This window comes from Cryobacterium sp. (assembly GCF_026786305.1).
In the GTDB taxonomy this organism is placed as follows: domain Bacteria; phylum Actinomycetota; class Actinomycetes; order Actinomycetales; family Microbacteriaceae; genus Cryobacterium.
Map to the genome: position 1 here is coordinate 1 of NZ_JAJAYI010000070.1, position 56,596 is coordinate 56,596.

The 56,596-nt window shown below is 66.0% G+C and carries 51 protein-coding genes and 1 pseudogene (1 of these 52 cut by a window edge); 22 read left to right on the top strand and 30 right to left on the bottom strand.

Translation table 11 applies throughout. The features are described from left to right. The first annotated feature begins 331 nt into the window (after window positions 1–331). Complete coding sequence (locus tag LH475_RS08315; RefSeq protein WP_297413400.1) at window positions 332–1,456, top strand: class I SAM-dependent methyltransferase; 1,125 nt, start codon at window positions 332–334, stop codon at window positions 1,454–1,456. 16 nt (window positions 1,457–1,472) lie between these two features. Here LH475_RS08315 and LH475_RS08320 read toward each other — a convergent pair whose 3' ends face one another. From LH475_RS08320 to LH475_RS08335, 4 genes are all read right to left on the bottom strand, one after another. Further along, window positions 1,473–2,066 carry a histidine phosphatase family protein gene (locus LH475_RS08320; RefSeq protein ID WP_196843004.1) on the bottom strand — a complete coding sequence of 198 codons (594 nt, stop codon included), beginning with the start codon at window positions 2,064–2,066 and terminating at the stop codon, window positions 1,473–1,475. Beyond that, on the bottom strand, window positions 2,063–3,385 hold the full coding sequence (locus LH475_RS08325) for a glycosyltransferase 87 family protein (RefSeq protein ID WP_297413402.1): 1,323 nt from the start codon (window positions 3,383–3,385) through the stop codon (window positions 2,063–2,065). Before LH475_RS08325 ends, LH475_RS08320 begins: the two co-directional genes overlap by 4 nt. Before the next feature lie 76 nt (window positions 3,386–3,461). Next, window positions 3,462–6,953, bottom strand: a complete 3,492-nt coding sequence (locus LH475_RS08330) for a DEAD/DEAH box helicase (protein ID WP_297413404.1) — start codon at window positions 6,951–6,953, stop codon at window positions 3,462–3,464. A 44-nt stretch (window positions 6,954–6,997) separates the two neighbouring features. Then, entirely contained in the window at window positions 6,998–7,519 is a 522-nt protein-coding gene (locus LH475_RS08335; protein ID WP_196843006.1) for an Lrp/AsnC family transcriptional regulator, read from the bottom strand. A 302-nt stretch (window positions 7,520–7,821) separates the two neighbouring features. Here LH475_RS08335 and LH475_RS08340 point away from each other — a divergent pair, with 302 nt between their 5' ends. From LH475_RS08340 to LH475_RS08355, 4 genes are read left to right on the top strand one after another with little or no spacing between them, the layout of a single operon-like run. Then, on the top strand, window positions 7,822–8,802 hold the full coding sequence (locus tag LH475_RS08340) for a thiamine pyrophosphate-dependent enzyme (protein ID WP_327012102.1): 981 nt from the start codon (window positions 7,822–7,824) through the stop codon (window positions 8,800–8,802). Further along, window positions 8,795–9,838, top strand: a complete 1,044-nt coding sequence (locus LH475_RS08345) for an alpha-ketoacid dehydrogenase subunit beta (RefSeq protein ID WP_297413406.1) — start codon at window positions 8,795–8,797, stop codon at window positions 9,836–9,838. Before LH475_RS08340 ends, LH475_RS08345 begins: the two co-directional genes overlap by 8 nt. After that, entirely contained in the window at window positions 9,831–10,160 is a 330-nt protein-coding gene (locus LH475_RS08350; RefSeq protein ID WP_196843008.1) for a biotin/lipoyl-containing protein, read from the top strand. Before LH475_RS08345 ends, LH475_RS08350 begins: the two co-directional genes overlap by 8 nt. A 1-nt stretch (window position 10,161) precedes the next feature. Then, window positions 10,162–10,953 carry an alpha/beta fold hydrolase gene (locus tag LH475_RS08355; RefSeq protein WP_297413410.1) on the top strand — a complete coding sequence of 264 codons (792 nt, stop codon included), beginning with the start codon at window positions 10,162–10,164 and terminating at the stop codon, window positions 10,951–10,953. 235 nt (window positions 10,954–11,188) lie between these two features. Here LH475_RS08355 and LH475_RS08360 read toward each other — a convergent pair whose 3' ends face one another. From LH475_RS08360 to hisC, 4 genes are all read right to left on the bottom strand, one after another. After that, a complete protein-coding gene (locus tag LH475_RS08360) occupies window positions 11,189–11,980 on the bottom strand; it encodes an ABC transporter ATP-binding protein (RefSeq protein WP_297413412.1) in 792 nt (263 codons plus the stop codon). A gap of 7 nt (window positions 11,981–11,987) precedes the next feature. After that, window positions 11,988–12,887, bottom strand: a complete 900-nt coding sequence (locus tag LH475_RS08365; RefSeq protein WP_297413414.1) for an ABC transporter permease — start codon at window positions 12,885–12,887, stop codon at window positions 11,988–11,990. A gap of 27 nt (window positions 12,888–12,914) precedes the next feature. Then, window positions 12,915–13,910, bottom strand: coding sequence for an ABC transporter substrate-binding protein (locus tag LH475_RS08370; protein WP_196843012.1), 996 nt, complete (start codon window positions 13,908–13,910; stop codon window positions 12,915–12,917). Window positions 13,911–14,003: 93 nt separating this feature from the next. Further along, window positions 14,004–15,071: a histidinol-phosphate transaminase gene (gene hisC / locus LH475_RS08375; RefSeq protein WP_196843013.1), complete on the bottom strand. Its 1,068-nt coding sequence runs from the start codon at window positions 15,069–15,071 to the stop codon at window positions 14,004–14,006. 278 nt (window positions 15,072–15,349) lie between these two features. Here hisC and LH475_RS08380 point away from each other — a divergent pair, with 278 nt between their 5' ends. From LH475_RS08380 to LH475_RS08390, 3 genes are all read left to right on the top strand, one after another. Then, window positions 15,350–17,530, top strand: a complete 2,181-nt coding sequence (locus LH475_RS08380) for an AAA family ATPase (RefSeq protein WP_196843014.1) — start codon at window positions 15,350–15,352, stop codon at window positions 17,528–17,530. A 61-nt stretch (window positions 17,531–17,591) separates the two neighbouring features. Beyond that, window positions 17,592–18,641 (top strand): zinc-dependent alcohol dehydrogenase family protein, encoded by a 1,050-nt coding sequence (locus tag LH475_RS08385; RefSeq protein WP_196843015.1) that lies wholly within the window; start codon window positions 17,592–17,594, stop codon window positions 18,639–18,641. Between the two features lie 175 nt (window positions 18,642–18,816). Next, window positions 18,817–19,161 (top strand): hypothetical protein, encoded by a 345-nt coding sequence (locus LH475_RS08390; RefSeq protein WP_297413422.1) that lies wholly within the window; start codon window positions 18,817–18,819, stop codon window positions 19,159–19,161. Window positions 19,162–19,182: 21 nt separating this feature from the next. Here LH475_RS08390 and LH475_RS08395 read toward each other — a convergent pair whose 3' ends face one another. Continuing rightward, window positions 19,183–19,818 carry a nitroreductase family protein gene (locus LH475_RS08395; protein ID WP_196843017.1) on the bottom strand — a complete coding sequence of 212 codons (636 nt, stop codon included), beginning with the start codon at window positions 19,816–19,818 and terminating at the stop codon, window positions 19,183–19,185. 157 nt (window positions 19,819–19,975) lie between these two features. Between LH475_RS08395 and LH475_RS08400 the strand changes: the two genes are divergently transcribed. Next, window positions 19,976–20,683: a hypothetical protein gene (locus LH475_RS08400; RefSeq protein ID WP_196843018.1), complete on the top strand. Its 708-nt coding sequence runs from the start codon at window positions 19,976–19,978 to the stop codon at window positions 20,681–20,683. Here LH475_RS08400 and LH475_RS08405 read toward each other — a convergent pair whose 3' ends face one another. The 8 genes and pseudogenes from LH475_RS08405 to LH475_RS08440 all read right to left on the bottom strand — a co-directional run bounded on the left by LH475_RS08405 (window position 20,684) and on the right by LH475_RS08440 (window position 29,728). Beyond that, window positions 20,684–22,369, bottom strand: a complete 1,686-nt coding sequence (locus LH475_RS08405) for a long-chain-fatty-acid--CoA ligase (protein WP_297413424.1) — start codon at window positions 22,367–22,369, stop codon at window positions 20,684–20,686. It lies immediately after the preceding gene. After that, window positions 22,366–23,430 carry a low specificity L-threonine aldolase gene (locus tag LH475_RS08410; RefSeq protein WP_297413426.1) on the bottom strand — a complete coding sequence of 355 codons (1,065 nt, stop codon included), beginning with the start codon at window positions 23,428–23,430 and terminating at the stop codon, window positions 22,366–22,368. Before LH475_RS08410 ends, LH475_RS08405 begins: the two co-directional genes overlap by 4 nt. 56 nt (window positions 23,431–23,486) lie before the next feature. Further along, window positions 23,487–24,599 (bottom strand): ABC transporter permease, encoded by a 1,113-nt coding sequence (locus tag LH475_RS08415; protein WP_196843021.1) that lies wholly within the window; start codon window positions 24,597–24,599, stop codon window positions 23,487–23,489. Then, window positions 24,596–25,480, bottom strand: coding sequence for an ATP-binding cassette domain-containing protein (locus LH475_RS08420; protein ID WP_196843022.1), 885 nt, complete (start codon window positions 25,478–25,480; stop codon window positions 24,596–24,598). The genes LH475_RS08415 and LH475_RS08420 overlap by 4 nt, the downstream gene beginning before the upstream one ends. A 254-nt stretch (window positions 25,481–25,734) precedes the next feature. Further along, on the bottom strand, window positions 25,735–26,448 hold the full coding sequence (locus LH475_RS08425) for an SDR family oxidoreductase (protein WP_196843023.1): 714 nt from the start codon (window positions 26,446–26,448) through the stop codon (window positions 25,735–25,737). Continuing rightward, window positions 26,448–27,857 carry a DUF6421 family protein gene (locus tag LH475_RS08430; protein ID WP_297413429.1) on the bottom strand — a complete coding sequence of 470 codons (1,410 nt, stop codon included), beginning with the start codon at window positions 27,855–27,857 and terminating at the stop codon, window positions 26,448–26,450. The genes LH475_RS08425 and LH475_RS08430 overlap by 1 nt, the downstream gene beginning before the upstream one ends. 176 nt (window positions 27,858–28,033) lie before the next feature. Next, window positions 28,034–28,924, bottom strand: a complete 891-nt coding sequence (locus LH475_RS08435) for an amidohydrolase family protein (RefSeq protein WP_297413431.1) — start codon at window positions 28,922–28,924, stop codon at window positions 28,034–28,036. A 54-nt stretch (window positions 28,925–28,978) separates the two neighbouring features. After that, window positions 28,979–29,728, bottom strand: a pseudogene (locus tag LH475_RS08440) (LLM class flavin-dependent oxidoreductase). Between the two features lie 88 nt (window positions 29,729–29,816). Between LH475_RS08440 and LH475_RS08445 the strand changes: the two are divergent. Further along, window positions 29,817–30,224 carry a DUF3592 domain-containing protein gene (locus tag LH475_RS08445; RefSeq protein ID WP_196843026.1) on the top strand — a complete coding sequence of 136 codons (408 nt, stop codon included), beginning with the start codon at window positions 29,817–29,819 and terminating at the stop codon, window positions 30,222–30,224. A gap of 3 nt (window positions 30,225–30,227) precedes the next feature. On the opposite strand, the gene LH475_RS08450 is transcribed toward LH475_RS08445, so the two are convergent. Beyond that, window positions 30,228–31,376: a cation:proton antiporter gene (locus tag LH475_RS08450; protein WP_196843027.1), complete on the bottom strand. Its 1,149-nt coding sequence runs from the start codon at window positions 31,374–31,376 to the stop codon at window positions 30,228–30,230. 63 nt (window positions 31,377–31,439) lie between these two features. Here LH475_RS08450 and LH475_RS08455 point away from each other — a divergent pair, with 63 nt between their 5' ends. After that, window positions 31,440–32,291 (top strand): SDR family oxidoreductase, encoded by an 852-nt coding sequence (locus LH475_RS08455; RefSeq protein WP_196843028.1) that lies wholly within the window; start codon window positions 31,440–31,442, stop codon window positions 32,289–32,291. Window positions 32,292–32,704: 413 nt separating this feature from the next. Continuing rightward, window positions 32,705–34,405 carry an HNH endonuclease signature motif containing protein gene (locus LH475_RS08460; RefSeq protein WP_297413437.1) on the top strand — a complete coding sequence of 567 codons (1,701 nt, stop codon included), beginning with the start codon at window positions 32,705–32,707 and terminating at the stop codon, window positions 34,403–34,405. Window positions 34,406–34,422: 17 nt separating this feature from the next. Here the strand turns inward: LH475_RS08460 and LH475_RS08465 are convergent, their stop codons facing one another. Beyond that, complete coding sequence (locus tag LH475_RS08465) at window positions 34,423–35,238, bottom strand: alpha/beta hydrolase (protein ID WP_196844671.1); 816 nt, start codon at window positions 35,236–35,238, stop codon at window positions 34,423–34,425. Window positions 35,239–35,319: 81 nt separating this feature from the next. Between LH475_RS08465 and LH475_RS08470 the strand changes: the two genes are divergently transcribed. Together LH475_RS08470 and LH475_RS08475 are read left to right on the top strand one after the other, a co-directional pair. Continuing rightward, on the top strand, window positions 35,320–36,240 hold the full coding sequence (locus LH475_RS08470) for an AEC family transporter (RefSeq protein WP_196844670.1): 921 nt from the start codon (window positions 35,320–35,322) through the stop codon (window positions 36,238–36,240). Between the two features lie 16 nt (window positions 36,241–36,256). Beyond that, window positions 36,257–36,979: a fumarylacetoacetate hydrolase family protein gene (locus LH475_RS08475; RefSeq protein ID WP_196844669.1), complete on the top strand. Its 723-nt coding sequence runs from the start codon at window positions 36,257–36,259 to the stop codon at window positions 36,977–36,979. 23 nt (window positions 36,980–37,002) lie between these two features. On the opposite strand, the gene LH475_RS08480 is transcribed toward LH475_RS08475, so the two are convergent. The 3 genes from LH475_RS08480 to LH475_RS08490 form a co-directional block, all read right to left on the bottom strand. Continuing rightward, a complete protein-coding gene (locus tag LH475_RS08480; RefSeq protein WP_196844668.1) occupies window positions 37,003–37,665 on the bottom strand; it encodes a GntR family transcriptional regulator in 663 nt (220 codons plus the stop codon). Window positions 37,666–37,698: 33 nt separating this feature from the next. Continuing rightward, window positions 37,699–38,904, bottom strand: a complete 1,206-nt coding sequence (locus LH475_RS08485) for an acyl-CoA dehydrogenase family protein (RefSeq protein ID WP_297413440.1) — start codon at window positions 38,902–38,904, stop codon at window positions 37,699–37,701. Between the two features lie 70 nt (window positions 38,905–38,974). After that, window positions 38,975–40,168: a CoA transferase gene (locus LH475_RS08490; RefSeq protein ID WP_297413441.1), complete on the bottom strand. Its 1,194-nt coding sequence runs from the start codon at window positions 40,166–40,168 to the stop codon at window positions 38,975–38,977. Between the two features lie 250 nt (window positions 40,169–40,418). On the opposite strand from LH475_RS08490, the gene putP reads away from it, so the two are divergent. Continuing rightward, window positions 40,419–41,924 (top strand): sodium/proline symporter PutP, encoded by a 1,506-nt coding sequence (gene putP, locus LH475_RS08495; RefSeq protein WP_297413512.1) that lies wholly within the window; start codon window positions 40,419–40,421, stop codon window positions 41,922–41,924. Between the two features lie 100 nt (window positions 41,925–42,024). Here putP and LH475_RS08500 read toward each other — a convergent pair whose 3' ends face one another. Beyond that, complete coding sequence (locus LH475_RS08500; protein ID WP_196844664.1) at window positions 42,025–42,645, bottom strand: antibiotic biosynthesis monooxygenase; 621 nt, start codon at window positions 42,643–42,645, stop codon at window positions 42,025–42,027. 22 nt (window positions 42,646–42,667) lie between these two features. Further along, window positions 42,668–43,504 (bottom strand): exodeoxyribonuclease III, encoded by an 837-nt coding sequence (locus LH475_RS08505; protein ID WP_196844663.1) that lies wholly within the window; start codon window positions 43,502–43,504, stop codon window positions 42,668–42,670. Window positions 43,505–43,629: 125 nt separating this feature from the next. Here LH475_RS08505 and LH475_RS08510 point away from each other — a divergent pair, with 125 nt between their 5' ends. Both LH475_RS08510 and LH475_RS08515 read left to right on the top strand, forming a co-directional pair. Continuing rightward, window positions 43,630–44,631, top strand: a complete 1,002-nt coding sequence (locus LH475_RS08510) for a TIGR03557 family F420-dependent LLM class oxidoreductase (RefSeq protein WP_196844662.1) — start codon at window positions 43,630–43,632, stop codon at window positions 44,629–44,631. Further along, the gene (locus tag LH475_RS08515) at window positions 44,632–45,453 is read left to right on the top strand and encodes a coenzyme F420-0:L-glutamate ligase (RefSeq protein ID WP_196844661.1); all 822 of its coding nucleotides are present in this window, start codon (window positions 44,632–44,634) and stop codon (window positions 45,451–45,453) included. It begins immediately after the preceding gene. On the opposite strand, the gene LH475_RS08520 is transcribed toward LH475_RS08515, so the two are convergent. Further along, window positions 45,450–45,866: a nuclear transport factor 2 family protein gene (locus LH475_RS08520; protein WP_297413445.1), complete on the bottom strand. Its 417-nt coding sequence runs from the start codon at window positions 45,864–45,866 to the stop codon at window positions 45,450–45,452. The genes LH475_RS08515 and LH475_RS08520 overlap by 4 nt on opposite strands. Before the next feature lie 142 nt (window positions 45,867–46,008). Between LH475_RS08520 and cofC the strand changes: the two genes are divergently transcribed. After that, entirely contained in the window at window positions 46,009–46,698 is a 690-nt protein-coding gene (cofC, locus tag LH475_RS08525) for a 2-phospho-L-lactate guanylyltransferase (RefSeq protein ID WP_297413447.1), read from the top strand. 11 nt (window positions 46,699–46,709) lie between these two features. Here the strand turns inward: cofC and cofD are convergent, their stop codons facing one another. The 5 genes from cofD to LH475_RS08550 form a co-directional block, all read right to left on the bottom strand. After that, the gene (gene cofD, locus LH475_RS08530; protein ID WP_196844659.1) at window positions 46,710–47,699 is read right to left on the bottom strand and encodes a 2-phospho-L-lactate transferase; all 990 of its coding nucleotides are present in this window, start codon (window positions 47,697–47,699) and stop codon (window positions 46,710–46,712) included. After that, window positions 47,696–48,487, bottom strand: coding sequence for an ABC transporter ATP-binding protein (locus LH475_RS08535; protein ID WP_196844658.1), 792 nt, complete (start codon window positions 48,485–48,487; stop codon window positions 47,696–47,698). The genes cofD and LH475_RS08535 overlap by 4 nt, the downstream gene beginning before the upstream one ends. Then, window positions 48,478–49,497, bottom strand: a complete 1,020-nt coding sequence (locus tag LH475_RS08540; protein WP_196844657.1) for a putative F420-0 ABC transporter permease subunit — start codon at window positions 49,495–49,497, stop codon at window positions 48,478–48,480. Before LH475_RS08540 ends, LH475_RS08535 begins: the two co-directional genes overlap by 10 nt. 94 nt (window positions 49,498–49,591) lie before the next feature. Then, window positions 49,592–50,593: a putative F420-0 ABC transporter substrate-binding protein gene (locus LH475_RS08545; protein ID WP_297413450.1), complete on the bottom strand. Its 1,002-nt coding sequence runs from the start codon at window positions 50,591–50,593 to the stop codon at window positions 49,592–49,594. A gap of 161 nt (window positions 50,594–50,754) precedes the next feature. Continuing rightward, window positions 50,755–52,122, bottom strand: a complete 1,368-nt coding sequence (locus LH475_RS08550) for an aminotransferase class I/II-fold pyridoxal phosphate-dependent enzyme (RefSeq protein WP_196844656.1) — start codon at window positions 52,120–52,122, stop codon at window positions 50,755–50,757. Between the two features lie 201 nt (window positions 52,123–52,323). Between LH475_RS08550 and LH475_RS08555 the strand changes: the two genes are divergently transcribed. From LH475_RS08555 to LH475_RS08570, 4 genes are all read left to right on the top strand, one after another. Next, window positions 52,324–53,202 (top strand): nitrilase-related carbon-nitrogen hydrolase, encoded by an 879-nt coding sequence (locus LH475_RS08555; protein WP_196844655.1) that lies wholly within the window; start codon window positions 52,324–52,326, stop codon window positions 53,200–53,202. Between the two features lie 77 nt (window positions 53,203–53,279). After that, window positions 53,280–54,698, top strand: coding sequence for a dihydropyrimidinase (hydA, locus tag LH475_RS08560; RefSeq protein WP_196844654.1), 1,419 nt, complete (start codon window positions 53,280–53,282; stop codon window positions 54,696–54,698). 9 nt (window positions 54,699–54,707) lie between these two features. Next, window positions 54,708–55,724: a TIGR03842 family LLM class F420-dependent oxidoreductase gene (locus tag LH475_RS08565; RefSeq protein WP_196844653.1), complete on the top strand. Its 1,017-nt coding sequence runs from the start codon at window positions 54,708–54,710 to the stop codon at window positions 55,722–55,724. Between the two features lie 27 nt (window positions 55,725–55,751). Next, a protein-coding gene (locus tag LH475_RS08570) for an ABC transporter permease subunit (RefSeq protein WP_196844652.1) crosses the window boundary here: on the top strand, window positions 55,752–56,596 show its 5' portion. The gene runs 67 nt beyond the window's last position; the window shows 845 of its 912 coding nt (coding positions 1–845); its start codon is at window positions 55,752–55,754; its stop codon lies beyond the right edge, outside the window.

Consider the following 56,596-nt stretch of genomic DNA (forward strand, 5'->3'; position numbering starts at 1 on the left):
GGGGCGGGTTTTTTTTAATATCCTCCTTGTTTCAAACCCCGGCCCCCCCAAAATTACCTCCCCGGGGGGGGCCGCGGTTTTTGGGGGGGGGCCCCGCCCGGCGACGTCATTTCGATGAAGGCGGGCACTCGTACCAGACGCAGCAACCAGGTCGTCATCTGGCGGCAGCTCAGACCATAGTCAGCTCCACGTTTCGCTTTCACAGCTCGAACTGGTTGCACCAGCACCACTTTCAGGGGGAACCATGTCCGAATCGGACGCGTTTAGCCAGTCCGCGCCGCGGAACACCAGAACCACAGAGAACACGCGGGTGAAAGGCGCCGCCCCGAACGTGAACGAATTCGATTTCGATCGTCTGCGCCGTCGCCCTGATATTGAGGCGGAGAACCTGTTCGCCGTCGATGCGAGCGACCGGCTCATTCTCGATGAGGCGGCTGGCGCGCTCGCCGCCTACCGCTCCGGTGGCGTTGTCGTGCTCGAGGACCGCTACGGCGCCCTCACCCTTGGCGCTGCCGCCCTGCACAATGCCCGCGGCATCCGTGTCTACCAGGACGCGCTCTCGGGCGAATACGCACTCGACAGCAATGCCTCCGGCGTTAACCTGACGGATGCCTACCGCTCCCTTCCGCTCGGCGAAGCGCTGCTGAAAGACGCCCACGTGGTGTTGTTGCAGTTGCCGAAAAGCCTGGAAGCGCTCGACGAGATTGCCGACGCCATAGCCACGTACGCCGCCCCCGACGTGATCGTTTTCGCCGGTGGCCGTATCAAGCACATGACCGTGAGCATGAACGAGGTGCTGCGCCGACACTTCGGTGCCCTCAATGTGCGCCCGGCTCGCCAGAAGTCTCGCGTGCTGATTGCCTCCTCGCCGTTGGCCACGTCAACGACCGACTGGCCGCACAGCGAACGCCACGAGGACTTTGACCTGACCGTGCGCGGCCACGGCGGCGTGTTCGCCGGTACCAGCATCGACATCGGCACGCGCGCACTGCTCGAGGTGCTCGACCGCATGAAGCCCGACGCGAAGCGCGCCATTGACCTGGGCTGCGGCACCGGCGTACTCGCCTCGGCCCTGGCCGCGCAGCGTCCCCTGCTGCAGGTGCTCGCGACCGATCAGTCGGCCGTGGCCGTCGCATCCGCTCGCGCGACCGTCGACGCCAATGCGCTCGCCGATCGCATCACCGTGGTGCGCGCCGACGGCCTCTCTGGCCAAGCGGATGACTCGGCTGACCTGATTCTGCTCAACCCGCCGTTTCACATCGGGGCGTCCGTGCACGCGGGCCTCGCCGAGAAGCTGTTCAATGACGCGGCGCGGGTGCTCACACCCGGCGGCGAGCTGTGGACGGTGTGGAATACGCACCTCGGCTACCGTCCGATGCTCACCCGAATCGTCGGCTCGACCCGCCAGGTCGGCCGCAACACCAAGTTCACCGTGACGGTCTCCACCGGCCGCTAACGCAAGCTGGGCGGAGTCAGACGCGCACGAGGGACTCACCGTTCAGCATCTCGAGCTGCCACGTCGTCATACCATCGGCGTGCGCAAGGTGGTGGTGCACGAGGTTGAGCGTGGCGTTACTGATGCTGCCGATGCGTTGGTCGAGAGCGTGGGCCAGGCTCAACCGGATGAGCGTGCCGTGCGCGACGACGATGATGCGGGCTCCGGGATGCTCGCGGGCGAGCTGACGCAGGGCGTCGATGCCGCGCGCGGCCACAGCCGCCTCGGTCTCGGCGCCGCGGAATCCACCGGGGAAACGCAGGGCGTCGAGCTCGGCGCCGGCACTGAGTCCCTCGGCCGGCCCGTAGTTGCGCTCGATCAAGCCCGCAATGCGCCGGGCGGAGTCGAGCCGGAGCTGTTTGCCGATGAGGTCGGCGGTTTCGGCCGCACGGCAGAGCGGGGACGAGACGATGAAATCCCAGTCGTAGCGGGAGAGGGGGGCGACCGCATCCGTTGCTTGGCCGCGCCCCACGTCGTTGAGCGGAATGTCGGTGGCGCCCTGAATGCGCGCGGCGGCGTTCCAATCGGTCTGGCCGTGGCGAATGAGGGCGAAGGTCGTCGTCGTAGTCACTCGTCTATTCTGCCTTGACCGACTGGGAGTGTGCGCCGGGCCATCAGAAGGGCTTCTCGCCGCGGCGCCGCCCAGACCAATCGAGCGAGGTCATTGACCGACCAGCCCAACAGCACGACGAGCAGCCCGTTGCGCACCGTGAGCAGCAGCAGTGGGAACAGGTCGCCGTCAATGAGCGGCAGGTAGAAAATTGGAAAGATCAGTGTTGTCAGGCCGGAGATGGCCAGCATCAGCACGCCGGGCACGCGCCACATCATCCAGCTGCGGCCGACACCGACCGCGACCACCGGCACCAGCCAGAGCATGTATTGCGGCGACCCGACCTTGTTGAAGACGATGAACACGCTGACCAGGGCCAGGGAACCGAGCAGCAGTAGCTGGGTGTCATCCACGTGCCGACGCTGTGCAACGAGCATCAGCACGAAGATCGCCGCGATGGCGCCGAACATGAGCGGTGTCATCAGGGAGGCGACCAGATCGGTGCCGGGGCCGCTGACCTCGCGGGTGGCTATCGAGTAGTTCTCGTAGATGACCGTGCCATGGTGGCCGAGCGTGGCCAGCCACACCCACGGGGTCGTGATCGGTGCTTCGAGTTGCAGGGCGCGGTCGGATTGTTCGGTGACGAATGCGGTGAGATAGTGCAGGCCACCCAGCAGCCAAACGGATGCCGCCACCGCGACCGAGAAGACCGCCCCGGTGAGCACCACCGTGCGTCGTCGGGACGACGCGGTGACCACGGCGAGGAACACGGCAGCCGGCCAGACCTTGATCCAGGTGGCGAGGGCCAGAATGACCGCGGCGACCACCGGCCGCCGCGCGAGTAGCACGAGCCCGACGATGACGAGCGGCGCCGTGATGCCTTCGAGGCGCAGCAGGCCGACCGGGCTCAGCAAGAACGACGCGAACAGCCAGTACCAGGCCGGTTTGAAGCCGCTGCGGCGGCGTCCCCAATCGGTGAGGGCTCCCACCGCGACGGCGTTGAGCGTGGTCGTCAGAAGAAACCAGAGCAGTTGGTAGAGCAGCGGCCCGGCGACTCCCGCGAAGGCGATCGGCAGCATGGCGCCGATCGGGTACACCCACCCGGTGTCAATGCCCTGCCAGACTCCGTGTTCCAGGCCGAGTTCGGCCCAGGTTCGGTAGAGCGGAAGGTCGCCGAGCGCCCTGCCGGTGAGGATGGTGGGCAGCAGGGCGAACAGAAACACCGTGTGCAGGCTGAGAAACCCGAGTACGAGGGTGCGCGGGCGTTGCAGGGTGAGGCGGCGGCTCGGGGTGAGGGCCCGGGCCAGGCGGGCGTCGACCCGATCGAAGATTGTGGACATGGGACCGTTTCTGCAGCGTGCGAGGTGAGGCCGTCGCGTGCAGTATAGGGGTGCTGGGTGAACGTCCGGTGTCGGCTCAGGCGAGGAGCTCGCGAATGTCGGCGGCCGTCAGAGCGGTGCCCTGCGGAGCGCCATCGGTCATGACACTTTCGAACAAGCGGGCCTTCGTGGCCTTGAGGGCCATGACCTTTTCTTCGATGGTGTCCTTGGAGACGAGACGGTAGACCATAACGTTCTTGGTTTGGCCGATGCGGTGCACGCGGTCGACGGCCTGCGCCTCGGTCGCCGGGTTCCACCAGGGGTCGAGCAGAATGACGTAGTCGGCCTCGGTGAGGTTGAGGCCGAAACCGCCGGCTTTGAGGCTGATGAGAAAGACGGAGCTGTTGCCCTCTTTGAAATCACTGATCGCCTTGGCCCGGTTGCGGGTCTTGCCGTCGAGGTAGGAGTAACTGATGCCGGCGGCGTCGAGCCGGTCGCGCGCCTTGCCGAGGTACTGCGTGAACTGGCTGAAGATGAGGGTGCGATGACCCTCGGCAACGGTGTCTTCGAGCAGTTCCAGCAGGGCGTCGAGCTTGGTCGACGGCACACTGTCGTATTTCGCGTCGTAGAGGCTCGCGTCGAGGCTGAGCTGGCGCAGCATGGTGAGCGAGCGGAAGATCTCAAACCGGTTCGCGTTCATGTCCTCGATCAGGCCGAGCACCTTCTGGCGCTCGCGGGCCAGATGCATGTCGTACACCTTGCGGTGCTTCGGGTGCAGGTTGAGTTCAAGCACCTGCTCCTGTTTCTCGGGAAGATCGCTGGCCACCTCGGCCTTGGTGCGCCGCAACATGAAAGGACGGATGCGGCGGCGCAGCTGCGCGAGCCGGTCGGTGTCGGCATCCGTTTCAATGGGCTTGCGGTAGTAGTCGCCGAAGCGGCTGGGGCTGGGGAACAGGCCGGGCGCGGTGATGGAGAGCAGCGACCACAGCTCCATCAGGTTGTTTTCCATCGGCGTGCCGGTGATGGCGAGCTTGAACGGGGTGCGCAGGCGGCGGGCGCAGACATGCGCCTTGCTCTGGTGGTTCTTCACGAACTGGGCTTCGTCGAGCAGCAGCCCGGCCCAGTCGTGTGCGTTGTACTCCTCGAAGTCGAGGCGGAACAGCGTGTAGGAGGTGATCACGACATCCGCTTGGCCCATTTCGTCACGCAGACTGGAGCCGCGCTTGCCGGCGGTCTGCGTGATGGCGACAGGGCGGAGGCCGGGCGCGAAACGGGCGCACTCGCTGGCCCAGTTCGAGACGACGCTCGTGGGCGCGACCACGAGAAACGGCGTGCGGGCGGCGCCGGGCCGGGCGTCCTGGCTGTCGCGTGCGTGGGCGATGAGGGCGATCGCCTGGAGCGTTTTACCGAGTCCCATATCATCGGCGAGCACGCCGCCGAGCTGGTGGTCGTAGAGAAAGCTGAGCCAGTCGAATCCGGTCTGCTGGTAGGCGCGCAGGGTGGCGTGCACGGCAGGCGGAAGCGGGCGTTCGGTGATGGGCGCTGCTTCCGACAACCCCTCGACGGCGCTGCGCCAGGTGGCGGCCTGTTCGGCGACAACACCGAGCAGCTGCAGTTCGTCCCAGAGGTCGGCCTGAAAACGGCTGAGGCCGAGTGAGCCGGCGTTGCTCTCCTGCAGGCCCCTCGCCTCTTCGATCAGGCGGCGCAACTGCTGCAGCTCGGGCCGGTCGAGGCTGAAATACGTGCCGCTGTCAAGGATCATGAGGTCCTGGTCGGTGGCCAGCGCCCGAAACAGGTCGTCGAAGGGTATGTCTTCGCCCTCGATCGTCACGGTGACGGCGAGGTCGAACCAGTCCCGGGTATTGGTGCTTTCGGTGGTGGCGAGGCTGATCACCGGCGCTTCGTCGGCTTCTCGGTAGCTCGGGGCGTCGGCCGAGACCTGCACGACGATGCCAGCCGCCGTGAGCAGCGGCACGGCCTGGCCGAGGAAGGTGATCATGACGGCGCCGTGCAGTTCGGAGTGCTCGAGCAGTTGGGCCGAGCTGATTGGAGTGGCGGCCTGCCACAGCGTGGCGAAGGAGGCGGCCGCGCGTTCGACCGCGTGCAGCATGTCGCTCTCCCGGGTCAGGTCGCGAAAGCGGGTGTCACCGGGCGTCGGGCGCAGGGGGTGGTGGTAGAGCACCGCGGCGGGTTCGATCGCGACGGCGGTGGCCGCGATGTCGGTGGCGGCGGTGTCGGCAGCGTCGGCCTGGGCGGCAACGGATGCCTCCGCCGGGCCTATATCGGTGGGCGCTACGTACTGCCACTCCCAGGCCAGGGTGATGCGGGCATCCGTGTGGTGGGTGATCGTGAGGGCCAGCTGGGGCCGGGCGGTCTTGGGTAGCTCGAAGGAAGCGTCGTGGCTGGTCACGGACAGTTTCTGCTGCAGGAACGGATAGTAGTCGGCGAGGAAGGCGCCCTCGTCGTCGGCCGGAATGTCGAAGCCATCGGTGACTGCGAGAGCGCGAATCTCGGAGCTGACCGGGGCATTCAGCCGGGCGAGGGTGAGCTGTTGGCCGCTCGAGAGCGGGTCGGCCGGGCTGGTCCAGGTGTACGCACCGTGCGCCGGGTCGCCGATGAAACCGAATTCGGCGCCGCGGTGCAGCTGCTCGTTCAGCACGAGTAGCGGGGTCAGTTGCAGGCCCGCATCGTCACGGCGAATGTCGACCTCGAGCACGGCCGGCGTGGGCGAGAGCAGAACGGAATTCTGGGCATCCGTTGCGCAGACCAACGGCAGACCGATCATCTGGGCTTCGTGCAGCAGATCCCAGAGGGCCTTGTTCTCGAAGTTGTCGAGGTAGAGCCAATGGTCGGTGTAGCTGTAGTAGCGCTGCCCGGTGGCCGAGAGGGCATAGAGAGCGTTGAGAATCTTGCGGTGGCCGCGGTTGTAGGTGCCAGGGGTCCAGGACAGGTTGTCCCAGGTGAGGGAGCCGCGGATCCACTTGCCTTTCTTGCCCATGACCATGGGGCGTGCGCCGAGACGGCGGGGTCCCTGACGTCGGTTGGGGCTGTAAGCGGGATCGAGCAGGTCGAACTGCAGCGCGAGGGCCGTGTTGGTGGCCGTGTCGCCGCCGGTCGGCCTGGCGATCGGTGCCAGGGCGGCGCGCCAGGCGGGCACCGGTGGGCGGATCGGAGTGACGGAGGCCGGGGTGGGCGGCTGGTACGCGGCCGGCACGAAAGTCGATTCGAACACGGGGGTGCGGCGGTCGCCGATCGCGCGCACAGTGGCGGCGGCGCGTTCAGCGTTCAACTCAGCGGGGGCACTGCGGCTGGCCAGCAACAGTGCGGCGACGTGTTTGCAGTTGCTGCCCATCGGGCAGGTGCAGGTTCCACTGGCCCGCACCGCCTGCCCGGCGGCATTCAGCGTGAACGAGACGAGCACGGTGTACGGCTCGGGGCCGGTGCCACTGACCCGACCGGTGAGGTGCGTTCCCGACGCGGCCCAGGACTGTGCGGTGACGTGCCCGTTGCGGGCGTATCGTTCACCGCGCGAGAACGACCGGCTGCCGACGATGCGGGCGATCTCGTGAGTGCTGAGGGAATGGGCCATAGGTGTGGGAGCTCCGTACGAACAAGGGACCAACCCTCATTGTCTCACGGGAGCCTGACCGGCGGCACGGCCGGCACGGGGGGTGCCGCCGTGTCGGCCGCAGCTGCGGTGGCCTGCAGCAGAGCGAGGGCCTGCGCCTCGATGTGGGTCTGCAACACGATCACGCTCGAGGAGCGCACAACCGTCTGCGTGGCGACGATCAGATCGAGCACGCGCTGCACGTCGGCGTTCGACCGGGCGACGACCCGGGCAAGCATGTCGCTGTCGCCCGAGACCGTGTGCAACTCGAGAATCTCGGGAATCCGGGCGAGGGCCGCGACCACGACGGCGTGGCCTGCGTCCTGTCGCACGGTGAGTGAACAGTAAGCCGTGACCGGGTAGCCGAACGCGTTCGGGTTGAGTATGGGTGCCCAGGACTTGATCACCCCGCGCCTCATGAGACGGTCGATGCGGGCCTGCACCGTGGCTCGGGCTACCTTGAGCCGGCGCGAGGCCTCGAGCACCGAGAGCTTCGGTCGCTCGCAGAACAGGGTGACGATGCGGGAATCCAGGGAATCGATGTCCATGTGGGTGGCCTTTCGCGCGTGTCGGCCGGTCGGCGTTGCCGCGACCGGTGAATGTACTAACTGTATGATTTTTGGCCGAAAATACACACAAATATTCACAGAATGTGCACTCCAATTAATCAGTGTGGCAAGCGCTTGGCAAAGTCACTAAATTTGCTGTGACCCGCCCACCGATGGAAGGAGCCAGCATGGCGCCTCGCGCACTCGCTGCCACGCTCGACACCCTGCCCCCGCCCGTCTCACAGCTTCTAGAAGCGGATGCCTCCGCACCCGACCCAGCACAGCTGCGCGACCTCTACCGGATGCTGTCGAACGTGCGCCAGCTTGACCGCGACGCCGTGGCGTGGCAGCGGCAGGGCCTCATTCCCGGCTACGCGCCGATGCTCGGCCAGGAGGCCGCCCAGGTCGGCGCCGGCGCTGCCGTTGACAAGAACCGGGACTTCGTCTTTCCGACCTATCGCGAGATGGGCGTGGCCTACACGCTCGGCGTGAACATGGTCGAGTACATGTCGACGCACAAAGCGATCTGGCACGGCGGGCTCTACGATCCCGTCGCCACCCACTTCGCACCCTTTCAGGCGGTCGTGGGTGGATCTGTTCTGCACGCGGTTGGGTGGGCGCACGGCCAGACCCTGAACGGGCCGGGGGCATCCGTTTATGCGGGGCTCGGCGTGGGCCTGGCGTTTCTCGGTGATGGCGCGAGCTCGCAGGGTGACGTGCACGAGGCGATGAACTTCGCCGCGATCGTGAAGGCGCCGGTCGTCTTCTTTGTGCAAAACAACGGCTGGGCCATCTCGGTGCCCACCGAGCAGCAGGTGGCCGGCGGTTCGGTGGCCGCACGCGCCGCGGGCTACGGCATGCCGGCCGTGCGGGTCGACGGCAACGACGTGCTCGCCGTTCTCGCTGCCACGCAGCGCGCCGTCGCCCATTCCCGAGCGGGCCTCGGCCCGGTCGTCGTCGAGGCCATGACCTACCGGCGCGGTCCGCACTCCACGAGCGACGACCCCGGCCGCTATCGCACCCTCGACGACGAGAAAATCGGCGGCGGCGAAGACCCGTTGAGCCGGTTTCGTAAGGTGCTGTCGGCGCGCGGCGTGGCCGATGCGGCCTTCTTCGCAGGCGTCGATGCCGAGGCGCAGCAGCACGCCGATGATATCCGCGACGGCGTCGTCGCACTCTGCAGTAGACCCGGCAGCGAAATGTTCGACTTTGTCTTTCAAGAAACAACCCCGACGCTCGGCGCCCAGGCGCGCCAGTGGAGAGAGGAATCCGAGCATGTCTGACACCCTCGAAGCCGTGCGGGAGACCCTACCGATGCCGCTCGTGCAACTCTCGATGCAGCAGGCCATCAACCGGGCGCTCGGTGAGATTCTTGACGCCGACGACCGCGCCCTCGTCTTCGGTGAAGACGTCGGTGTGCTCGGCGGTGTCTTTCGAGTCACCGACGGGCTGCAGGCGCGCTTCGGCGCGCACCGCGTGTTCGACACCCCGTTGGCGGAGTCGGGCATTCTCGGCACCGCGATCGGCCTGGCCATGGCCGGATTTCACCCGATCCCGGAGGTACAGTTCGACGGCTTCGCCTACCCGGCCGTGAACCAAATCATCACCCAGCTCGCCCGCATGAACTATCGCAGCCGCGGCACTTTGCCGATGCCGGTAACGCTGCGCGTGCCGAGCTTTGGTGGCATTCGGGCGCCGGAACACCACGGCGAAAGTCTCGAGTCGCTGTTCGCGCACGTGCCCGGACTCAAGGTCGTGTCGCCGTCGAGCCCGCAGCAGGCCTATCACCTACTCAAGCACGCCGCCTCGATGCCCGACCCGGTCATCTTCATGGAACCCAAGGCGCGCTACTGGAACAAGGCCGGGGTCAACCTGGCGGACAACGTGGTCGGTGCGGGCAGCGCCTCCCTCGAGGGCTCGGTGGTTGTCCGCCCCGGCAAGCATGCGACCCTGATTGCGTGGGGCGCCATGGTGTCCCGCTGCCTGCAGGTCGCGGAGCTGGCCGCGGAAGACGGCATCGAACTCGAGGTGCTCGACCTGCGCTGGTTGAAGCCGATCGACGAAGCCGCTCTGGCGGCATCCGTGTCGCGCACCCGTCGCGCCATCGTCGTGCACGAGGGGCCGCACACTGCGGGCCTCGGTGCCGAGGTGGCCGCGCTCGTCTCACAGAGTTGTTTCGACGTGCTGCGGGCACCGGTCGAACGCGTGACCGGCTTCGACGTGCCGTACCCCTCGGGTGATCTCGAGGACGAGTACATCCCGAACATTGATCGAATTCTCTTCGGAGTTCAGCGAGTACTGGAGTACCGCCGTGGCTGAAATCTCCTTTCCCCTGCCCGACCTCGGTGAGGGACTGCTCGAGGCGACCGTGCTCGAATGGCTCGTCGCCGTCGGCGACCAGGTCGAACGCAACCAGCCGTTCGTCGAGGTCGAAACGACCAAGTCGTCGGTGGAACTGCCCTCGCCGATCGCCGGCATCGTGCTCACGCTGCACGGCGAGCCCGGCGATGTCGTGCTCGTCGACACCCCGCTGATCACCTTTCGGGTAGCCGACGATTCCGCTGGCATCGTGGGCACCGTGCCGCAGGAGGCCGCGCCGAAACGCCGCGTGCGCCTCTCCGCCGTGCTCGACGAAGACTGAGATGCTCACCACAACCACAACCACAACCACAACCACCCTGCGCTGGCAGCAGCACGAACCCGCTCTCGACGCGGGCCGCGCCCCGGTGCTGCTCGTGCACGGTTTCGCCTCGTCAACCGCCCTCAATTGGGAGGCGACCGGTTGGGTGCGAGACCTGACCAACGCCGGTCGGCGTGTGCTCACCGTCGACCTTCTCGGCCACGGCACGAGCCACGCACCGCTCGAAACGGATGCCTACGCCCCCAGCCGCCTGCGTGCCGGTGTTCTCGAGGTGCTCACGCTGGCCGGCGCCCGGCCCCGCGACGCCGGTAACCCCGCCTCCGGCGTCGACCTGGTCGGGTATTCGCTCGGGTCGCGCCTGGTCTGGGAGGTCGCCGCCGAGCGGCCCGATCTGATCAATCGTGCGGTGCTCGGCGGTATGAGCGCCGAGGACCCCCTCGCCGACTTCGACCTCGACGCGGCCGCCCGGTTTCTTGCCGACTCGAGTGCGATCGCCCACGAGTCCACCGCCTCGCTCATGACCCTCATGCAGCTCGCCCCGGGTGCCAACACCCCGGCCCTGCTGCGGCTGGTCGCTGCGACCAAGCGGGAACGCTTCGAGCCGGGCGCATCCGTTCCCAAGCGGCCGATGCTTTTCGTCACCGGAGACCGCGATGTGCTCGCGACCGGAACGGCGAAGCTTGCGGCGCTCGCCGCCGACACCGAGGTGCTCTGGCTGCCGGCCCGCACCCACACCAACGCCGTCAGTTCCCGGGCCTTCAAGCGGGCGGCGATCGCGTTCCTCGGCGGCTAAACGGCTGCGGGCTCATGGTGTGTGACGCAGAAGCTGGTGGGCGGCGATCGCCACCAGCTCGAGACGGATCACGGCCACGGCAAGTCATTCGCGCCTCAGCTCACACACCCGAACTCGACACCCCGCGAACAACCCACTGCCGCCACTCACTCGTGGAAGTCACAAAATTCTGCTGAGTTTGCCGCAGGTTGAGTTTGTCGCAGTAGCGCGAGATCGTTGGGTTCCCGAGCTTTGCCTAACCGAGCAGGGCTCGATCGTCGAGGCTGGCGCCCTTGATCTTCGCGAACTCGGCGAGCAGGTCGGGCACGCTCATCGTGGCCTTGCGCTCGGCGTCGACGTCGAGAATGATCCGCCCCTCATGCATCATGATGAGCCGGTTGCCGAGGCGCAGCGCCTGGCCCATGTTGTGCGTGACCATGAGGGTGGTCAGGTGGTGCTTTTCGACGATGCTCTCGGTGAGCGTTGTGACCAGTTCGGCCCGCTGCGGGTCGAGGGCGGCCGTGTGCTCGTCGAGCAGCAAAATGCGCGGCTGGGTGAAGCTCGCCATGAGCAGTGAGAGCGCTTGGCGTTGGCCGCCGGAGAGCAGTCCGACCCGGGCCTTGAGCCGGTTTTCGAGGCCGAGTTCGAGCGAGAGAAGTTCGTCGCGAAAGAACGCACGGCGCGTGTGGGTGACGCCCCAGGACAGCCCGCGACGCTGACCGCGGCGCAGCGCGAGCGCGAGGTTCTGCTCGATCGACAGGTCGGGCGCGGTGCCGGCCATCGGATCCTGGAACACGCGGCCGACGTAGGCGGCGCGTGCGTAGTCGGGCATCCGCTTGACGGAACTGCCATCGATCGCCAGGTCGCCCGAATCGATCGGCAGCTTGCCGCTGATCATGTTGAGCAGGGTGGATTTGCCGGCGCCGTTGCTGCCGATGACGGTGACGAAGTCGCCGGTGTTCAACTGCAGTGACACATCGTTGAGTGCGACGCGTTCGTTGACGGTGCCGGGAAAGAAGGTCTTGGTGATGTTCTCGATCAGCAGCATGAGACTCCTAGTTGGCTGTCACGGCGGCAGCGGAACGCATCTGGCGCAGGGAGGGGATGCGTTTGAGAAAGCCCCAGCGCGGCAGCAGCAGTGCGGCCACGACGAGCAGTGCCGAGATGAGCTTCATGTCGTTCGGGTTGAGGCCGGCGCCGAGGGCGAAGAAGATCACCAGGCGGTAGATGACGGCGCCGCCGATGACGGCGAGCGAGGCGAGAAAGATGTTGCGACGCCCGAAAACGGCCTGGCCGACGATGACCGAGGCGAGGCCGACCAGAATGAGGCCGATGCCCATGCTGACGTCGGCGAAGCCCTGGTACTGCGCGATGAGCGCGCCGCACAGGGCGACGAGCCCGTTCGAGATGGCGAGAGTGAGAATCGTTGTGCGGTGTGTATTGACACCGAGGCTGCGGATCATCTGCTCGTTGTTGCCGGTCGCCTGAATCGACAGGCCGAGGTCCGTGCTGAGGAACCAGTCGATGGCGAACTTGATGACGAGAGCGGCGCCAGCGAAGATCAGGATGCTCCAGGCCCCGCCGAGCAGGCCGGCGTCACGCAGCGGCGTCATCAGGGTGTCCTCCCTCAACAGTGGCAGGTTGGATTTGCCCATGATGCGCAGGTTGATCGACCACAGGGCGATCATGGTGAGGATACCGGCGAGCAGGCCGTCGATACGGCCCTTGGTGTAGAGCACACCGGTCACCAAGCCGGCCACCGCCCCCGACGCCGCCCCGGCGAGGGTGGCGAGGGGAGCTGGCACTCCGTTGATGATAAGCGACGCGGCCACTGCGGCCCCGGTCGTGGAGCGTCCGGCGACGGGGAGGTCGGGGAAGTTGAGGATTCGAAACGTCAGGTAGACACCCAACGCCATGATTCCGTAGAGCAGGCCGAGTTCGAGAGCCGCATTCATCTGGTTATTCCTTCGCTCGTATCGGCTCTAGTCGATGAGCCGGTCGGCCTTGGCAATGAGCTCGTCGGAGAGGGTCACGCCCATGCGCTTGGCGGCGGCCGGGTTGAGTATGAACTCGATCGTGTCGAGGGTCTCGACCGGCATGTCGGCCGGCTTCTCGCCGTCTTTGAGGATGCGAATGGCCATCTGGCCGGTCTGGTAGCCGAGGTCGGTGTAGTTGATGCCGTAGGTGGCGATGGCACCGCGCTCGACCTGGCCGTTTTCGGCGCCGAACAGCGGAATCCGGTTGGCCTCGGAGTACTGAATAACGGCTTCGAGGCCCTCGGTGACGCGGTTGTCGGTGGGGATATAGATGGCGTCGACGTTGCCGAGCGACTCGGTGGCCTGGGCGACCTCGCTCGAGTTGGTGACGGTGGCTTCCTTGATGGTGAGGCCGAGGGTCTTGGCTGCCTCCTTGGCCAGGTCCACCTGCACGTCGGAGTTGACTTCGCCCGAGCTGTAGATGACGCCGACCGACTTGGCGTCCGGCAGAATCTCCTGGATCAGTTCGAGCTGCTCCTTCACCGGGTTGAGGTCGCTGGTGCCGGTGACGTTGCTGCCCGGCTTCTCCCAACTCTCCACCAGTCCGGCTTCCTCCGGCTCGGTCACCGCGGTGAACAGCAGCGGAATGTCAATGATCGTCTGCGCGGCGGCCTGCGCCGTGGGCGTGGCGATGGCGAGCACGAGGTCGACCTTGTCGGCGGCGAACTTGGCCGCGATGGTGCTCGCGGTGGCCTGCTCGCCCTGTGCGTTCTGCTCGTCGAAGGTGATGTCGGTGCCCTCCACGTAGCCGCCGTCGACAAAAGCCTTCTTGAAGCCCTCACGGGCGTCGTCGAGCGCCTGGTGCTGCACGATCTGGCTGATGCCGATCGTGATCATGTCGTCTGAAGCGGACGCTGTCGGCTCACTGGCCGCGCATCCACTCAGCGCGAAGGTGCTCGCGGTAACCAGGGCGAGGGCTGACAAAGACGTGGTGTGCTTCATGCTGGGGAATTCTCCTTTGAACTCTGCTGGGGAACGTTCTGATGCGGCGCGCGCGGGAACGAGTGTTCTCATGCGGCCGAACGGTATGGGGTGTCAGACGGTGGCGGGCGCGAGTGCGGCTGCCGCGGCGACCAGAAAGCGGTCGTTCTGCTGGGTCGTTCCGATCGTCACGCGCAGTCCTTCGCCGGGAAAAGCGCGGCCGAGGATGCCTTCATCAATGAAGACGGCATTCACGCGGTCGGTGTCGTCGCCGGTGCGCAGCCAGACGAAGTTTGCCTGCGAGTCGGTGACGCGCCATCCGCTCTCCCGCAGGACGCTCAGCACGCGGGTGCGTTCGGCCACGATGTCGTCGATGCGCACGGCGAGCTCGGCTTCGGCGTCGAGTGAGGCGAGGGCGGCGCGCTGGGCGAGCGCGGTCACGCCGAACGGCAGGGCGACTCGGCGCAGGTTGGCGGCGACGGCGGTGGGCGCGATGGCGTAGCCGATGCGTAGGCCAGCCAGGCCGTAGGCCTTGGAGAAGGTGTGCAGCACGGCCACGTTGGGGTAACGGCGAAAGAAGTCGATGCCGACGGCCGAGGCGGCGTCGCGGTTGAAGTGCAGGTAGGCCTCGTCAACGATGACGAGCACGTCTTCGGGCACCCGCGCCATGAAGGCGTGCAGTTCATCGGCGGTGACGAAAGCGCCGGTCGGGTTGTTGGGGTTGCAGACCACAATGAGCCGGGTCTGGGCGGTGATCGCGTCGGCCATGGCGTCGAGGTCGTGGCGCTCATCGCCGGTGAGGGCGATCGGCACGGGTGTTGCACCCGCGACCTGCACCAGAATCGGGTAGGCCTCGAACGAGCGCCAGGCGAAGATGACCTCGTCGCCGGCCCCGGCGCTCGCGTGGATGAGCTGCGACAGTACCTCGACCGAGCCGGCGCCGAAGGCCACGTTCTCGGCGGCGACATCGAACCGGGCCGCAATGCGGTCGGCGACCTCGGCCACGGCCATGCTCGGGTACCGGTGAATCTCACCGAGAGCGGATGCGATGGCGTCGGTGACCGAGGCAAGCGGCGCGAACGGGTTCTCGTTGGACGACAGCTTGAACGCTGGCGAATCGCCGGCAGCGGCGCCCTGCTTGTAGGCGGGCAGCCTGCTGATGGTTTCGCGTTGGTGCACCATAACTTCTCAACCTCACTCGTGAACCCTGTTCCAGACATGCTCGGCGAGTAAAGCGTCGGCGATGACGGGTTGATTCAGAGCGTAGTGATCGCGCAGAAGTTTGACAATTCGATCAGTATGCACGACACAAACTGCATCATGTGACCGGTGCTGGGCGAGCTTCGTTGAACAAGTTGCTCGGTTCTCGACTATTTGGTGGCCGGGAGTTATCCGCTGGCGCGCTGCGCGACCTGGTACTAAACTTGAGTCGGTAAGGCTCAACTTTGGAGGAGACAGCGATGCAAGCCGGTCAGCAACCACCGCAGCAAGACGCCAAGACGGCCCTCGAACTGTATGGGGTGAACCTCACCGATATCGCCCGCAGCGGCAAGCTCGACCCGGTGATCGGGCGGGATGGCGAGATTCGCCGCATCAGCCAGGTGCTCACCCGGCGCACCAAGAACAACCCGGTGCTGATCGGTGAACCCGGCGTGGGCAAGACCGCGGTGGTGGAGGGCCTGGCCCAACGCATCGTGGCCGGCGACGTGGCCGACTCCCTCAAGGGCAAGCAGCTGGTCTCCCTCGATCTGGCGGCCCTCGTGGCCGGCGCCAAGTATCGCGGCGAGTTCGAGGAGCGGCTCAAGGCCGTGCTCAAGGAGATCAACGACGCCGAGGGTCAGATCATCACCTTTGTTGACGAACTGCACACTCTGATGGGTGCCGGCGGCGGTGAAGGCTCCGTCGCTGCCAGCAACATGCTCAAGCCCATGCTCGCGCGCGGTGAACTGCGCCTGATCGGTGCCACAACCCTCAACGAGTATCGCGAATTCATTGAAAAGGATGCGGCGCTCGAGCGTCGCTTTCAGCCGGTGCTTGTCGACGAACCGTCGGTGGAGGACACCGTTGCCATTCTGCGCGGGCTCAAAGAACGTTACGAAGCCCACCACAAGGTTACGATCGCCGATTCTGCCCTCGTGGCCGCGGCATCCCTCTCGAATCGTTATATCACCGCCCGTCAGCTGCCCGACAAGGCCATCGACCTCATCGACGAGGCCGCGAGTCGGCTGCGCATGGAGATTGATTCCTCCCCGGTCGAGATCGACGAGCTGCGGCGCAGCGTCGACCGGCTGAAGCTCGAAGAACTCGCGTTGAAGAAGGAAAAGGACGATGCGTCGAAGGCGCGGCTGGTGAAACTGCGCAGTGATCTCGATGAGCGGCAGGCCAACCTGAAGGAGCTGCAGGCGCGCTGGGACGCTGAGCGGGCCTCGCTCAACCGGGTCGGCGAGCTGCGCGAGCGTCTCGACGCCGCCCGGATCGAATCCGACCGGGCCCAGCGCGAGGGCAACCTCGAAAAAGCTTCACGGCTGCTCTATGGGGACATTCCGGTGATGGAACGGGCGCTCGCCGACGCCGAGAAGGAAGAATCCGTCGGCCCGCGCATGGTCAACGATCAGGTCACGAGCGAGGACATTGCCGCCGTGGTCGCCGCCTGGACGGGAATTCCGGTGGGTCGACTGCTGCAGGGCGAGACCGAAAAACTGCTGAACCTCGAAAACGAGCTCGGCCACCGTCTGATCGGCCAGAAGCGGGCCGTGCGTTCGGTCGCCGACGCCGTGCGACGCAGCCGGGCCGGCATCTCTGACCCCGACCGGCCGACCGGATCGTTTCTGTTTCTCGGCCCGACCGGAGTGGGCAAGACCGAACTGGCCAAGGCCCTCGCCGAGTTTCTGTTCGACGATGAAAAAGCCATGGTGCGCATCGATATGAGCGAGTACGGCGAGAAGTTCTCGGTGTCCCGCCTGGTCGGAGCGCCTCCGGGCTATGTCGGCTACGAGCAGGGCGGCCAGCTGACCGAGGCCGTGCGACGTCGCCCCTACTCGGTGATTCTGTTCGACGAGGTGGAGAAGGCGCATCCTGAGGTGTTCGACGTGCTGTTGCAGGTGCTCGACGACGGCCGCCTTACCGACGGCCAGGGCCGTACGGTGGACTTTCGCAACACCATTCTCGTGCTCACCTCGAACCTCGGTTCGCAGTTTCTGGTCGATTCCACCCTGTCGGTGGAGCAGAAGGAGGAGGCCGTTCAGGCACTCGTGCGGCAGGCCTTCAAGCCCGAGTTCGTCAACCGGCTCGACGACATCGTGGTGTTCTCCTCGCTCACGACGGAGGAGCTGGGTGAGATCGTTGAGCTCGACGTCGACCGGTTGCAGAAGCGTCTCGCCGAGCGCCGGCTGGAGCTTGCGGTGACACCGGATGCCCGCCTGTGGCTGGCCGAGCGCGGTTACGACCCGATCTACGGCGCACGTCCGCTACGGCGCCTGATGCAGCGCGAGATCGACGACCGCCTCGCGCGGGCGCTGCTCGCCGGGAGCATTCGCGACGGCGACACGGTGCTCGTCGCGCTGGCCGTCGGCGGGAATTCTCTCACCGTCACCTCCGCTCCGGCGCTGCTGACGGCCTCGCTGAAAGACGAGCTGCTGTAGCCGTTACCGGGTGGGGCGAACACGGAGGTGGGTCTCAGGTTCGTCCGGTTAGGCTCAAACAATGCTCGCAACTGTGATTTATGGTGAACGGGATGTTCGCCTCGAAGAAGTTCCCGAACCCGTACTCTCGACCGGGGGCGACGCCATCGTTCGCGTGGTCGCGGCCTGCGTCTGCGGGTCGGACCTGTGGCCCTACCGCGGCGTCACACCGACCAATGAACCGCAACGGATCGGCCACGAATTCGTCGGCATCGTCGAAGCCATCGGTCCGGACGTGTCGACCCTCACGGTCGGCGACTTCGTCATCGCGCCGTTCTACGACTGTGACGGAACCTGCGTCAACTGCCAGAACGGCGTGAGCACCTCCTGCCTCAACGGCGGCTGGTGGGGAGCGAAGGACCAGCTCGGAGGATTCGCCGATGGCGCGCAGGGGGAGCGCGTGCGCGTTCCCCACGCCGACGGTTCACTCGTTGTCACACCGACCGTTCCAAATGACGACCTCGTACCGAGCCTGCTGACCCTCGCCGACGTTATGGGCACGGGACATCACGCGGCCGTCTCGGCCGGGGTGACGCCGGGCAGCACCGTTGTCGTTGTCGGTGATGGAGCCGTCGGGCTGTGCGCCATTCTGGCGAGCAAGCGCCTCGGTGCGAGCCGCATAGTTGCCATGTCACGCCACGCCGACCGCCAGGCCGTGGCCCGCGAATTCGGTGCGACCGATGTCATCAAGGAGCGCGGTGACGAGGGCGTCGCCGCCGTCAAGGCCCTGTTCGACGGTGTGGGCGCCGATTTCGTACTGGAGTGCGTCGGTACCCAGGAATCCATGGATCAGGCCATCCGCTCGGCTCGCCCCGGGGGAATGGTCGGCTACGTCGGCGTGCCCAACGGCGGCGCCGAACTGCCGATTCGCACCCTGTTCGGAACGAACGTCGGCGTGAACGGGGGCGTCGCATCCGTTCGCAGCTATGTGGAGGAGCTTTTGCCCGAGGTGCTCTCTGGTCAGATCAACCCGGGAAGGGTGTTCGACCTGCAGCTGCCTCTCGGCGAAGTCGCCGAGGCCTACGCCGCGATGGATGAACGCCGCGCCATCAAGGTGCTTCTGCGCCCGTAATACCCGGACGGATTGACCAAGACCGGGCGGCCGCTGTGGAAGGACAGTCGTGAATCAACCGTTCCTCTGGGGAGGGCTGCTGTTTTTCACCGGTGCCGTCGCAATTCTTAGGCTCGTGGTGGGGCGCCCTCTGCTTCGCCTACGTTCGGTTCGCGTGGGGTGGGTGTGGGCCTCGGTGGCGTTTGCAAGCGGGCTTGCGCTCGTGTTTCACTGCGCGGCAATGTTCTTCGGACCCTGGATCGACGCAGTGCCGTTTCTGCAGGCACCGGCGGACATGGTTCGCCTGATGGGCGTTGGAAGCGAAATCGCGTACTGGGTACCCGCCGCCGCCCTGTTGGTGGCGTGGCGGCGCGTATGGTGGCCGGCCCTCGCGGCCCTCGTCGTCACCCTTGCCGGCGTGGGCGTGACCATGTACTGGCCGTTTCCGCTCTCGGTGCACCTCGCCTGGCTCACGGCGGTGATCATTGTCGGTTCGTTGGTTCCGACCCTGTTGCTCCGTGGGCCACTCGCTGTTCGATAGTCGTACGCTGTTATTTTGCGCTCAGTCGTTGACGAGCAGCAGCTCCGTGAGGGGCTTGCGAGTGCGCGGGGCAACTTCGCGCTCGCGCAGCTCCGGGGTGAGGTCGTCGAGCTTGCCGAGCACGCCGAGTGCGGTGACGGTCACGACGGCTTGGTCCTCGGTGAGGTTGAACGCTGCCGCGATCGCCGGCCCGTCGAAGCCACCCATCTGGTGAGTGTGCAGACCGTCGTGCTGGGCTTGAATCGTGAGGTGGGCAACGGCCTGGCCGAGGTCGTAGCGCGCCCACGGGTTTTCGCGCGTTTCATCGATCGAGAGCTTCGCAACGCTGACAATCAAAACGGATGCCGTGTCGGCCCACGCCCTGTTGAACCCCATCAGCGCGTCGTTGATCGTGGCGAAGCTCGCCGATCCGCGGCGGGCAACGATGAAGCGCGACGGCTGCATGTTACTCGCCGAGGGGGCCCAACGAGCCGCTTCGAGCACCGTCGTGAGGGTCGCCTCGTCGATGACGGCGGTCGGGTCGTAGGCGCGGGGGCTCCAGCGCGCGGCCAGGCTCGGCAGCAGGGGGGACAGGGTGTTGGCGTGGCGGTCGGCCGGAATAGTTGCAGTCAGCGTAGTTGCAGTCAGCGCAGTTGCAGTCAGCGGGGCGTCAGTCATGGCGGGTCCTTTGGAAGAAGTGGCCGAGCGGATAGGCGGGGCAACTCTGACCCATCTGCTTCAACGTATTCGGCGCTGGGCTATTCCGCCAAACGTGCCGATCTTGGCGGCTGGGTGTGGGCAACCGCTAGGGTGACATACAACGGGGGAACACAGCATGGTTGCTCGCACGCCGGTTATTCATCGTCAGCTCCACGCTCGGCTGAGCGCTGTCGGTGCCGTGCTTGCGCTGTCACTGAGCGGATGCAGCGCGTTCTTTCCCAACGAGGTGACGCCCACCGGCGCTGTTGCGTCTCCCGAGCCCGCAGCCTGCAGCACCGCGGATGCGCACCTGGTCTGGCAGCGCATGCAGGAGGCTCAGCCCGCGGCACTCGGCCACCGGGAGATCACGGTTTCTGCGGACGGCTCCGAGACGAAGGTCGATACCGAACTTCTTTATACGTCGAGCCTCACGAGCGACGAGTTGCGGTCGCGCGACTATTTCGCTCCTGACTGGATCAATTTTCTGCTGTCGGAGTTTGAGGACACCGGGCAGACGGATATGACCGATCTCGGCCATCCGCACGTTGATTTTGATGCGGCGAAACCGTCGGTCCCGCTGGTTGGAACGACGATCGTGGGCTTTCAGACCGACCAGATTCAGGTCGCCTTCGATGTGTCGTGCAATGGGAGCGAGATGGGTTCGGGGCTGCTCACCACGAGCGGGAACGGACTGAATGCGACCATGCTGCTGTGCGGAGCGCTCAGCGAGCACGACCAGCCGACGCCCGAGCCTACGACCGACGCCCCGAACGTCGGCGGTTTTAGCTTTCCCGATGAGGGGTATCAGAGGCAATTAAGCAGCTACTGCCCCGACCACGGATAGCTACTTGCCCTGGAGGCGATTGCGCACTTCGCGGCGCAGCACCTTGCCGAGCAACGAGCGCGGCAGGTCGTCAACCTCGACGATGCGCCGTGGCACCTTGTAGGCGGACAATCGGGTGCGGCAGTACTCGCGCACCGCGTTCACGTCTAGTTCCGCGCCGGGGGTGAGTACCACGACGGCGACCACGTCTTCGCCACCGTTTGCGCTCGGTACCCCGACTACGGCCGCATCGGAAATGTCGGGGTGGGAGAGCAGCGCCTCTTCGACCTCGGAGGGCGACACGTTGAAACCGCCGGTGATGATGAGCTCTTTCATGCGGTCGACGACGGTGATGAAACCATCGGCCGAGACCCGCACGATGTCGCCGGTGCGCAGCCATCCGCCGGGTAGCAGCGCCTGGGCGCTCTCGGTCGGTCGGTCCCAATAGCCCGAGAAGATCTGCGGGCCGGCTACGAGCAGCTCGCCCTCCTCCTCGAAGCCGCGCTCGATCGTCGGGTCTTCCGGGTCGACCACGCGAATGTCGGTGCTCGGAAACGGCACACCGACCGTTCCGGGGCGACGGCTCGGGCCGATCGGATTACCGGCCACGATCGGTGAGGCCTCGGTCATGCCATAGCCCTCGACCAGCAGTCCGCCGGTGGCATTCTCCCAGCGTTCCACAATCAACACCGGCAAGTTCATGGCGCCAGAGATGGCAAAGCGGATGCCCGCGAGGCTCACCTTCTTCTTCGCCGCGGCCATGACCAGGCGGTCGTAGATTGGCGGCACCGCCGGCAGAAAGGTGGGTGGCGCGTGCCTGGTTGCATCGAGCACGAGCTTCTCGTCGAACTTGGGAAACAGCACGAGTCGGGCGCCGATGCTCATCGAGAAAGTGAGGCAGAGGGTGAGGCCGTAGGCATGAAACATGGGCAGTACGCCGTACACCGTTTCATCACCTGGTCGGAGGCCTGCAACCCAGGCGGAGCCCTGTGCAGCGTTGGCGCGCAGGTTGTAGTGGCTGAGAATCGCGCCCTTCGGGGTGCCGGTCGTGCCGCTCGTGTATTGCAGCACGGCGGTGTCGGTCAGTAGCGGGCGTTGGTGTGACGGGTGCAGCTTCCGGGCTCCCACGATCGACTCCCAGGTGATCGCACCCTTTCCCGGCCCGCCGGTCAGGGCTGCACGAGCCTCCTGGGCCTTCTTGATCGGCAGCTTGAGGGCCAGCCGTTTCGAGAGCGGCATCGCGCGTGTGAGGTCAACGGTGACGACATCCGCCACCCCCATGTCTTTTGGAAAAGCACGCACGGCCTCGTAGGCCTTGTCCCAGACGATCGCGACACGAGCGCCGTGGTCTTCGAACTGGTGGCGCAGTTCCCGCGGCGTGTAGAGCGGGTTGTGCTCGACCACGATGGCGCCGAGGCGCAGCACCGCATAGAACGCGACGACGTGCTGCGGGCAGTTGGGCAGCACGAGGGCCACTCGGTCGCCCGGGCTCACGCCGAGCTTGCGCAGTCCGTTCGCGGCCCGGGAGATCTGCTCGCCGAGCTGCTCGTAGGTGGTTGTGGAGCCGAAGAAGTCGAGGGCGATTGCCGGCGCAAACTGCTCAGCCGAGGTTTCCATCATGTCGGTGAGGGTTTGGGTGGTTTCGGCGATCGTGCCGGGAACGCCGGGGGCGTAGGAGGCCAGCCACGGCTGATCCCTCAAGGTCATGACAACTCTCGGGTGATTGCGGCGACGAACTGATCGATGTCGTCTTCGGTGGTGTCGAAGCCGCACATCCAGCGCACCTCGTTCTTTGAGGCGTCCCAATCGTAGAACCGAAAAGACTCCCGCAACCGGTCGGCGACGCCGGGGGGGAGGATGGCGAAAATGGCGTTGGCCTGCGTGGCCTGGCTGAAGGCCAGCCCCCTGATGGTGCCTTGAGCGAGTTCGCCCTCGAGCGCACCGCGCAGTCGGATGGCCATCGCGTTGGAATGGGTCGCGTTCCGCAGCCAGAGGTCGCCGTCGAGCAGCGCGATGAGCTGCGCCGAAACGAAACGCATCTTGCTGGAGAGCTGCATGTTCGACTTGCGCAGAAACTTCAAACCAGTGGATGCGGCCGGGTTGAGTACCACGATGCACTCACCGAGCATCATGCCGTTCTTGGTGCCGCCGAAGCTGAGCACGTCGACGCCGGCATCCCGGGTGAACGCGCGTAGCGGCACCCCGAGGCTCGCGGCCGCGTTGCTGATGCGGGCACCGTCCATGTGCAGCGTCATGCCCTTGGAGTGGGCGTGATCGGCGATGGCGCGCACCTCGTCGACCGTGTACGCGGTGCCGAGCTCGGTGGTCTGCGTGATGGCCACGACGAGCGGCTGGGCGCGGTGCTCATCGCCCCAGCCCCAGGCCTCCTGGTCGATGAGTTCGGGGGTGAGTTTGCCGTCGGGGGTGGCTATCGGAAGCAGCTTGAAACCGCCGACGTGTTCGGGGGCGCCGCCCTCGTCGTTGTGAATGTGCGCGGTGGCCGAGCAAATCACGGCGCCCCAGCGTGGCAGCATCGACTGCAGGCCGGTGACGTTGGCGCCGGTACCGTTGAACACCGGGAACGCTTCGACGCCGTCACCGAACTGTTCGACGAAGACTTCCTGCAGGCGGGCCGTGTAGGCGTCTTCGCCGTAGGCGATCTGGTGGGCGCCATTGGCCTCAGCCATGGCCTCCAGAATTTCCGGATGGATTCCGGAGTAGTTGTCGGAGGCGAAACCGCGAGAAGTCAGATCATGGAGTTGGGTCACGCCTCTATCCTCCCGCATTCGGCTGGTCATCTGCCCGACGTGCGCAGGAGCAACTCTCAGCGGTGCAGGGCCTCGCGCAGCGAGACGCGGGCGCCCATGCGCAGCAGCGCGTTGGAGTAGATGCGCGACCCGATCACAATCACCACCATTGTCGACAGGGCCAGCACGACCAGGGAAAGCACGGGCTCCCACCATTCGGCCTGGCCGAGGAAGATGCGCACCGGCATGCCGACCGGGGCCGAGAACGGAACGTACGACATAATCGCCAGCACGAACGGGTTGTCGTTGAAGAAGACGACCATAAAGTAGGGGATCATCACGAGGAACAGCACCGGCGAGGTCGCCGAGCCCACGTCTTCCTGCCGGGACACCATCGACGCCGTGGCCGCGTAGAGTGCGGCGAGCAGTACAAATCCGAAGGCGAAGAACACGGCAAACCAGACGATGGCCGGGCCGACTTCGGCCAGCAGCACCCGTTGACCGGTCACCGCCAGGCCGATGGACACGAGCAGGCCGATGGACACGATCTGCCCGAACGCCATCAGGCTGTTGCCGAGCACCTTGCCGGCGAGCAGAGCCCGCACCGAGATGGTCGACATGAGAATCTCGACGATGCGGGTCTGCTTCTCTTCGACCACGCTCTGGGCGATCGTCGCGCCGAAGGTCGTCGCCGACATGAGAAAGATGATGCCGAACCCGATGGCAACGAGGTAGGCGAGAAAGCCGTCTTGTTGGGCTGGGTCGAGAATCTTCAGGTCTGGGCTCACACTGAGCGTGCCGAGCACCTCGCGCGGCGCTGAATCCAGGGCGATCACCGTGATGCCGAGCCGGGAATCGGCATTCGTCGACGGCACAACGGCCGCATCGACCGTGCCGGCGCGCACGAGCGCTTCGGCGTCGGCGACAGTGTCGGCCTCCACGATGTCGAAGGCTTCGGTTTGTTCGACAACGCCGAGGGCGGTGCCCACCACCGCGACCTTGGTCAGGCTCGGGTTCTGGCTGACGATGCTGCCGACGATGACCGATGCCATGGACAGGAGCAGCAGAATTCCGGTGGCGATGAGAAAGGATCTACTGCGCAGTCGTGCCGAAATCTCGCGGTTGGAGATCAGCCAGACGCCCTGGGCGAAGGTGGGCGCGGTGTGCACCGGGCGGGTGGCGTTGGTCACGAGGTGACCTCCTTGAAGATGGTCGCGAGGGTGGGCCTCTGCTGGCTGAAGGTGTGTACCGCGCCGAGCGCGACCGCACGGTGCAGAACGTCCTGGCTGGCGGTATCCGTTTCAGCTTCGAACACAGCGAAGTCGCCGTCGAAGTCTATGACGGTGATGCCGGGCACCGTGCGGATCCAGCCGGTGTCGCCGGCGGTGCGAATCTCAAAGCGCGGGCTACCGTGCTGCTCGCGCAGGGCGTCGCGGGAGCCGTTCGCGCGGATCTCGCCGTCGGCGATGATGACGAGGTCGTCGCAGAGCCGTTCGACGATGTCGAGCTGGTGCGAGGAGAACAGCACGGGTGCGCCCTGCGCCGCGAAGCCGGCGAGCACGCTCATCACAACCTCCACCGCGAGCGGGTCGAGGCCGGAGAACGGCTCGTCGAGCACGAGAAATTCGGGGTCGTGCACGAGTGCGGCGGCGATCTGGGCGCGCTGCTGATTGCCGAGCGAGAGGGACTCGACGGTGTCGCGGGCGCGCTCGCCGAGACCGAGGCGCTCAAGCAGATCGGCGGTGTTGCGGCGAGCGGATGCCGGCGACAGCCCATGCAGGCGGGCCAGGTACACAAGCTGCTCGGCGACCTTCATCTTTGGGTAGAGGCCGCGCTCTTCGGGCATATAGCCGAACCGGCGGCGGTCGCTCGCGGTTACCGGCACTCCGTCGATGAGCACGGTGCCGGAATCGGGAGAGAGCACACCGAGAATGATGCGCATCGTCGTGGTCTTGCCGGCGCCATTCGCGCCGACGAAGCCGGTCATGCGGCCGTCGGCGACGGTGAAGCTCACGTCGGTGAGCACCTCCCTCATGCCGTAGCGCTTGTTGACGCCCCTGATATCGAGCATTGCCGCCCCTTCGTCGCCGGTAGTCTCACGCTAGCGCGATCGACGGCAGCTGTGCCGACGTTCCAGCGCCGACGTTCCAGCGCCGACGAGATCATCCATCGAGATAGCCGTCGTGTTGGGCTCATCAAGACGATTCCACTGGTACGTGTACGTGCTTCCCGCGTCCCGGTTTGTTCCCGCATCACCGGTCAATACCTGTCCTGCTCCGACCTCACCGGTGGTGGTGGCCGGGCCTGTCAGCCGGGCCCCAGCAACTACTGCGTGCGACGCGATGGCGTGCCTCCGGCCGCATTATCTGCCGGACCGGGCTCGAGCACGACTCGGGCGTCATGAGCGGATGCCTCGGCCTCGGTCCACAGCCCCACCACACGCCCAGCCAGCTCGCCTTCAAGCCCTGCGAGCGATCGCACAACGAAGATCACTGCGGCGGCCGGTACGGCGGCTTTCGCAAACCCGTGCCCGATCGCGCGCACCCAGGTCTCGGCCGCGGACTTCGCCGCGGCGTAATTCGCACCGCCCGCAGTGGGGTTGTCGACCGAGACGCTCGAGACGATTGCGAGTCGCCCAGCCGACGAGGCCAGCAGGTCGGCGTTGAATGCCCGGGTCGTGTTGCGCAGCGTGGAGATCACGTGCGCGTGCAAAAAATCCCAGTCCTCGTCGGTCTGGCCGGCGAGACCGCCGCCGCCGCGCCATCCACCCACCAGATGAATCAGCCCGTCAATGGGGCCGTGCAACGCCGATACCTGTGCCGCAAGAGCAGTTACCGCGTCGAAGTCGGCGAGGTCGCACTCGAAGACCGCCGCTTCGGGTGCGACCTGGAGCACCGACTGGAGGCGGGCGAGGTTGGAGCCGACGGCGATGACGCGCGCACCGGCATCCGATAGCGATGAGGCGACGGCCAGACCGGCCGTGCTGGTCGCCCCGGCTATCAGCACGGTGCGGCCGGCGACGGCCGGACTGACGCTCATTAGTCGACCGCGCTGCCGGTGATGCCGGCCGTCGAGTCGATGACCGCTCGCATCTTTTTCTCGAGCGCTTCGAAGAACATCGACAACGGAAACTCATCGTCGAGAACCTGGTCTGTGTAGCCCTTGGGCGCTCCGGCGAGCACCTCGAGTGGCAGCCCACGCGCCCAGCTCGACGCCGGGTTCGGCGTGAGGGTCTTCGAGATCATCTCGTAGGCCGCGAGCCAGTGCGCCTTCTTGGGCCGGTCGATCGACGCCCAGTAGAGCTCGTCGATCTGTGCTCCGAGTGCAATGACAACCTCGGGCACGGCTTCCCAATCAAAAGTGAGCCGGGTGTCGGTCCAGTGCAGCACTTTGTGCTGGTGCATCCAGGCGAACAGCAGCTGACCGCCGAGGCCGTCATAGTTGCGCACCCGGTTGCCGGTTATCGCGAACCGAAAGATACGGTCGAAGATGACCGTGTACTGCACCAGTTTGGCGTGGCGGCGGGCCTCGGGGCTCGCCAGTTCGCTGCGCTCGATCGTGACCGACTCGCGAAAAGCGGTCAGGTCGCAGCGCAACTCCTCGAGCGAATAGAGGAAGAACGGCATGCGCTGCTTGATCATGAACGGATCGAACGGCAGATCCCCTCGCATGTGCGTGCGGTCGTGAATGAGATCCCACATCACGAAGGTCTCTTCGGTCAGGTGCTGGTCGTCGAGCAGCTGGGCCGCGTCGTTGGGCAGCTCAAGCCGGGTGATCTGGGCGGCCGCGCGCACCACCCGACGAAAACGGGCGGCTTCGCGGTCGGCGAAGATCGCCCCCCATGTAAACGTCGGAATCTCGCGCATCGCGACCGTTTCGGGAAACAAGACGGCCGAGTTGGTGTCGTAGCCGGGGGTGAAGTCGAGAAAACGAATCGGCACGAACAGTTTGTTCGTATAGCCGGCTTCGAGTTCGCCGATGAATTCCGGCCAGATGACCTCGATCAGCACGGCTTCGACCAGTCGATTGGCGCTGCCGTTCTGGGTGTACATCGGGAACACCACCAGGTGCCGCAGCCCGTTCACACGGAGTTGCTGCGGCTGAAAGGCCATCAGGGAATCGTAGAAGTCCGGCACGCTGAATCCATCGGACACCCAGCGGTCGAAGTCCAGGACCACGGCCGCCAGATACGCGGCATCGTGCGTGAACTGCGGCGTGAGCTCGACGATCGCTGTGGTGATGAGCGAAACGGATGCCGCGGCCTCCGTGTGCCGCTGGGCGTCAGCAATCGACCCGTCTTGCGACTGGAGGGCCTGCAGCGTGGTCGCCGCGGCCTTCAGTCTCAGCCAGGACGCATGCTGAGCGAGGGTCGTGCCGCCGTCTTCGAGAACCTCGGGCTCTCCGACCAGAGCGTTAGCTACGTGTGTTTTTTCAACAGATATCGACATGGGAACCTCCCGTTCTCGTGAGTGCCGCGGTTGCGGCGGGCGTGCACGCCGAAGCGTTCCTTCAGAATATCGGGCAGTGCGCGGCGTTTTCTTGCGATTTGTCGCAACGAATAAGGGCTCCAACCGGGTTTAAGCGCTGAGAATCGCCGTTTGGTCGCGGATTCACGGTAGATGCCCTACTCGCCGATCAGGCGCAGACCGTTGTACCAGCACACCGCGCGCAGCCAGTCGTCGTCAAGCCGCGGCTCCCTGTCACGCAGCCGTTCGAGCGACTCCAGCTGGTGCGCGTACGGGTACGGGATGTTGGGAAAGTCGCTGCCCAACACCACCCGGTCGGGCAGATCGGCCAGCCGTGGCAGCAGAGAGGGGTCGAACGGCGCAAGCTGCTCGAAAAAGTCGGTGAACACCATTGTGGTGTCGAGATGCACCCAGGGGTAGCGCTCGGCGAGATCAAGAAACTCGCCGTACTCCGGGGCGCCGAGGTGAGCGACGACGGCCATCAGGAGCGGATGCCTTGCCAATACTCCCGCAAGATTGTCCGGTCCGGTGATTCCCGGCCGTGCGACCGGCCCGCTACCGACATGGATCACCACCGGGATCGCGGCGTCGGCCAGCAGCCCCCAGACCGGGTCGAGTAGGGGTTCGCGGAGGTCGAACGCCCCGATCTGCGCGTGAACTTTGAACACCCGAGCGCCACGGTCGAGGGCGGACTGCACGTGGTCGAGCACGCCCTCTTCCGGGTAGAACGTGGCGCTCGGCACGCAATCGGCGTGCTCCGCGGCCAGATTGAGCGAGAAATCGGTCAGGGATGCCGCCATCCCCGGGCGATGCGCATAGGACAACGCGGTGAAGCGGCGCACACCGAGGCGACGAATAGTCGCCAGCCGCACATTCTCGTCGTCGCGATACTGTATCGGCCACTCCCGACCGATCAACGTCTCGATCTGGTCGAAGTGCGCCCACACGCGCCGCAGCATCCGCTCGGGTAAGAAATGGGTGTGCAGGTCTACCAGTCCGGGCAGGCCGAGGCCGCGCCACCAGGCCGGCACGTCGTTGTCTGTATGCATCGTTCCCCGTAATTTGCCAGCGTCAATCTTCTTTGCTCGACCATCCGGCGACAGCTAGCTCAGGGCAGGAATAACTTCGCGCTCGAACAGCTCGATGCCGGAACGGTCGTAGGCCGCCTCGGGAAAGTAGTGGATCGAATAGCCGAGGCCGCGCTTCTTCATCGCGGTCAGGCGTTCGACGACTTGTTCGGGGTGCCCACCCCTTGGGCGCTGCCGCTGCGATAGTCGGCCATGAATTTCTCGCCGCCCCCGGCGATCCAGATCGGGATGCCGCCCTGCTGCAACGGGAGCGGCCGAAAAATGGCACCATGCGTGCATTTGATAATGCATCCCGTCGAGGGTGGCGGTGCCCGCGCGCCAGGCCTGCTTCATGATTTGAACGTCCTCGTCGAGGCGGGCGAGGCGCTCGCCCGCTCGGGGAAACCCGTGGCCATAGGCCCGCCACTCGTGTTCGTACCAGCCGGCGCCGATGCCCATCTCGATGCGCCCGCCCGAGATGATGTCGGCCGTCGTGGCGACCTTGGCCAGGTAGCCCGGGTTGCGGTAGCTCATGCAGGTGCACATCTGGCCAAGGCGCACCCGGGTCGTGGTGGCTGCGAAGGATGAAATCAGCGACCACGCCTCGTGGGTGGCCGGCTCGCTCGGTACCGGCACGGTGTGAAAGTGGTCGTAAACCCAGATCGACTCCCAACGGCCGGCATCCGCGTGGGCGGCGAGACCGCTCATCGCGGCCCACTGCTCGGCGGGGTCAATACCGACTAGATCGTGACGCCATCCTTGGGGAACGAATAGTCCAAATCTCATGCGATCAGCCTACGGGGGAAGCCTCAACCGGAGCCGGACGATACGATCGAGCTAGAGGGCCGCACTCGCCGGGCCGCCGAGACAGAGCATGAGGGGCACCGTGGATCTGCACTCCTTCGTCGGCATCCTCAGCGAGATTCTCACGCTTGTCGGCTTGATCATCGGCGGCATCCTCTTTGTCATCGGCCTGGCCGTGCGTGGCATCAGTGGCCACTGGGTGAAAACGGATGCCGTGATCGCGGCCTCCGCAACCGGCACGGTCATCCGCTGGTTCGACGACCTCGGCGACGTTCATGAATGCCCGGCGGCCACGCAGGAGACCCATCAGCTCGCCCCCGGCAGCGACGTCGTGCTGTGGTTTCGCCGGCGGACGCCCGATCGCTGCCGGACCCACGACCCCGACCTCGACGGCAAGGGGCTGCGCCTGACCGGACTCGTGCTGCTCGGCCTGGGTGTCGTGGCCGGCATCATCGGCATTGCGCTGATGTTCCTCTAGCGTTCAACTCGCGGACTGCGGCCCGAATGTCTCCTGCGCGGCCACGCGCCCGCTCGCAAGCGCCGTCACCGCGATCGTGACCAGTGCCCCCAGAATGAGCGCGGCCGCCTCGCCGGGCAACAGTAATCCGAGTTGGGTGCCGATGGTCGCGGCCGCGATGGGAATGCCGAGCTGGGCGGCCGAGAGCAGGCCGAGCGAGATCGGCAGGCCGAGGACCCGCGTGGTGGCGTGCGTCAGCAGGGTTGCCGCTCCGAGCACTAAGCCCAGCAGAATCATCTGCGGGTTGGCCCACAGCTCGGCGATACTCAGCGAGGCGCCGAGCCAGACGAAGAACAACGGCCCCAGAAATCCGTCGGCGAGGGCGAAGAGCTGCCGAGCGAGGCGGCGCGGCTCCCCGACCGCGGCGACGGCCAGCCCGAAGGAGAATCCGGCGAGCATGACCGAGACGTGGGCGAACTCGGCGACCGCCGACAGGGCAAACAGAATCGCCAGCTGAAGGCGCAGTTCGAGGGCGAACTTGCGCCGCTCCGAGAGCCGGTGCAGCCGAGACCTTGCGCCACTCTGCTCGAGGTGGTTCAGCACGAAATACAGCGCCACGGCGAGCAGGGCGATCAGGCCGGCACCGAGCGCGGCCCGCCCGGCATTCGGCGGGTCAATCGCGAGCGGCAACGCGACAATGGCGGCAATGTCGGCGATGGCCACCTGCGCGGTCAGCTCGAGCGCGCCGCGCCCGCGCAACCGCAACGAGCCGAGGATCGGCAGCACGAGCGCGGCCGATGACGAGGCGAGCAGCACGATGTAGAGCGGGGCGTGCTGGGTGCCAAAGAACAGGGCGATGGCGATGCCGAGCCCGGCCGCCGAGATCACGACAACGGCTGCCCGGGACAGGCCGGTCGCCAGGGCCGCCCGTATGGCGGTGCTGCGCATGGGCACGTGCGTGCCGGCCACGAACATCATCAACGCGAAGCCGACATCCGCTAGCAGTGTCAGCGTGGGATCGGTCGAGTCAACCAGGCCCAGGCCGGCCCGGCCGACTAAAATGCCAGCCACGAGCTGGCCGATCACGACGGGAATGTTCCAGCGCGGCGGCGTCGCCAGAAGCGGGCCAAGCATCGCCACCACCGAGATGACAGCGAGAGTCTGGAAGGTCATGGTTGTGAGCGTAGACCGCCGTGCGTGTACCCGTTGGGGCGCGCATGTTGCAATGATGGGGGTATGAGTCGAAGCGTCGCGGGAGCCCGCGTATTGATTACCGGAGCCGCCATGGGTATGGGCCGGCTGTATGCCGAGCGATGCGTCGCAGAGGGGGCGAAAGCCGTGATTCTTTGGGATCGGGATAGCGCCGCGCTCGCCGCGACCAGCGCCAATCTTAATGAACGCTCCAACGGGCGCACGCAGGTCGCCCCCTACGTCGTTGATATTGCCGATCTCGGCGCGATCGCGCAGACCGCCCAGCGGGTGCGCACCGAGATCGGTGACCCCGATGTTGTCATCAACAATGCCGGAATCATTCGTGGCAAGTATTTCTGGGAGCACGACAACGGCGCCGACACCCGCCCGACCATGCAGATCAACGCGCTCGCGCCGATGTACATCACCCGAGAGTTTCTGCCTGCGATGATTGCGAGCGCATACCGCGAGTCACGCATCGTGAACATCGCGTCGGCCGCCGGCACCCTCAGTAACCCGCGAATGAGCGTCTACGCCGCCTCGAAAGCGGCCCTGATCGGCTGGAGCGATTCGCTGCGGCTCGAACTCGTGCAGCAGGGGCACGGTTACGTCAAGGTGACGACGGTGTGCCCGAGCTACATCGACACCGGCATGTTCGAGGGAGCCCGGGGGCCGTTGTTCACCCCACTGATGACCCCGGAATACGTGGTTGACCGGGTCTGGCGGGCGATGCTCGCCGGCACGCCGCAGCTGCTGCTGCCCTGGACGGTGAACCTGTCCAAGGTGCTGCGCGGCGTGCTACCCCTGTCGGCGTGGGACGCCGTCGCCGGTCGGGTCTTCGGCGTGTACCGGTCGATGGATCGGTGGGTCGGTCGCGGGCAGATGACTCGCGAGTGATTGCCGCCCGTGAGGGTGATGGACTCAAGACAGGCAAGCACCGCCAGTGCACCATCTGCGCCCGCGTCAGCGTAGACGCGAGCGGAAACAAACGCGGACACCATCGCGACCACGCACCACCACCACGCACCGGATACGCTGCTCAAAGTCCTCGGAAATCGAGATGCGCTCACCGTCGACTGGGGACCATGATCGGCTTCGGCTGGGTCGTGCTGGCCGGTGTCGTGCAGAGCCTCGTCGTGCTCGTCGTCGGTGTCGGTCGCCGCGATCGGCCATGACGCCGACGAGCGCCTGCTCGGGAGCCGCGGGTCGCGCCACTCCCAGGGCCATCTACCGAACACACCTGCACCCAAAAAGAGCAATTTACCTGAGAATCCCTCGACTCTGGCTCATGGTTTTGGTAGAATGAAACCATGAGCCAGAGCGGCGACACCCCCGAGCCGGGCTCCGTCGATCCGTTCGTTGCGGCGTACGGATGCTCGCCAGTGTCGGTCGCGGAACGCCTCGAGTTCGAAACATTTTGGGCCCAGTGTGAAACCGACTGGAGGCACCACGACGCGGCTGATCTCGCCGCTGATCTCGCCGCTGATCTCGCGGCTGAGTTTGCGGCTGAGTTCGCGGCTGATGCCGCGCAGTATTCGGGGCTCACCGACCGCGAAGAGGCGGGTCCTGGGTTCGCCGATGACCTTCCTGACGACGCGGCCGACGACGCGGCGGACGACGTGGCCGCTGGCCTTGCCGCTGGCCTTGCCGCTGGCTTTGCCGCCGACTGGGCCGGTGACGGGAATTTGCTGCAGCGCCGTCAGGCGCAGTTTGTTGATCGTGTGGTGTATCTCGAGAGGGTCATCGCGTGGGCGCAAGCGAGCAAGGCGGAGGTTCTCGCCGACGCCTGGAACTACACGTCGAGTATCGCCGAGACCGGTCGTCCCCTGGCCGGTCCTGGCCGGGAGCACGATTGGGATGCCACCTTCGCCGCCCAGCAGGGGCTCATCGCCGAGATGGCGTGCGCGCTGCGTATCCCCTCCGGCACCGCATCCGGCCTGATCCAGCAGAGCCGGGCGCTGGTTGAATCCCGCCCGCTCACCCTCGACGCCCTCCGTCGCGGGCAGATCTCCCTCCGCCATGTGCGGAGGCTACTCGACCAGCTCGACTCCGTGCCGACATCCGTCCACACCGACCTTGAAGCGGTGCTGCTGCCACACGCGAAGAAGCTCACGGCTGCCCAGTTCGATGACAAGGCCCGTAAGATCCGCGAACGCTTCCACCCCGACAGCATCACCACCCGCCGCGCCCGGTGCCTGGCCGACCGCACGGTCATGCTCTACCCCGACAACGACGGTATGGCCACGCTGTGGATGCGCGCCGCCGGCGAGGACCTCCTCGCCATCTACCGCCGCGTCACCGACACCGCCCGCAGCCTGCAGGGCCCCGGCGAGTCGCGCACCCTCGCCCAGTTGCGGGCGGATGTCGCCGTTGACCTGCTCGCTTGCGGCGTCACCGAGACCGGTCTCGGCGCGGGTGTCGGCGCGACCGTGAACGTGACCGTTCCGGTGCTGACCCTGCTCGGTCGAAGCGACGAGCCGGCCGAATTGGAAGGGTACGGGCCGATCGATCCGCACACCGCCCGCAGGCTCGCCGGCACCGCGACAAGTTTTCTGCGCATCCTCACCCACCCGCACACGGGCATCGTGCTCGATGTCAGCGCAACCCCGTTCCGGGTGCCGGCCGCGTTGAAGAAATACCTGCAACTGCGAGATGGCACCTGCCGGTTTCCCGGCTGCAACCGCGCCGCCAGGCACAGCGACCTCGACCACACCCGTGATAAACAGTTCGGCGGCGCGACCAGTGCCACCAATTTGTTTCACCTCTGCCCGGCCAACCATAACCTCAAACACTTCAGCGCGTGGACCCCGACCGCACTGCCCGACGGCACCCTCCACTGGGTCAGCCCCGCCGGTAAGCACTACGCCACCGACCCCGCCACCCGCATCAGCCCACACCCCCACGACACCACCAGGAACCCTTCCCCCGCACGAGCCCCCGCTGCCCCGCCCGTGCGCGACCCGTGGAACTCTCCCTGCCACTTCGACGACCCCCACCCCCAACCGTTCTAAACGAGGCGGCGCCCCGATCACAGGTTGTTGGTCGCGAGCCAGCTGATCAGTACGCGCTGAAATTCGAGCGGATGCTCCACGCTCGGCAGATGGGCCGCGGCACGGAATGTGCATCCGCTCGCCTGCGGCAGTATCTCTAACAGGAATTCGTAGTGGGCCAGCGACGACGTGACGTCGAGCTCGCCCACGGTCACCAGCGCCGGAACGTCGATGTCACTGACCCTGTCGAATGCGGGCGGCTCAAGCGGAATCGAGATCGGGGCATCCATGGCGTGCACCACGTTGCGCAGGTTGAGTTCCTGCGCGAGGGTCAGAAAGGCCGAGTCGACATCGGCCGCCTTGCGGGTCGGTCCGACCGCCCAGAGCGCAACCTCGAGCCGGGCCAGCCGCGGCCATTGGTGGGCGGTGAACGCCGCATCCAGCTTGTCGAACAGGGCGTCCTCACGCTCGGTGAGCTCCACATCGGGAAACCCGCTCGGCCCTGACCCGATCGTGACCAGGCCGGCGACCCGCTCCGGGCTCTCCACGGCAAGGTCGATCGCGATCGTGCCGCCACGCGAGCACCCGATGAGGGTGGCGCGATCGACGCCGAGATGATCGAGCAGGGCCGTGGCATCCGCTCGGTTGGAGAATTCAACATTCTCGGTCGTCGTCTGGCCGAAACCGCGGGTGTCGAAGCGAATGACGTAATGATTCGCCGCGAGGGCCGCGACCTGGGGATCCCACATGCGCAGGGTCGCGATCCCGGCATGGATCAGCAACAGGGCTGGCGAGCCGGGGTCGCCCTGAGCCTCGTAGTAGAGGGAAGCGCCAGGAACGTCAAGTCGGGGCATGCAACGAGCGTAGCAACGCGGCGTACCCGCCCGAAAGAGCCGCGCGGGCCAACGGCCGGGCGAGGTCCTAGGCTGAGCATAATGGTCGGGGTTTTGGTTGGGTTTTCGATTATCGGATTTGTGATCCTGATCGGGTACTTCGTTGAGCGGTTCGGCATTATCGGGGAGGGCGCCGGTCGGGTGCTCAACCGCATGGCCTTCTTCGTCGCGACTCCCGCGTTGCTGTTCACCGTGCTCGCCCACGCGGATGTCTCGGTGCTGTTCTCCGAGTTCCTGGTCACCATCGTCTGCACCATCGCGGTGGGTGTCCTGCTCTACGTCGCCCTCGCCCGCCTGTTCTTTCGCACGCCGCTGGCCGATACGGTGCTCGGAGCGTCGAGCGCGACCTACGTCAACGCCAACAACATCGGGCTGCCCGTGGCTCTCTACGTGCTCGGCAGCGCCCAGTATGTGGCACCGGTGCTGCTGCTGCAGCTGGTGGTTCTGGCGCCGACCATTTTGGCGGTGCTCGATGTCACGACCCGCGGACGGGCCTCGTTCGTGGCGATCTTGACGCAGCCGTTTCGTAATCCGATGATTCTCGCCTCGCTCGCCGGGGTTCTTGTGGCGCTTTCCGGTACGACACTGCCGGACCCGGTGCTGGCGCCGTTCGAACTGATCGGCGGTGCGGCCATCCCCATGGTGCTGTTGTCGTTTGGCATGTCCCTGCACGGCCAACGCCTGCTCAAAGCCGGCACCGGGCGCAGACAGGTCGTGGCTGCCACCGTGATCAAGGTCGTGCTGATGCCGATCATCGCGTACCTGTTCGGGCATTTCATGTTCGACCTCGACGGCGCCGAGCTCTTCGCCGTGGTCGCCGTGTCGGCGTTGCCGACCGCTCAGAACATCTTCAACTTCGCATCACGCTACGACCGGGCTCTCGTCGTCACCCGGGACACCGTGTTGCTCACCACGATCACGTCGATGCCCGCTTTGCTCGTGATCGCCGCACTGCTTGCCTGACTCCAGAAAGGACCCCATGTCTGCTTCCAGCCCATTCACCGCACCCGAACCCACGAGTTTACCGATCCTGCACTCGACCGAGCGGTACTACCTGAACCGCGTCTATTGCGTGGGACGCAACTACGCCGAGCACGCCCGCGAGATGGGTGACGACCCCGACCGGGAGCCGCCGTTTTTCTTCACCAAGCCGGCTGACGCGGTGTTCGCCATCACCGAGGGTGTTGCCCCGCGCGGCGTTGCTCCGCACTTGGTTCCCTACCCGCCGGCGACCGACAACCTGCACTTCGAGATGGAACTTGTCGTCGCGATCGGCGTCGGTGGCGCCGACATTGCGGCAGCGGATGCCCTCACCCACGTTTTCGGCTACGGCGCCGGCGTTGACCTCACCCGGCGCGACCTACAGGACGCCGCCAAGGCCCTGCGTCGCCCCTGGGACCTCTCCAAAGGGTTCGATTTCTCTGGACCCTGCACCCCCCTCGTCGCCGCGAGCGCTATCGGCCATCCCACTGCGGCCCGCATCTGGCTCGACGTCGACGGCGAGACCCGCCAGGATGGCGACCTCGCGGATCAGATCTGGCCGGTGCCCGACGTGATCGCCGCTCTCTCTCGGTTCGTCACGCTGCGGCCCGGTGATCTCATTTTCACCGGCACGCCCGCAGGCGTCGGCCGGATCGAGCCAGAAAGCGTTGTCACCGCGGGCATCGACGGGGTCGCCGACCTCGCCTTTCGCGTGGCGTGATCTGAGGCCAGCGTCGGCTCAGGCTAGATCGGCAGCAGTGCGCCGAGGGCCGTCGTGGCATGACCGCGATGCTCGTCGAGTAGGCGAATGACGAGCTCGGCGTTGCCGGCGGCGAATGCGTCGACGATTGCCGCGTGCTCGTGTTCGACGCGCTCCCGGTTACCGGACTCTTCGTAGTAGAGCCGGCGGTAGGCCTCGGTTGAATCCCAGAGGGCCCGCAGAATGCGTTCGAGCCGGGGCAGCCCGGATTGGGTCACGAGCACGAAGTGAAATCGCCGGTTGGCTTCGTTCATGGCGAGCAGATCACCGGCCGCGTTGGCCCGTTCCACCTCGGCGCCGGCCGCGCGCAGATCGGCGAGCACCCGAGCGTTGCCGGCGGTGATCGTGGTGCGAACGGCCTCCGCCTCGAGCAGCTGGCGCAGTCGGTACACCTCGAGCAGATCGGCGAGCGACAGCTCAGTCACGCGGTAACCGCGATGTGGCTCGTGCACGACGTGCCCCTCGGATTCGAGCGTGTTCAGCGCTTCCCGCACCGGAACCCGGCTGACGCCGAGGCGTTCAGCCAGGTCTTCCTGCCGCAACGGCTGGCCGGGCACCAACTCGCCGACCGCGATCAGGCGCCGCAGCTCGCCGAGCACGAACGCAGGAACGGTCGGCGGCCGGGGGGTTCGCTCAGAAAATGGCATGCTCAATATCCTTTCTTCAGCAATCCAGGCGTCTCAGCGAAAGGCGGCGATGCCGGTGATGTGCTGACCGAGAATGAGGGTGTGCACCTCGTCGGTGCCCTCGTAGGTCCGCACGCTCTCCAGGTTGTTGGCGTGGCGCATCGGGGAATACTCGAGGGTGATGCCGTTGCCACCGAGCATTGCGCGCGCCTCGCGGCAGATGGCGATGGCTTCGCGGCAATTGTTCAGCTTGCCCACCGAGATCTGGTGCGGAGCGAGAGTGCCGGCGTCCTTGAGGCGGCCGAGCTGCAGCGCGAGCAGGGTGCCCTTGTTGATTTCGAGAGCCATGTTGACGAGCTTCTGCTGGGTCAGCTGGTAGCTGGCGAGCGGCTTGCCGAACTGCATCCGCTCTTGGGAGAATGCCAGCGCCGTGAGGTAGCTGTCGCGGGCTGCGCCCATGACGCCCCAGACGATGCCGTACCGGGCCTCATTGAGGCACTCGAACGGTCCGCGCAGGCCGCGCGCCTTCGGCAGCATGGCCGAATCGGGCAGGCGGAGCTCGGTCAGCTCAATCTCGCACTGAATGGAGGCACGCATCGAGAGCTTCTGCTCGATCGGCGTCGCGGCGAATCCTGGGGTGTTCGTGGGCACGACAAAGCCGCGGATCCCCTCATCCGTCATCGCCCAGATGATCGCGACCTGCGCGACCGATGCGAGGCCGATCCAGCGCTTGGTGCCGTTGATCACCCACTCGGTGCCGTCGCGGCGCGCGAAGGTGGTCATGCTCGCCGGGTCGGAGCCCGCGGTGGGCTCGGTCAGTCCGAAGCAGCCGATGACCTCACCGGCGGCCATGCGCGGCAGCCACTCGTTCTTCTGGTCCTCGGAGCCGTGCTTGTGGATGGCGCTCATCGCCAGCGATCCCTGCACGCTGACGAAGGTGCGTAGCCCGGAGTCGCCGGCTTCGAGTTCGAGCGCGGCGAGGCCGTACTCGACCGAGCTGCGCCCCGGGCAGCCGTAGCCCTGGAGGTGCATGCCGAGCAGGCCGAGCTTGGCCATCTGCGGAATGATTTCGAGCGGAAAGGCCGCCCTCTCGTACCATCCGGCGATGTTCGGCTTGATGGTCGTGTTGACGAAGGCGCGCACATCGTTGCGCAGGGCGATCTCGGTTTCGGTCAGGAGGGAATCGATGCCCACGAGGTCGGCAGCATCGGTGGGGTCGATTTCGGTCAGTTCGGCATTAGTGAGGACTGCAGTAGTCATGAGTCGTCTTTCGGTCAGTGGAGCGGATGATTACGGTCGGCTTTTCGAGATCAAGAAGGGTCGCGAGCTATCACGCGTCGAGAGCGCTCAGCGCGCCCTCTTTATTGAAGAACGTCGCACCGGTGTGCTCGCCGAGCAGGGGCGGCGGGCGCAGATAGCGCGCGGGGGTGTCGGAGAGCCCGATCGGGTTGGCGATTTGGCGGCTCACGCGGGAACCAGCGGCATCCGTGACCGGCACGATGGGGGCCAGGCCGAGTAGAGCGGCCAGATCGAGCGCCTCGGCGATCGAATTCACCTTTCCGGCGGGCACCCGCGCGGCCGACAGCCGGGCAGTCCACTCGACGGCCGGCCGCGTCTCGAGCTGTTCCTCGAGCATCGCCTTCAGCACAGCACGGTGCGCGAGGCGGCTTGCATTGCTGCCGAAGCGCGTGTCGGTCGCGAGTTCGGACACCCCGAGCACCTGAACGAGGGCACTGAACTGTTTGTCGGTGCCGACGGCGACCGCGATGGGGTCGTCCAGGGTGCGGAACGTCTCGTAGGGCGCGATGCTCGGGTGTGCGTTTCCGAGCCGCTTGGGGGCGACGCCGGTGGCGAGGGTGCTCGAGGCCTGGTTGACGAGCCCGGCGAGCAGAGAGGAGAGCAGGTTCACGTCGACCCGCTGGCCGCGGCCGGTCTCGTCGCGGGAGCGCAGCGCGGCGAGAATGCCGATGACCGCGTTCTGCCCGGTGAGAACGTCGACCAGAGCGACGCCGACCTTGCTCGGTTCGGAATCGGGGGAGCCGGTCACGCTCATGAGCCCGCCCACGGCCTGCACGAGCAGGTCGTAGCCGGGCAGTGCGGCGCCGCCGGTGCGGCCGAACCCGGTGATCGAGCAGTAGACCAGTTCAGGGCGCTCGGCTTTCAGCGTCCCGTAGTCCAGGCCGTACCGTTCCATGACTCCCGGGCGAAAATTCTCGATCACGACATCGGCACGCAGCGCGAGAGCGCGTGCCTCGGCCAGTCCGCGGTCGGTGCGCAGGTCACACACGACCGAGCGCTTATTACGGTTGACGCTGGCAAAGTAGCTGCCCATGCCGTTCTCGTCGACCGGTGGTACCCAAGCGCGGGTGTCATCGCCGAGCGGATGCTCAATCTTGATCACGTCGGCGCCGAAGTCCGCGAGTATCATCGTGGCAAATGGCCCCGCCAGCACGCGGGAGAAATCGGCGACACGGATGCCGTCGAGCGGCCCGGAACCGGGTGCCTCACTATCATTCCAACTCATCTGTATACTGTATCCAATTTGCTGGAGAAGCGGAAGAGCCAACTGCTCTCACCCGCCGTCTGTGGTCATCTGGTGCCTTTGTCTGCGCCCCCGTGGTCAGGGTTGGCCTCGGTTTTCAGCTCGCTACAGGGGCAAATGGTTAGTGTCTTTTGGCCACATGACCATATTTCTGCGAGACTGGCTCTTTGAGCTTGCCCGCATCCCGGGCATTCACGTCCTGTACGTCGGGCATCCCAACAAAGGAATCCCATTGACGGATCAAACTTTTCAGATAATTGCGATCGTTTTATATCTCGCTGGCATGGTCGCCATCGGGTACTTCGCCTTCCGGCAGACCAAAGATCTTGACGACTATATGCTCGCCGGCCGCGGCCTCAGACCCGGCACCGCCGCGCTGAGTGCCGGCGCTTCCGACATGTCGGGCTGGCTGCTGCTCGGTCTTCCGGGAGCCATCTACGTGTCCGGTCTCGTTGAGGCCTGGATCGCCATCGGCCTCACCATCGGCGCCTGGCTGAACTGGAAGTTCGTGGCACCGCGGCTGCGCTCGTACACCGAGGTCTCCAACAACTCGATCACCATCCCGAGCTTCTTCGAGAACCGACTCAAGGATACGTCGCGCCTGTTGCGCGTGGTCTCCGGCGTCATCATCCTGGTGTTCTTCACGTTCTACGTCTCTTCTGGCATGGTCGCCGGTGGTGTGTTCTTCGAGAACTCCTTCGGCTCCACATTCCTCACCGGCATGCTCATCGTCGGCGGCGTCACCCTGCTCTACACGCTTTTCGGCGGCTTCCTCGGCGCGACCCTCACCGACGTCGCCCAGGGAATCCTCATGCTCCTCGCGCTCGTCGCGGTGCCCCTCGTGGCCCTCGACGCGACCGGCGGAATCACTGCCACCCTCGACTCGATTCGCGCGTTCAAACCAGACCTGCTCTCCCTGACGGCGGGCGGATCCGTGCTGGGCGTCATCTCCGCAGCAGCCTGGGGCCTCGGCTATGTCGGCCAGCCGCACATCATCGTGCGTTTCATGGCCATGCGTACCCCGCAGGATGCCAAGGCCGGCCGCCGGATCGGCATCGGTTGGATGATCGTCACCGCCCTCGGTGCTGTTGCCACTGCCCTCATCGGCATCGCCTACTTCCAGCAGCACCCCGAGCTCACCCTGGCGAACCCGGAAACGGTGTTCCTGCTGCTCTCGCAAACACTGTTCCACCCGTTTATCGCCGGCCTCGTGCTGGCCGCCGTGCTCGCCGCCATCATGAGTACCATCTCCTCGCAGCTGATCGTCTCATCCTCGGCGCTGGTCGAGGACCTGTATAAAATCGTGGGAAAGAAAGACGCTTCGTCCAAGCAGATGGTTATGCTCGGCCGTCTCGGCGTGCTGCTCGTCGCGGTCGTTGCCGGGCTCATCGCGCTGAACCGCGACGCGACCATCCTCGAGCTTGTCGGCTTCGCCTGGGCTGGTTTCGGTGCCGCGTTCGGACCGGTGGTCATTCTCTCCCTGTACTGGAAGAAGCTCTCCACCTGGGGCACGCTCGCCTCCATGGTCACCGGCGCCGTCGTCGTCTTCATCTGGGGTAACTCCCCGCTGAGCGGCATCATGTACGAGATCGTGCCCGGCTTCGCCGCCAGCCTGCTGGTTGCCGTCGTGGTCTCGCTGGCCACGTACAAGCCGAACACCGAGATCGACGCCGAATTCGACGCCGCTGCGGAACAGGCCCATGCGAACTACAAGGTTCCCGAAATGGTTTCCGCCTAAGAGACACCTCGCACGACGGACACCTCGCACACCAAGGGCACCTGCCCTCGGCCAGACGGCCAGGACGGGTGCCCTTGGTGTTGGTGCGGGCTCAGCACAATCAGCGGGACCGGGGCTGTCTCTGCAACCAGGGGCGCAGCATCCGTGTCACCCAGGGCAGCACGAAGTAGGCCATCAGCGGCGTGAGAGCGAGGGTGGTCAGCAGTACCTTGAGGGCCGTCGCCAGATCGCTCCAGCCGGGCACGAGCCAGGTCACGAGCAGCGTGAAAATGAGGTTGACCGGAAAGAAACCTAGCCAAATGCTGATCGCCTGCTTCCACCGCGGCGGTGGCAGCAGTGCGGGGGTGCCGGGGGGCGCCTGCTGCACGGTGTCGAACCAGCCCTCGATGCCGGTGCGCTTCTCTACCCGGGCGTCGAGAACGAGGTCCGTGCCCGCTTCGAGCCACTCGGTGCGCTCGTCAGAATTCTCCCAGGCCTCCACACTGTCGCTGTTGGAGAAGCGATACAGCATGTTCCAGGTGGCGGAATCTTCGCTGTCGCGCACCCAGCCCGACCCGAGAAAGCCGGGATATGTGTGGGCGAGGTTGATGCCGAACTGCACCCACTCGCTCGCTTCGGTGAAACGCGCCGGATCGACCGTGCGGGTGATGGAAACGGTCACGGATTCTGACGCGGGCGGGGGTGGTACCGAAGCGTCGGGATCCGACTCTCGTGAAGTCATTGCCCCAGTATCCCTGATTGGCCTAGAAGATCATCGGGCGGTCGTCGTCATCGCCACCGAGGTCGAGGTCGACAAGCACCGGCACGTGGTCGCTCGGTGCGTCACCCTTGCGCTCGTTGCGGTGGATGCTGGCATCCGTCACCAGGTCGGCGAAGGCGGGCGACCCCAGGATGAAGTCGATGCGCATACCTTCGTTGCGCGGAAACCGCAGCTGCTTGTAGTCCCAGAAGGTGAACCCCTCCGGCACGATCGGCCGCACGACATCGGCCATCCCGGCGTCCTCGAAGGCGTCAAACGCCGCACGTTCCTCGGGCGAGATGTGGGTCGACTGGCCGGGAACGAAACCCGGGTCGCCCATATCCTCGTCGCGGGGAGCGACGTTCCAGTCTCCCATCATGGCCAGAGCGAGCGCAGGGTGGGCGGTGAGCTCCTCGGCCGCGTGCGCCTTGAGGGCGTTCAGCCAGGCCAGCTTGTAGGCGTAGTGCGGGTCGTCGAGCGACCTCCCGTTCGGCACGTACAGACTCCACAGTCGCAGGTCGTTCACGGTCACCCCGAGCGCGCGCGCCTCGAGTGGCTGGTCGGGGCCAACCGCACCTTTTTGGAAGCCGGGCATATTCGGAAAAGCGGTGACGACATCCGTCATCGGTTCACGGCTGGCAAAAGCCACGCCATTCCACTGGCTCAGGCCGTGAATGGCGAGGTCGTAGCCAGCATCTTCGAACGCCTGCGACGGAAACTGCTCGGGCTTGCACTTGATCTCCTGCATGGCGAGAACGTCGATGTCCTCACGTTCCATCCAGTCGACGACTCGCCCGGATCGGGCACGAATAGAGTTGACGTTCCAGGTGGCAATGCGCATGCCTCCAGCCTATAAGGGGCGAAGCGGATGCCGCCTCCGCGGTATGGGGTGCGGCCTCCCTCGTGGTGCGATTGAATAGACGCAAACTGAATAGGTACAAAACACCGACAGGCAGGAAGTTCACAATGACGGAGTTGCAGATTGGCTACGCGGCCATGTTGGAGCAGTTCGCACCGGCTGAGGCGGTCGCACTCTCGGCCTACGCCGAGGAACACGGCTTCACCGGCGTCATGGCGGCCGATCACTTTCAACCGTGGGTTCCGGCCCAGGGGCAGTCCAGCTTCGTCTGGAGCGTGCTCGCGTCGATCGCCGAGCGCACAACGGGCGACTTCGGTCCCGGTGTTACCGCGCCCACGTTTCGCTGGCACCCGGCCATGGTCGCCCAGGCCTCCGCTACCCTCGCGTCGATGTATCCCGGCCGGCACTGGCTCGGACTCGGCTCCGGCGAGGCCCTGAACGAGCACATCGTGGGTGGCTACTGGCCCGAAGCGCCCGAGCGCATCAACCGCATGTTCGAGGCCATCGAGATCATCTCGAAGCTGTTCGCCGGCTCGATCGCCGGCAAGGACGTCAAACACTCCGGTCAGTTCTTCAAGCTCGAGTCAACCCGGCTGTGGACCATGCCCGAGGTTGCGCCCGAAATTCTGGTCGCCACCGCCGGTCCGGTCACCGCCAAGCGCGCCGGCCGGCTGGCCGACGGCCTGATCACGGTCGGCGCCCCGCTCGAGAAAATCTCGATGCTGTTCGGCAAATTCGATGACGGTGCCCGCGAGGCCGGCAAGGACCCGTCGATCATGCCCAAGGTGCTGCAGTTGCACATGAGCTGGGCCGAGACCTACGAAGAGGCCATGACCAACGCGCTGCACGAGTGGCCGAACGGTGGCATGAAGTTTCCCAAGGGCGACATCCGTTCGCCATTTGAGTTCGAACAGATGGCCAAGCTCGTGCGCCCGGAGGACTTCGAAGGTCGCATGATCATCTCAGCCGACCCTGACGAGCACCGCAAATACATTCAGAAGTTCGTCGACCTCGGCTTCGATCGCATCTACCTGCATAACGTGGGCCGCAATCAGAAACAGTGGATCGACGTCTTTGGCGCATCCGTTCTGCCGAAACTCGTTCGGTAGATGCCGCACGATTCGCTGCCCGACGCGGCGGCCGCCTCGCGCGGGACCACGGAATTGTTCGGCCTCACGGTGTTCACGCTCGGTGGTTTCGGTGAGATCAGGGCCGGTGATGACCTCGCCAGTCTGATCGCAGAGGCAGCACAGTCGCGTCTGCTTGACGGCGACATTGTGGTCGTGACCAGCAAGATCGTCTCTAAAGCCGAGGGGCGTGCCGTCGCGGCTGCAGACCGGGAGCAGGCGATCACCGACGAGACCGTGCGCGTCGTGGCGTCGCGCGCGTACCCCGGCGGGGTCACCCGCATCGTCGAAAACCGGCAGGGCCTGGTGATGGCGGCGGCCGGCGTCGACACGAGCAACGCGCCGGCGGGTGTGGTGTTGTTACTGCCGGTTGATCCGGATGCGTCGGCACGAGCCATCTGCGCTGCAGTGCGCGAGCGCACCGGGCTGCGGCTCGGCGTGCTGGTGACCGATACCGCCGGGCGCCCGTGGCGCGAAGGCCAGACCGATATCGCCATCGGCGCCGCCGGGCTGGCGGTGCTCGATGACCTGCGCGGCACGGCGGATGCCTCCGGTCGCCGCCTCGACGTCACCGTCGCCGCAGTCGCTGACGAGATCGCCGGCGCCGCCGACCTGGTCAAGGGCAAGACCAGTGGCAATCCGGTGGCCGTGGTGCGCGGACTCGACAGGCTGGTCGGTGAGCTGGATGCCGTCGGCGCTCGGGCGCTGCAGCGGCCAAGCGACACCGATATGTTTCGCCTCGGCACGGCAGAGGCCTATGCCGAGGGCTTCGCCGCCGGGCGTGCTGCGGCCGGGTTGGGCTAGATCGAGATGGTGAGGGCTTGGATCAGGCCGCTCTCGGCGTCGAGCTCGAACCGGTAGTTCAGGTCGACGCTGTGGCCCGGAAAGTTACCCGCAACGCGGTTGACGACGGTCGTCGCCGACTCGTCCTTCTCGGTGCGCAGCAGGGTGGTCGTGTACTCGAACGCGGTGGCGGTGCCGGCGAGCCAGGCAGCGATGGCCGCCTCGCCCGTGTAGGTTTTGCCGTCATCGACCACAACCGCGTTCTCGGTGAATGTCTGTCTGGCGGAGGCGGGCTTGGCGCTTGCACTGCGTTCGAGGTAGGTGGTAATCGCCATGGGCAGCGCGCGGGACTGTGCGATGAGGGGCTGTGCAGTGAGGGGCTGTGCAGTGAGGGGCTCTGCAGTGAGGGGCTGTGCGGTGAGTGAATCTGACATGGGACCTCCTGGGTCGTTAATCAAACGTAATCGGGTCGACGGATGTGTGCACTCGACCCTCAAGGCTACCGCGCGCTGGGTGCGCCCGGCGTTGCCCACGATTGCATCGGGGTTGCAGCAGCCGCGCTGGTAGCGTTTTACCATGGACGAAACCCAGGGCGCCGTGAGCCGAATGGCGTCGCCGAACCCTGCCGCGCCGCGCTGGGCGGTCGTGGTGCCGGTCAAGGGGAGTCCGGGCGCCAAGAGCAGGCTGGGCGCTCTGCCCAAGCGGGCGGCACTCGCCGAGGCGTTCGCGCTCGACACGGTGGCGGCGCTCGTGGCGGCATTCGTTGTGGAGCGCGTGTTTGTGGTGACCGGTAGCACCCACCTCGGCGGACTGCTGGCGGGGCTCGGCGCGGTCATGGTGCCGGAGGCGCCGGGGGATGAAACGGGGCATGCCCGCTTGAACGCCGCGATCGCGCAGGGCATCGCTGCCGCTCGGCGCGCCTGTCCCGACGCGAATCTGGCAGTGATGACCGGGGATCTGCCCTCCCTGCGCCCGGCCGACGTCGAGACCGCGTTGTCGCTCGCCGCCTCACACCCGCGTTCGATGGTGCCCGACGCCGACGGTGTGGGAACGACGACCCTGTTAGCCCGCGCAGGGGTCACGTTCATGCCGCGCTTTGGACCCGGCTCCCGCGCCGCGCACGAGGCCGATGGACACATCGCGCTCGACCTCTCACCGACCTCGTCGATGCGCCGCGACGTCGACACCGCCGCCGATCTCGACGCTGCCCGGGCGCTCGGGCTGGGGCCGCACACGAGCGCGCTGCTGGCACTATCGAAGCGCTGACCCCGCAGTACTCAGCCTTCGGCGGCGAGGCGCAGCACGGCCGCGGCCATCGCGGTCGTGGCGGGCAGGTCGGTCATCCACAGCGGAGCAGCCGCAGAACGGATGCCGGCGGCCGCCAGCGCGGGCAGCGACGCGGCATCCGTTTCATCGATCAGCCACGCATCAAGTACTCCGCCTGAGCTCCGCGACCCATAGTGCACACCCACACCCAGCGCACTCGTCTCGACTCCAATTGTCGACAGGCACGCGTCGGCCATGCCTCGCACCGCCGCACCGCCGATGATCGGGGACACCCCGACGACCCGCGCGGACGTAGAACGCAGGGCCTCACGCACGCCCGGCACCGCCAGAATCGTACCGACCGACACGACCGGGTTCGACGGCGGCAGCACGACGAGGTCGGTCGTGCCGATGGCCTCGAGTACGCCCGGTGCGGCGACCGCTGACGCGAGCCCGCGCTGCTCGAACCCGGTCACGGCCACTCGGGCGCGGTACCGCACCCACCATTCCTCAAAATGGATACAGTCACCCGCAGCGTGCTCATCAGCATTCTCGGCGAGGCATGCGTGGGTTTCGATCGGCTGGTCACTCATCGGCAGAAGTCGAACGCCGGGCTGCCAGCGGCGGCAGAGAAACTCGGTGACCTCCGACAGGGTTGAGCCCGAGCGCAGAAGGTCGGTACGCACGATGTGCGTGGCGAGATCGAGGTCGCCGAGCGTGAACCACGACCAGCCGCGGCCATAGGCGGCGATCTCGGCCGAGGCCCGGCGGGTTTCGTCGGGGCGGCCCCAGCCCTGCTCCTCGTTGATGCCGCCGCCGAGGGTGTACATGATGGTGTCGAGGTCGGGGCAGATGCGCAGGCCGTCGAGCCACATGTCGTCGCCGGTGTTCGCAATGACCGTCACGGCTGCGTCGGGGGCGGCGACGGCGAGCTGGGCGAGCAGTCCGCGGGTGAAGCGAGCTCCGCCGACGCCGCCGGCCAGCACGGTCACGCTCTTCATGATTTGCCCGCCGATACGGCTGCCGCCGAGTACACGATGACCGGATGCCCGCCGCGTGGATGCTCCAGAATGAAGCAATCCACGCCATAGACGGCTCCGATGATCTCGGGGGTGAGTACCTCGGCGGGCGTGCCGACGGCCACGAGCTGGCCACCGTCGAGAAGGAGGATCTGGTCGCAATACGCCGCCGCGAGGTTCAGATCGTGCAGGGCCATGATCGCCGTCACCCCGAGCTCGCGCACCTGCCCGAGCAGCGAGAGCTGGGCACTCACGTCGAGATGGTTGGTCGGTTCGTCGAGCAGCAGCAGGCTCGGCTGCTGCGCCATGGCTCGCGCGATCTGCACGCGCTGCTGCTGTCCGCCGCTCAGCGTGTGCCAGGAACGATCGGCTAACGACGCCGCGCCGACCGCCTCGAGGGCGTCGAAAGCGACGGCGCGATCGTCGTCACCGCCGAACGAGCCCATCAGCTTGGTGCGATGTGGAATGCGCCCGAGGAGCACGACCTCGAGCACGGTCAGTTCCACGCTCGGCGACGCATTCTGTTCGAGCAGGGCGACGCGGCGGGCCGCTTCGCGCCGGGGCAGCGACCCGACCGAGACGCCGTCGAGGGTGACGGTGCCGGCATCCGCTTTGTCGATGCCGGCGACGAGCCGCAGCAGGGTGGACTTACCGGCGCCGTTCGGCCCGAGTAGGCCGGTGACACTGCCGGTCGGCAGCGACGCTGAGACGTCGCGCAGAATTCTGGTGCCGTCGATGGCGAACGACAGTTGGTCGAGGTCTACGCCCACAGGTGCGATTTCTTTCTCTTGATCAGCACAATAAACACCGGCACGCCGATGAACGCGGTGATGATGCCCACCGGCAGCTCGCGCGGGTCGAACACCGTGCGGGCGAGCGTGTCGGCGATGACCAGAAACAGTGCCCCGCAGACCGCCACGAGCGGCAGCAGCCGGCGGTGCCCGGGGCCGCTCACACCGCGCGCGAGGTGCGGCAGAATGAGCCCGACGAACCCGATCGCTCCACTGACGGCGACCATCGCGCCGGTCAGCAGCGCGACCGACCCGAGCAACGCCCAGCGGGTGCGATTGACGTTGATGCCGAGGCTCGCCGCCGAGGTATCGCCGAAGGCAAAGGCGTCCAGCCGGGTCGCCGACAGAAGGATGCCGGTGCAAACGACCAACACGGCCGTCGCTGCGATCGCGACGCTGCTCCAGGTGGCGCCAGCCACCGAGCCGAGCAGCCAGTTGAGAATCTCCCGGTAGGAATCGCCCTTGGCCGCCCAGAAGATGATGAATGAGGTCAGGGCGCCCGCGAGCTGCGCGATGGCGAGCCCCGCGAGTACGGCCCGCACCGGAGTGATCGTTCCGCCGACCCGGGCGATGCTGAGTGTTGCGACGAGGGCGAGCAGCGCGCCGAGAAAGGCGGCGAGGGGCAGGGCGAATCCGATGCCGAGAATGACGACGCCAACCGCACCGACGGATGCCCCGCTCGACAGCCCGAGCAGGTACGGGTCGGCGAGGGGGTTGCGTGTCACGCTCTGCATCACCGCGCCGCTCAGCGCGAGGCCGGTGCCCACCAGCGCGGCCGTGAGCACACGCGGTAGCCGCAACTGCCAGACGATCGAGTCGACCAGCACCGGAACCGGAGAGTCAGTCGGAATGCCGAGGTGAGCGCCGATACTGCCCGCTACCTGGGCCAGACTCACCGCCGCCGGCCCAATGGTCACCGCCACGCCACACACGAGAACGAGGGCAACCGTGGCAATCACGAACCACCCGACGTAACGCCCCCGGGTCACGAGTTCTCCCGATTGTCCCGCGAGATCGGGTACACGGTTGCTTCAACCGTGCTGAAGCAACCATGTACCCGCTCGGGCGGACAGGAGGTGGAGCTCACTCGTTCAGTTCGGCTAGTTGGGTGATGGTGGAGGCGGCAGCCTCGACGTTGCGAATGCCGGCCTCGGTGGCGGCGAACGGCAGAATGATATAGCGCTGGTTCTTCACGGCGTCGAGCACCCGGGTGGCCGGGTCCGATTCGAGCTGGGCGATTTTCGATGCGGCGGTGTTCCAGGTGGCGTCGACGAGCACAATGACGCTCGGGTTGGCCGCGATGATCGATTCCCAGCCCACCGAGGTCCAGGTGTCGCTCACGTCCGCGAAAATGTTGGTGAGCCCGGCGGCCTCCATGATCATTTCCGGCGAGCCGATGCCGGCGCCGACGTAGGGGGAGGTCGTGCCGCTTGAATACCAGAGCGCCGTCGTAGTTTGGGCAGTCGAGGGCGTCAAGCCGGCGAGGTCGTCCTGCAACGTCCTGACCAACTTGGTGGCGGCGGGCTCGGCGCCAAAGATTTTGCCGGCCTCGTCAATTTCGGTGAACACGGAATCGAAGGTGAGGGGGTTGGGCATGAAGTCGCCCTTGCAGGCGGCCGGTGACACGTAGCTGCCGACGCCGAGCGCCGCGAGGGCATTGCGGTCGCCCACTCCGTCGGCGCTGAAGTTGGATTCCCAACCGCCGTAGATGAAGTCGGGGTTCAGGCCAAGCACGGCCTCCTGGCCGGGAAGAAAGTCGCTGATCACGTTCAGGCCGGCGCCGGCCGGGGCGAGCGACTCGGGCAGCGGGCCGTCGAGAAAGGCCGAGCCGACAATGCGGTCGCCGAGGCCGAGGGCGAGCAAGAGCTCCGTCGCCGAGGACTTGATCGACACGATGCGTTTGGGCGCGGCCGTGACGGTGACGTTCGTGCCGCAATTGTCTACGGTGAGCGGGTAGCTCGCGCTCGCGGCGGGGGTCTCGGCCGGTGTGGCGAGGGGAGTCGCCGCGGCGGAGCATCCGCTCAGCACCAGGGTCGCGCAGGTCGTGGCGATGATCATAGATCGGCGCACGGTGATGGGATTCATGAGGTCTCTTTCGACTCTCGCAGGCGAGCGTTGCAGCGCCGTGAACGGCAGAGCGCGGGCGCAGACTGGCGGAATAGTGGTGGACCTCAGCCCAAATCCAGGCCAGCAGGGCCGGTCAAAGCAAACCGGTGGTCTCGCTCAACCCTAGGCCCCCACCAGCGCTACGACCAGCGCGCACCGACCGCGTGCACGGTCGAATCCAGCGGATGTGCCGCCGCGGCGAGTGCCTCCGCCACCGGTCTGACGTTGTCGGTCAGGGCGCCGGCGGTCACCCGAATGAACGCGGGGCCGCCCTCGGTCGCCAGAAACGGCGAGCCGCCGGCCACCCGAATACCGGAGGCGGCGAGGCGCACCATGGCGTCGCGCTCGTTCTGCACGGGTAGCCAGGTATTGATGCCGTCGGCCTGCACCACGTCGAGCCCAAAGGCGGTCAGAGCGTCGGCGAGGGCGCGCTGGCGGGCGAAGTAGATGCGGCGGGCCTCACTCACCTGCGCCATGCTCTCGCCGTTGGTGAGCAGATCGTGCAAAATCGTCTGCAGCATGCGGCTGGTCCAGCCCGGACCGAGCATGCGCCGCGACACAATCGGGTCGATGAGCGCGGCCGGACCGCCGAGCGCGGCCATGCGAAGGTCTGGTCCGTGCGACTTCGAGAAGCTGCGCACGTGCAAGGTGCGGCCCGGCAGCCAGAGGCCGAGACTCACATCGGGGGCGATGCTGATCTCGGCGGAGTGGTCGTCTTCGATGACGATGGTGTCGGCGCTCGCCGACGTGTTCCGCAGTAGGCGGGCCAGTTCCTCGGCCCGATTCGCGGTCATCGACGCGCCGGTGGGGTTCTGCGCGCGCGGCTGCAGAAGAACGGCGGCCGGCCCGAGCTTCAGCGCTGCGGCAAAGTCGGCTGGAATGATGCCGTGCTCGTCAACGGCCACTGGCAGGCGTTCCAAGCCGAGCTGGTCGAGCAGGTCGAAGAACGGCGGAAACGACGGGTTCTCCATGATGACCCGGTCGCCGAACCGGGTCACCGCGTCAAGGCTGCGCGAGATCGCGTCGAGGGCGCCGTCGACGATGGTGATCGTCTCGACCGGGTATGGCCACGATGCCCGCAGCGCCTTGAGCAGCTCCGGAATGATCGGCAGGTCCTGGTAGCTCGGGGTCACCGCGCGCTGCGATACCCGCGAGAGCGCCGGTCCGAGCGCCGGCAGCAGCAGCGGGTCGGGCGTGCCGCGCGAGAGGTCGAGGCGGGCCGGTCCGACCGTACCGATCATGGATTGGCTACGGGCCGGCAACCACTTGGGTGCGGCATCCTGCACGAAGGTACCGCCCCGACCGCGCGACACGATCAGGCCGACCGCCGAGAGCGCCTGCCAGGCGTGACTGACCGTGGCGGGGCTCACGCCGAGCTCACCGGCCAGCACCCGCACGGTGGGCAGGCGGTCGCCGGGTGTGAGCCGACCGGAGGCGATCAGCCGCCCGATGGCCGCGGCGATCCCCGCGGGGGTGCGCTGCTCAATTTCGTCAATAAAGTTCGGCATTGCTCTTGTCCCTGGCTGAGTTGGACGACAGGATGATTAATGCGTGCGTTACACAGAGAAACACATTTGAAATGTTTACGTCAAATAATAACAATACGGACAGCGCGGTTCGTAACGGCCCGACAATGGCCAGGGCAGACCGGTTTTTCACCGACAGCCGGTTGATTCCTTGGCTAACTCACAGTAAGTGGAAGGCACAGCATGAGTACGGTTCCCACTAACACCAACAGCAGCCACGTCGTTCGAACCGCTATCACCCAAGCCACCTGGACCGGCGACGAAGAATCCATGATTCACAAGCACGAGGGCTTCGTGCGCGCCGCAGCCGCTCAGGGCGTGCAGGTGATCTGCTTTCAGGAACTCTTTCACGGACCGTATTTCGGCATCGTGCAAGACGCCAAATACTACGACTATGCGCAGGCCGTGCCCGGCCCGATCGTCGAACGGTTTCAGAAGCTCGCCGCCGAGTACAAGATGGTCATCGTCGTGCCGATGTACGAAGAAGAACAGCCCGGCGTGCTGTACAACACCGCCGCGGTCATCGACGCCGACGGAACCTACCTCGGTAAGTACCGCAAGCATCACATCCCCCATCTGCCGCAATTCTGGGAAAAGTTCTACTTTCGCCCCGGCAACACCGACTACCCGGTCTTCGACACCACGTACGGCAAGATCGGCGTCTACATCTGCTACGACCGGCACTTTCCCGAGGGCTGGCGCGCGCTCGGCCTGAACGGCGCCGAGATCGTGTTCAACCCCTCGGCCACCAAACCCGGCCTGTCCAACCGCCTGTGGGAGCTCGAGCAGCCGGCCGCCGCGGTCGCCAACCAGTATTACGTCGGCGCGAACAACCGCATCGGTAACGAAAAAGCCGAATTCGGCGACGAGGCCGTGACGTTCTACGGCAGTTCCTATTTCGTCGACCCCAAGGGCAACTACGTGGGCGAAGTCGCCTCGACCGACAGCGAGGAGATTCTCGTGCGCGACCTCGACCTCGGCGTAATTCGCGAGGTACGCAACTCCTGGCAGTTCTACCGCGACCGTCGCCCCGACTCCTACGAGACCCTCGTCGCGCCCTAACAGGTCGCGCCCTAACAGCTCAGGCACGGGTTCGGCAGCATCCGCTACCCCCGGACAATTTCAGTGAAGAGGATGCCATGAAGACTTTGATCAAGAACGGCACCGTGGTCAACGCCACGGGTCGAGGGCTCGCCGACGTGCTCATCGACGGCGAAAAAATCGCGGCGGTGCTCGCACCCGGCTCGAATCTGCTCGGCTTCGATGTGGCGGGCAATGTTGACCGCGTCATCGACGCCGGCGGCAAGTACGTCATTCCCGGGGGCATCGACGCCCACACCCACATGGAGATGCCCTTCGGTGGTACCGAGGCCAGCGACACCTTCGAAACCGGCACCCGCGCGGCTGCCTGGGGCGGCACCACGAGCATTGTCGACTTCGTCGTGCAGTATGCCGGCGAGGACGTGCTCGAACGCTACGCCGCCTGGCAGCAGAAGGCCGCCGGCCAGTGTGCCATCGACTACGGCTTTCACCAGATCCTCTCCGATGTGCAAGACAGCTCGCTCACCGCGATGGACGAACTCATCGACGAAGGAGTCTCGAGTTTCAAACTGTTCATGGCCTACAAAGGCGTATTCCTCAGCGACGACGGCCAGATCGTCAAGGCCATGCAGCGCGCGGCCATGAACGGCAGCATGATCATGATGCACGCCGAAAACGGCAGCGTCATCGACCTACTCGTGCAGCAGGCGGTCGCCGCCGGCAACACGAGCCCGCTCTACCACGGACTCACCCGCCCGTGGCAGGCCGAAGAAGAGGCCACCCATCGGGCGATCATGCTCGCCAATCTCACCGGTGCACCCCTCTATATCGTGCATGTTTCGGCCAAGCAGGCCGTGCACCAGATTGCCGAGGCTCGAGACAACGGCCAGAACGTTTTCGGTGAGACCTGCCCGCAGTACCTCTATCTCTCGCTCGAGGACAACCTGGGCGCCCCCGGCTTCGAGGGCGCCAAGTGGGTCTGCTCGACGCCGCTGCGTGCGAAGGCTGAGGGTCACCAGCACCACATGTGGCAGAGCTTGCGCACGAACGACATTCAGATGGTCTCCACCGACCACTGCCCGTTCTGCATGAAGGGCCAGAAAGACATGGGCCTGACCGACTTCTCGAAGATTCCCAATGGTATCGGCTCGGTCGAACACCGCATGGACCTGCTCTACCAGGGTGTTGTCGACGGCAAGATCTCGCTCGAACGCTGGGTCGAGGTGTGCTCCACGACCCCGGCGCGCATGTTCGGCATGTACGGCCAAAAGGGCGTCATCCAGCCCGGCGCCGACGGCGACGTCGTGATCTACGACCCGAACGGGCACACCTCGATCGGGCTCGATAAGACCCATCACATGAACATGGACTACTCCGCCTGGGAGGGCTACGAGATCGACGGCCACGTCGACACCGTCATCTCCCGCGGCAAGGTCGTCGTCGACGACAACGCCTACCTCGGCGCCAAGGGTGACGGTCGCTTCATTAAGCGCGGCCTCAGCCAGTACCTGATCTAAGGGGATGGCATGGATTTCGGAGCAGTACTACAAACCAACCCGCCGTCGGCGCGCACCGTGCAACTGGCCAAACTGGCCGAGGCGCACGGGTTCAGCCACGTCTGGACCTTCGACTCGCACCTGCTTTGGCAGGAACCCTATGTGATCTACAGCCGCATCCTGGCCGAGACCAGCAAGATTATCGTCGGCCCCATGGTCACCAACCCGGCCACCCGCGACTGGACCGTGACGGCGTCGACCTACGCGACCCTGAACGAGATGTACGGCAACCGCACCATCTGCGGCATCGGTCGTGGCGACTCGGCGGTGCGCACCACCAACGGGGCGCCGAGCAACCTCAAGACCCTGCGCGAGTCGGTGCACGTCATTAGGGAACTGGCCAACTCTCGCTCCGTGGAATACAACGGCGCGACCGTGCAGTTTCCGTGGAGCACGGGGTCGACTCTCGACGTCTGGGTCGCCGCCTACGGCCCGCTCGCGCTCAAACTCGCCGGCGAAGTCGGTGACGGATTCATTCTGCAAATGGCCGACCTCGACGTCGCCGAATGGATGATCAACACCGTGCGCACCGCAGCCTCGAACGCCGGCCGCGACCCGGCATCGATCAAGTTCTGTGTCGCCGCGCCCATGTATATCGGCAACGACTGGGAGCACATGCGCGACCAGTGCCGCTGGTTCGGTGGCATGGTCGGCAACCACGTCGCCGACATCGTCGCCAAGTACGGCACGGATTCACAGGTGCCCAAAGCGCTCACCGATTACATCAAGGGCCGTGAGGGCTACGACTACAACCAGCACGGCAAGGCCGGTAACGAGCATGCCGCGTTCGTGCCCGACGATATCGTCGACCGCTTCTGCCTGCTCGGCACTGCCAAAGACCACGTCGACAAGCTCGAGGCGCTCAAAGCACTCGGCGTCGACCAGTTCGCCGGCTACCTGCAGCACGACAATAAAGAAGAAACGCTGCGCGTCTATGGCGACACGATCATCCCGGCCATGGCCGAGCACGTCACGGCCACGAAGTAGCCACCGCCAGATGAACGGACGCCCCGCATGACCCCGTTGTCGCCGCCACTCCCGGAGCGGTTCGGCCTGCCTGCCCGCTGGCGGGGCGCGGTCTTCGGCGTTCTGGGCGTCGTGGTGCTCGCCCTGCTCTGGGAACTCTACACAGTGCTCGGGCCCGAGGATGGCGTCGTCATCGGCACCCTCACCGTGTTGCCCCGCACCAGCGACCTCGCCATGCCGCACCTGGCGACGATGTTTGCGCGCATCTTCGAACCGGTCACGGGCGCGGCGAGTGCTCGGCCGCTGTGGCAGGCCGTCGCGGCGGGGTCGCTGTTCACCCTCGGGATCGCCAGCGTCGGCTGGCTGGTTGGGGTCATCGTTGGCCTGGCGCTCGCCCTGCTCCTGCAGCGCTTTCGGCTGGCCGAGTCGGCGATTCTGCCGTGGATCATTTTGAGCCAGACCGTTCCCCTCATCGCCATCGCCCCGCTCGTGCGGCGCTGGGGCGCGCAGCTTCAGTTCGGCGAATTCACCTGGGAGAGCTGGATGTCGGTGGCACTGATCGCCTCCTACCTCGCGTTCTTCCCGGTGTCGATCGGCGCCCTGCGCGGACTTGGCTCGCCCGACGCCAACCACGTCGACCTCATGCACTGCTACGCGGTCGGCTGGTGGAAGACCCTGTGGCGGCTGCGCCTGCCGGCCAGTGTCGGCTACCTGCTGCCTGCGCTGCGGCTCGCCGCGGTCAGCGCCGTGGTCGGCAGCGTGGTCGCCGAGGTCTCCATCGGGCTGCGTGGCGGTATCGGCCGCCTGATCGTCGAGTACGCCGGTTCGGCCGGTGGCGACCCGGGAAAACCCTGGGCTCCCATCTTCGGGTCGATCCTGGTCGGCCTGGTCGC

What these genes read in the sequence shown, in the direction of transcription:
- LH475_RS08360 (WP_297413412.1), bottom strand. Translation starts at nt 11,980, where the DNA reads ATGCTGCTGATCGAGAACATCACCAAGACCTTCTTTCCCGGCACCGTC.
- LH475_RS08470 (WP_196844670.1), top strand. Translation starts at nt 35,320, where the DNA reads ATGGTCGGGGTTTTGGTTGGGTTTTCGATTATCGGATTTGTGATCCTG.
- LH475_RS08380 (WP_196843014.1), top strand. Translation starts at nt 15,350, where the DNA reads ATGCAAGCCGGTCAGCAACCACCGCAGCAAGACGCCAAGACGGCCCTC.
- hydA (WP_196844654.1), top strand. Translation starts at nt 53,280, where the DNA reads ATGAAGACTTTGATCAAGAACGGCACCGTGGTCAACGCCACGGGTCGA.
- LH475_RS08365 (WP_297413414.1), bottom strand. Translation starts at nt 12,887, where the DNA reads ATGAATGCGGCTCTCGAACTCGGCCTGCTCTACGGAATCATGGCGTTG.
- LH475_RS08450 (WP_196843027.1), bottom strand. Translation starts at nt 31,376, where the DNA reads ATGACCTTCCAGACTCTCGCTGTCATCTCGGTGGTGGCGATGCTTGGC.
- LH475_RS08490 (WP_297413441.1), bottom strand. Translation starts at nt 40,168, where the DNA reads ATGAGTTGGAATGATAGTGAGGCACCCGGTTCCGGGCCGCTCGACGGC.
- LH475_RS08385 (WP_196843015.1), top strand. Translation starts at nt 17,592, where the DNA reads ATGCTCGCAACTGTGATTTATGGTGAACGGGATGTTCGCCTCGAAGAA.
- LH475_RS08550 (WP_196844656.1), bottom strand. Translation starts at nt 52,122, where the DNA reads ATGCCGAACTTTATTGACGAAATTGAGCAGCGCACCCCCGCGGGGATC.
- cofC (WP_297413447.1), top strand. Translation starts at nt 46,009, where the DNA reads ATGGACGAAACCCAGGGCGCCGTGAGCCGAATGGCGTCGCCGAACCCT.
- LH475_RS08465 (WP_196844671.1), bottom strand. Translation starts at nt 35,238, where the DNA reads ATGCCCCGACTTGACGTTCCTGGCGCTTCCCTCTACTACGAGGCTCAG.
- LH475_RS08395 (WP_196843017.1), bottom strand. Translation starts at nt 19,818, where the DNA reads ATGACTGACGCCCCGCTGACTGCAACTGCGCTGACTGCAACTACGCTG.
- LH475_RS08430 (WP_297413429.1), bottom strand. Translation starts at nt 27,857, where the DNA reads ATGTCGATATCTGTTGAAAAAACACACGTAGCTAACGCTCTGGTCGGA.
- LH475_RS08405 (WP_297413424.1), bottom strand. Translation starts at nt 22,369, where the DNA reads ATGACCTTGAGGGATCAGCCGTGGCTGGCCTCCTACGCCCCCGGCGTT.
- LH475_RS08520 (WP_297413445.1), bottom strand. Translation starts at nt 45,866, where the DNA reads ATGTCAGATTCACTCACCGCACAGCCCCTCACTGCAGAGCCCCTCACT.
- LH475_RS08345 (WP_297413406.1), top strand. Translation starts at nt 8,795, where the DNA reads ATGTCTGACACCCTCGAAGCCGTGCGGGAGACCCTACCGATGCCGCTC.
- LH475_RS08475 (WP_196844669.1), top strand. Translation starts at nt 36,257, where the DNA reads ATGTCTGCTTCCAGCCCATTCACCGCACCCGAACCCACGAGTTTACCG.
- LH475_RS08355 (WP_297413410.1), top strand. Translation starts at nt 10,162, where the DNA reads ATGCTCACCACAACCACAACCACAACCACAACCACCCTGCGCTGGCAG.
- LH475_RS08565 (WP_196844653.1), top strand. Translation starts at nt 54,708, where the DNA reads ATGGATTTCGGAGCAGTACTACAAACCAACCCGCCGTCGGCGCGCACC.
- LH475_RS08515 (WP_196844661.1), top strand. Translation starts at nt 44,632, where the DNA reads ATGCCGCACGATTCGCTGCCCGACGCGGCGGCCGCCTCGCGCGGGACC.
- LH475_RS08425 (WP_196843023.1), bottom strand. Translation starts at nt 26,448, where the DNA reads ATGAGCGTCAGTCCGGCCGTCGCCGGCCGCACCGTGCTGATAGCCGGG.
- LH475_RS08500 (WP_196844664.1), bottom strand. Translation starts at nt 42,645, where the DNA reads ATGACTTCACGAGAGTCGGATCCCGACGCTTCGGTACCACCCCCGCCC.
- LH475_RS08400 (WP_196843018.1), top strand. Translation starts at nt 19,976, where the DNA reads ATGGTTGCTCGCACGCCGGTTATTCATCGTCAGCTCCACGCTCGGCTG.
- LH475_RS08480 (WP_196844668.1), bottom strand. Translation starts at nt 37,665, where the DNA reads ATGCCATTTTCTGAGCGAACCCCCCGGCCGCCGACCGTTCCTGCGTTC.
- LH475_RS08510 (WP_196844662.1), top strand. Translation starts at nt 43,630, where the DNA reads ATGACGGAGTTGCAGATTGGCTACGCGGCCATGTTGGAGCAGTTCGCA.
- LH475_RS08335 (WP_196843006.1), bottom strand. Translation starts at nt 7,519, where the DNA reads ATGGACATCGATTCCCTGGATTCCCGCATCGTCACCCTGTTCTGCGAG.
- hisC (WP_196843013.1), bottom strand. Translation starts at nt 15,071, where the DNA reads ATGGTGCACCAACGCGAAACCATCAGCAGGCTGCCCGCCTACAAGCAG.
- LH475_RS08460 (WP_297413437.1), top strand. Translation starts at nt 32,705, where the DNA reads ATGAGCCAGAGCGGCGACACCCCCGAGCCGGGCTCCGTCGATCCGTTC.
- LH475_RS08555 (WP_196844655.1), top strand. Translation starts at nt 52,324, where the DNA reads ATGAGTACGGTTCCCACTAACACCAACAGCAGCCACGTCGTTCGAACC.
- cofD (WP_196844659.1), bottom strand. Translation starts at nt 47,699, where the DNA reads ATGAAGAGCGTGACCGTGCTGGCCGGCGGCGTCGGCGGAGCTCGCTTC.
- LH475_RS08455 (WP_196843028.1), top strand. Translation starts at nt 31,440, where the DNA reads ATGAGTCGAAGCGTCGCGGGAGCCCGCGTATTGATTACCGGAGCCGCC.
- LH475_RS08505 (WP_196844663.1), bottom strand. Translation starts at nt 43,504, where the DNA reads ATGCGCATTGCCACCTGGAACGTCAACTCTATTCGTGCCCGATCCGGG.
- LH475_RS08340 (WP_327012102.1), top strand. Translation starts at nt 7,822, where the DNA reads ATGCTGTCGAACGTGCGCCAGCTTGACCGCGACGCCGTGGCGTGGCAG.
- LH475_RS08445 (WP_196843026.1), top strand. Translation starts at nt 29,817, where the DNA reads ATGAGGGGCACCGTGGATCTGCACTCCTTCGTCGGCATCCTCAGCGAG.
- LH475_RS08370 (WP_196843012.1), bottom strand. Translation starts at nt 13,910, where the DNA reads ATGAAGCACACCACGTCTTTGTCAGCCCTCGCCCTGGTTACCGCGAGC.
- LH475_RS08545 (WP_297413450.1), bottom strand. Translation starts at nt 50,593, where the DNA reads ATGAATCCCATCACCGTGCGCCGATCTATGATCATCGCCACGACCTGC.
- LH475_RS08435 (WP_297413431.1), bottom strand. Translation starts at nt 28,924, where the DNA reads ATGCATACAGACAACGACGTGCCGGCCTGGTGGCGCGGCCTCGGCCTG.
- LH475_RS08485 (WP_297413440.1), bottom strand. Translation starts at nt 38,904, where the DNA reads ATGACTACTGCAGTCCTCACTAATGCCGAACTGACCGAAATCGACCCC.
- LH475_RS08420 (WP_196843022.1), bottom strand. Translation starts at nt 25,480, where the DNA reads ATGCTCGATATCAGGGGCGTCAACAAGCGCTACGGCATGAGGGAGGTG.
- LH475_RS08330 (WP_297413404.1), bottom strand. Translation starts at nt 6,953, where the DNA reads ATGGCCCATTCCCTCAGCACTCACGAGATCGCCCGCATCGTCGGCAGC.
- LH475_RS08325 (WP_297413402.1), bottom strand. Translation starts at nt 3,385, where the DNA reads ATGTCCACAATCTTCGATCGGGTCGACGCCCGCCTGGCCCGGGCCCTC.